This window comes from Vibrio sp. AH4 (genome assembly GCF_030710545.1).
Classification (GTDB): domain Bacteria; phylum Pseudomonadota; class Gammaproteobacteria; order Enterobacterales; family Vibrionaceae; genus Vibrio; species Vibrio metoecus.
The window spans coordinates 2,842,333-2,894,109 of the sequence record NZ_JALAIV010000001.1 but is presented as its reverse complement, the minus strand read 5'-3'; the positions used below and the strand labels follow the sequence as shown (position 1 = coordinate 2,894,109).

The window sequence follows — 51,777 nt, the reverse complement described above, 5'->3', positions numbered from 1 at the left end:
CATGCGCGATCTCGCTGCTCTAGCAGTCGGCCGCCCGGCAGAATCAGCTCATTAATACTTTGATAGCCGCCAAGTGCGGTTTGAATGGCGTGCTGCATCGGCACGTTAGCACACAAACGCATGGAGGAAAGCATATCCAGACCTGCGATATAACCTTGTGCGAGTTGTTTAGGGCCAGTCAGGAACATCCAGCCACCACGGAAACCACACACACGATAAGCTTTGGACAAACCGTTAAAAGTTGCCACTAACACATCATCCGCCAAAGTGGCGATTGAGGTATGCACTGCGCCGTCGTACAGCACTTTGTCGTAAATCTCATCAGCGAAAATGATCAACTTATGCTTACGGGCAATTTCTACAATTTCCAGCAAGAAATCGCGGCTGTACACCGCACCCGTTGGGTTATTCGGGTTGATCAGCACAATACCACGGGTTTTTGGGGTGATTTTGCTGCGAATATCGTCGAGATCGGGATACCAATCGGCTTCTTCGTCACAGATGTAGTGCACGGCTTTGCCGCCAGAAAGCGCAACCGCAGCTGTCCACAATGGGTAATCTGGGGCAGGTACCAGCATTTCATCGCCATTGTTCAGCAGGGCTTGCATCGCCATCACGATAAGCTCTGAAGCACCGTTGCCGATGTATACATCTTCGACGTCCAGACTGCGGATACCTTTTTTCTGGTAGTACTGCACCACCGCTTTGCGAGCGGAATAAATGCCTTTAGAGTCACAGTAACCTTGCGATGTTGGCAGGTTACGGATCACATCAACCAGGATCTCGTCTGGGGCGTCGAAACCAAATGGGGCAGGGTTACCGATATTTAGTTTCAGTATTTTATGCCCTTCTTCTTCCATGCGTTTAGCATGTTTAAGCACTGGTCCTCGAATGTCATAGCAGACATTATCGAGTTTTGACGACATCCCGATATTTTGCATTGTGATTTTCCTGAAAATAATCTGTTTTCTTGATCAAACTACACTAACTTGCCATTTTTTAGAATAAAAATCTAAGATAACCTAGGTTTAAAAACAGAAGACATGTTGTGTCGATCACTCAGCGAAGTAAAAGATACCCCATAACCTTGATTTCATAAGGCTCTCTCAATAGAGTAGCCTCAGTTTACCGAATCTCCCCCCGTACGAGGTCGCTTTGTTGCATTTTTTTCAGGCCGTTGCTCAATTGATGGAGCAAATCCGTGGCGCGAAGGATCATGATGTTCGTTTTACTCAGCCATTGGCAGAAAAACCGCCGTTTGCGCTGATTGATTGGCTTGACGCTCAACCGATTTTCCCCAAATTCTATTGGCAGTCGCGCGATACCCGTGAAGAAGTGGTCGCACTGGGGCAGATCTACACTTTTACTGATCCGGCACCGGCTTACGCCATTTTAGGTGATGAGCAGCGCGTTTGGGGTGGGCGTTCATTTGATGGCAATACGGAGAAAAATCCGCGTTGCATGTCCTCTTTCTTTTTTTTACCGCAGATTGAATTAACCCGTTTTGATGAACAGTGGTCATTGGCGGTGAACATCAACAGTGAGCCGCAACGCACGCTTAATGCTCTACAAAAACTGTTACTTGAGGTTCCCGCACTACGCCCATTGACGGCGCAAGTCAGCGATGTTGAACACACTCCCTCGCTTTTGCAGTGGAATGCGTTGGTTGAGAAAGTGCTGAATGGCATTACTCAGCAGCAGTTTAAAAAAGTGGTACTGGCGCGTAAGACCAAACTTTCGTTGGATGCGCCGATCAGCGCGGCGCAATTGCTGCAAGCTAGCCATGCGCAAAACCATCACAGTTTCCATTTTCTACTGGCGTTGGATTCTCGCCACAGTTTTATGGGGTCAACTCCAGAGCGTCTTTATCTACGTCATGGACAGAATTTAGAAACCGAAGCGTTAGCGGGCACGATTGGTCGAGGAATCAATGCCGCACAGGATATGGAGTTGGCCAATTGGTTGACGCATGACAGTAAAAATCTCAACGAAAATCAGTTAGTCGTCGATGACATTATTGAAAGCCTTGCCCCTTACGCCGATCACATTCATAGCCAGCATGATGCGCAGTTGGTGCGTCTGCGGAAAGTTCAACACCTGAAGAAACGGATTGATGTGGAGCTGAAATCGGGGGTCAATGGCGTGCAGCTATTGAGTGCGCTGCAACCGACGGCGGCAGTGGCCGGTTTGCCTCGCCAAAGTGCGCTGGCTTTTATCGCTGAACATGAGCCTTTTGCACGCGGCTGGTACGCGGGCTCTATGGGCTATTTTAGCCATGCGCAAGCCGAGTTTTGTGTGGCGATTCGCAGTGCTCTAGTGGTGGATAAACAAGTTCAGCTGTTTGCGGGGGCGGGTATTGTGCCGGGCTCCGTGGCTGAGCATGAATGGCAGGAGCTGGATAAAAAGCTCTCGACCTTACTGAGCTTGATTACTGACCGTTTACCGCTGGGAGTGGCCTCATGAACCACGATCAAGCTTTATTGAATCGCCTCTGGTCGCGAGTGTTACTCGAAGAGTTAAGCCGTTTAGGCGTAACACAAGTGTGTGTGGCTCCGGGTTCTCGTTCTACACCCTTGACGCTTGAAGCACATGCCAATGCGGCGTTTACTCTACATACTCACTATGATGAGCGTGGCTTAGGTTTTATGGCGCTAGGTCTAGCGAAAGCCAGCCAACAGCCAGTCGTGGTGATTGTGACTTCGGGCACCGCGGTGGCGAACTTGTTGCCTGCCATTGCCGAATCCAAACTTACTGGTGAACGTTTAGTGGTACTCACTGCGGATCGCCCGCCAGAGCTGGTGGGTTGCGGTGCGAATCAAGCCATTGTTCAATCTGGCATTTTTTCTCATCACGTTAATGTAACCCTTGAGCTGCCAAGCCCTGCGATACACCATCCACTTTCTTGGTTACTCACGTCGATTGATGATGTGATGGCTCGCCAAGCCCTGCTCGGTGGCAGTGTACATATCAATTGCCCGTTTCCTGAGCCTTTGTATTCGACAGGTGATGAGGCTATTTATCAGCCTTATCTGGCCAGTGTGCAAAGATGGCGCGAACATCAACGCCCATACACTGAGCGCCACCAAAGTTTGACACAAAGCGTACCTTCGTCATTGGACGGCTTTTTAACCAAAGGTGTGGTGATTGTTGGATCGGTGACATCTGATGAAGCACATGCTGCGCAGCGTTTTGCTAAGGCGATGGGCTGGCCGCTGCTGTGTGATCCGCAATCGGGTATCAGCAGTGAGTGGGCACATTTCGATTTGTGGTTACAGCACCAAAACGCGCGTGATGTGCTCAATCAGTGTGAAGTCGTGGTGCAGTTTGGTTCACGAATAGTTTCTAAACGCTTGGTGCAATGGTTAGCCAATTGGTGTGGGCAAGCTCGTGGTGAATATCACTATGTTTCGCCACAGACGGAGCGTAACAACCCTTGGCATGCGATGCAGCAGCAGTGGGTGTGTGATATTCCAAACTGGGTAGAAGCGTTGCTCAGTAAACGCTTAGCGGGTCAACATACCCAACAAGGTTGGGCAGATGCGTTAACCCATTATGCACAATCGGTTCACCAATTGGCGCAGTTGCATTTCTCTGCTTCTGCTTTAAGTGACGTTGCATTGAGCGAAGTAGCTCTGGCGCTAGATTTAACCGAGCGCGCCACGCAAGCCGATCTGTTTTTGGGCAACAGCCTGATTGTGCGTTTGGTGGATATGTTCAGCGCGCTTGATGGGCGTGAAGTGTTCACCAATCGCGGTGCGTCGGGCATTGATGGTTTAGTGGCAACGGCGTCAGGTGTTCAGCGAGCACGACAGAAACCTCTGTTCATGCTGATGGGGGATACCTCGCTGCTGTACGATCTCAACTCGCTAGCGCTGATCCGCAATCCACCGCAGCCGACCGTGATTGTGGTGACCAATAACGATGGTGGGGCGATTTTCGATCTCCTGCCTGTACCGAGTGAGCAGCGCGAAGCGCTCTATCAAATGCCGCATGGAATGGACTTTGCCCACGCAGCCCAGCAATTTGGTTTGGCGTACAGTGCTGCGCAAACGCTAGAGCATTACCAAGCCTTGGTGGAAGAGCATTTCGCGCAAGGTGTTGGCACTTTACTGATCGAAGTGAAAACTCCACCCCAGCAAGCTTCTATGCACATCAAACAATTAACGTCGCAACTCCATGCTCTCTAGTCAACTGCACTTTGCCAAACCCGCAGCGCGAACACCCTTGGTGGTGTTGGTGCATGGTTTGCTTGGCAGTGGAGCGGATTGGCACCCCGTCCTCACCTATTTAGCGGATAAACAGTGCGCGGTATTAACACTGGATCTGCCCGGTCATGGTGCCAATCCAGTGTTGCATTGTGATGATTTTGCTCAAGCGGTCGAAATGATCGAGCAAACGGTGCAAGCGCATATCACTCCTGAGGTGCCAGTCATTTTGGTTGGATATTCGCTTGGCGGGCGATTAATCATGAATGGATTAGCACAGGGGGCTTTTTCGCGCCTTAATCTGCGAGGGGCGATCATCGAAGGCGGTCACTTCGGACTGCAAGATGACGAGGAAAAAGCAGCGCGTTGGAAAAATGATGAGCAGTGGGCACAGCGCTTTGCTAAGCAACCGATTGAGCATGTGTTGAGCGATTGGTATCAGCAAGCGGTATTTAGTTCACTAAACCATGAGCAAAGACAAACTTTAATTGCGCAACGTAGTGCTAATCTTGGGTCATCAGTAGCACATATGTTACTGGCAACAAGTTTGGCTAAGCAGCCGTATTTATTGACAGCACTACAAGCACTTACTCTGCCGATACACTATGTGTGTGGCGAGAAAGACAATAAATTTCAGCAACTCGCACAGCATTGCGGGTTGAGTTACAGTCAGGTTGCGAATGCGGGCCACAATGTACACCACGAACAGCCGCAAGCCTTCGCAAAGATTGTACAAGCGATGATCCACTCAATCACAGATTGAGTGATAACGATAATGGGAACCACCATGGCTAAAACAACAGGCATTTCTGAACAAGAACTTTACGCACCAGTGATTTGGCAAGATTGCACCGGTGACTATCAAGATATTTACTACCACAAGTCTGAAGATGGGATTGCCAAAATCACCATCGCCAGACCACAAGTGCGCAATGCGTTTCGTCCATTGACTGTAAAAGAGATGATTCACGCGCTGTCAGATGCTCGATACGATGACAAAGTGGGCGTAATTATTCTGACCGGTTTAGGTGAAGATGCGTTCTGTTCTGGTGGCGATCAGAAGATCCGTGGCGATTACGGCGGTTACCGTGATGATTCCGGCACGCACCACCTGAACGTGCTGGATTTCCAACGTCAGATCCGGACTTGTCCAAAGCCTGTGATTGCGGCTGTGGCTGGCTGGGCGGTAGGCGGCGGTCATGTACTGCACATGATGTGTGACCTGACCATCGCAGCAGAAAATGCACAATTTGGTCAAACGGGTCCGAAAGTCGGCTCATTCGATGGCGGCTGGGGTGCTTCTTACATGGCGCGTATTGTTGGCCAGAAGAAAGCGCGCGAAATCTGGTTCCTGTGCCGTTTCTACAATGCACAAGAAGCGTTGGATATGGGGCTAGTAAACACGGTTGTGCCAGTGGAAGAGCTAGAAAGAGAAACCGTGCGCTGGTGTCGTGAAGTGCTGCAACACAGCCCGATGGCGATTCGCTGCTTGAAAGCGGCACTCAATGCCGACTGTGATGGCCAAGCGGGCCTGCAAGAACTGGCTGGCAACGCGACCATGTTGTTCTACATGACTGAAGAAGGTCAGGAAGGCCGTAACGCGTTTAATGAAAAACGCCGTCCGGACTTCAACAAGTTCCCGCGTAACCCATAATTCTTCTCAGAGCGGCATCCAGCCGCTCTTTCTCTTTGAGCATAAACGTCGGTTTATGTACACGTATTGGATATAGGAAGAGATCAGCATGCGTCATGCAACCCTCTATCGTTACCAACTGCCGATGGATAGCGGTGTCATCCTTCGCAATGAGAAACTGACTCAGCGTGAAGGCTTTATTGTCGAACTGACCGAAAACGACCGTACTGCACGCGGCGAGATTGCACCGCTGCCCGGCTTTAGCCGAGAAACGTTGGAAGAAGCGGGCGTACAAGCACAAGCGCTGCTTGAGCAGTGGGTCAATGGTCACACGATTGATTGGGATGCACAGCATCCTTCGGTCGCCTTTGGCATTTCGACGGCGCACTACGAGCTAGAACAAGCGCTGCCCGCGCAAGGCAACTACTATGTTGCGCCGCTGTGCACGGGCGATCCGGATGAGCTGCTGCCGGTGTTGAATAACTTACCGGGGCAGAAAGTCGCTAAAGTCAAAGTTGGACTGTATGAGCCGATTCGGGATGGCATGCTGGTCAACCTGTTTTTGGAATCAATGCCAGATTTAACGCTGCGTTTGGATGCCAACCGCGCGTGGACTCCTGCCAAAGCGCTTAAATTTGCTCAATACGTCGCGCCGTCTTTACGCAGCCGTATCGCCTTTCTGGAAGAGCCGTGCCAATCGCCAAGTGAAAGTATCGCGTTTTCGATTGATACGGGGATTGCAATTGCGTGGGACGAAACTTTACAAGAAGCGGTTCGCGATGCAGATTTTGCTTTAGAAAATCTGCTCGGCGTGAAGACCATAGTGATCAAGCCGACCTTGGTTGGTTCGGTGTATCGTGTGGAGGCTTTGGTCGAGAAAGCGAAAGCACTTGGGTTGCAAGCGGTGATCAGTTCTAGCTTAGAGTCTAGCTTAGGATTGAACCAGTTAGCGCGTTTGGCGCATAAATTACTGCCTAATGAAGTGCCGGGGCTCGATACCATAGGTTTATTCCGTGCTCAGTTAGAAACGCCTTGGCCAAATAGCTCGCTGCCTGTGGTTTCCCTGCAAGAGCAGCCAATCGTATGGCGCTCGGAATCTGCTCTGTGAGCCTCTGGCAGCCTTGGCTTGAGCGCGACCCCAATCAGGTCGCGCTGAACCATGCCGGGCAAACACTGACTTGGCAAGCCCTAGACTGCCAAGTGGCACACTATGCTAAAGCGCTGCGTGAGCAAGGGGTTCGGTCGGGGGAAGTGGTGACGCTGGTCGGGAAAAATCACCTGCCCACTGTGCTGTGGTTTTTGGCCTGCACTCAAGTGGGCGCGCTGTGCGCCTTTGTCGCACCACAACCTTTGGCTCGTTTGCAGGAAAAGCTCGCCACGCTTTATGCGGAGCAAAGTCCAAAGCACCTTTGGCTAGCACCTTCTTGCGCGCTGAGTGAAGAAGAGATTGCGGAGCTTAATGCCCATCGCCTGAGTTTGCCCGATGAGCGGGATGAAACCGTTGATGATGAGAAAGTCTCTAGCCAGTTCTCTTGTGAACAACTGGCGACATTAATTTTCACCTCGGGTTCGACGGGCGCAGCCAAAGCCGTCGTGCATACTCATCAGCAACATTTGGCTTCGGCCCGCGGTTTGCTGACTCAGTTCGTTTTTACTGAGTCAGATTGTTGGTTACTGAGTTTGCCGCTGTATCACATTTCCGGTGTGGCGATACTCTATCGCTGGCTTGCTGTGGGTGCAACACTCAAAATCGGAGTGGGTGATCTGCAAAGCGATATTGCCGGCGTGACCCATGCTTCACTGGTGCCTACTCAGCTTAAACGTCTATTGGACAGTCGCTGCCCATTGACACTCAAACGTGTTCTGCTTGGTGGCAGCCATATCCCCGTTGAACTCGCCGAAGCTGCGGCAAAGCGCGGTATTGATACTTGGCTGGGCTACGGCATGACCGAAGCGGCTTCGACGGTGACCGCAAAGCGTGTTGATGGACTTGCGGGCAATGGTGAGCTTTTGGATCATCGTGAGCTGTGCCTTGTTGATGGGCGGATTTTTATCGGCGGGCAAACGCTGGCACAAGGCTATTATCGGCAAGGACAGCTAGTGCCGCTCACTAATGAGCAGGGGTGGTTTGACAGCAAAGATCTCGGTCGCTGGCAGGGTAATAACCTGCTGATTAATGGCCGAGCGGATAATCTTTTTATCTCTGGCGGTGAAAACATTCACTGTGAAGAGATAGAGGCAGTATTAAACCAGCACCCTCAAGTACAAGTCACCATTGTGGTTCCTGTCCAAGATAGTGAATATGGAGCGCGACCTGTTGCGATTATTCGTAGTGAAGCACAGTGGAGCCAAGCCATAGGCGATGCTTGGTGCCAAGGCAAACTCGAAAAATTCAAATGGCCTATCATGTACTTTTTACTTCCTGACACTTTGCTGGATGGGGGAATTAAGGTGTCTCGTGCGGCCGTCAAAGCTTGGCTGGACACGTACCAAACCACGTTTGAGTTATTGTAATACTCGGATGGCTTGAAGTGGCAGCAGTGATATTTACTGCTTAACTGTAACGCCAAGCCATTTAAGTACCTTTCTCTTACCGCTATTTTTTCGATGTCGCGCTCAAACGTAAGTAGACCAAACCCATGACAAGGCCAATCAAAGTGGCACTCATTCCAAACAGTGTTGCGCCAGAAAGCGTGATGATAAAAGTAAACAGCGCTGGCTCACGGTGTTCATCCGTTTTAAAGGCGGTGTGCAGGCACATCATCAAAGTGCCGAGTAGGGCTAAACCTGCGAGCATGGCAGAAATGGGTTGGGGGAGTGCGAGGAAAATGTTCACCACCGCAGCAGCAAAAATCCCAGCCAATAAATAAAACACACCAGCCCACAGCACTGCACGATAACGCTGAGTTTTATCGCTGTCGACTTCCTCTGCCATGCAGATCGCAGCTGAAATTGCGGCTAAATTCACGCTAAAACCACCAAAAGGGGCGGCGAGCATGTTTGCCAATCCGGTGCCGAGCAAAATCGGTTTGATCGGCGCTTCATATTGATAGCTTTTCATCATCGCAATCCCCGGTAAGTTTTGCGAAAGCATGGTGATGAGGTACAGCGGCAGAGCCAGATTGATCAAAGCCAGCCAGTCAAACTCAGGTTCAACCCAGAGAGGTGTTGCAATGCTTAATGATAGGTCAGTGTCAGCAAAACTACCCTGAGTGATAGCACAACCGATACTCGTAATCAGCAGGATCAGCATGGTGTATCTGGGAGCAAAGTGTTTGGCCAATAAGTAGCTGGTAAACAGCAGGAAAAAAAGCACGGGTGTATGAGTGAGTGGCGTAAAAGCTTTGGCACAAAAGGGCAGCAAAATAGCACCGAGCATGGCCGTGCCAAGAGGAACCGGAATTTTGCTCAGTGCGCGAGTCAAAGGGGCGATCATGCCAGTTAAGGCAATTAACGCACCAGAAAGCATAAAGGCGCCCACCACAACGGATAACGAGTATTGACCCGCCGATGCGGCTAGCATCACTGCGCCCGGCGTTGACCACGCAGTTAAAATAGGCGTTTTGTAAACCCAAGAGTAGAGGATTGAAGTCAGCCCCATCACTACGCCTAAAGTCAGTAACCAACTTTCGATTTGCGCAGGGGTGGCACCTGAGGCTGTGGCGGCTTGGATCACGATTACCACCGAACTGGTATAACCAACCAAAACCGTGGTAAAGCCCGCAGAGAGGTGACTGAGATTGAATAATCCTTTCATTAATGGGTTCCATTTGCATATTGCGAGTGGAACAGATTAACGCCAATCGCCTCGCAAGTGTGCAACTTTTTCGTGCATCAGCGCAGCATTAGCGTGATCTGCAGCCACAGGCTCTCCCGCTTCAATTTCTAACTGGGAGCGAAAACGGGTTGGCAATCCTTTACAAGCACGCCCTTTATGGCGGCTGAAATAACTGCCCCATAATCCTTTGAGTGCCAGAGGAACCACCGGGACAGGGCTGCGGTGGAGGATTAAATCTAAGCCGCGCATAAACGGGTTCATTTCCCCATCGGCGGTTAATCGACCTTCGGGGAAAATGCACACCAAATTCCCTTCATTGAGTGAGTGCTCAATCTCGGCAAAAGCGCGGCGAAGAGAGGCTCGATTGTTGGCGGAAATCGGGATCACCCCTGCGCGTTTTAAAAACGTTTTGAGCAGTGGCAGGTTGGCGTACTCTTCTTCCATCACAAAGTGAATCAAACGTGGGCAAACCGCGCTCAGCAGTAAGGCATCCATATAACTGACATGGTTACACACCAGCAGTGCACCGCCTTGTTCGGGGATGTGGTGCAGGTTTTTATGGCGCACTCGGTACAGCGTATGAGTAAGGATCCACACCAGAAAGCGAACGGCGAAAATCGGCACTTGTAGGAAAATATATAAAGCAACCAGTACATTGAGTACGGCGAGCACCGCGAACAGTTGCGGGATACTCAGTTCTAACACGCTGAGGCAAACAATGCCCAGCAGTGCACTGCCGACCATAAACAATGAGTTATAGATATTGAGTGCTGCAATCACTTGCGCACGCTCGGTGACTTTGGCGCGCTGCTGTAGCATGGCGTACAACGGAACAATGAACACACCACCAAATACGCCAATCAACAGTAAATAAGCAAAAAGTGGCCATAAAGCGGAGTAAGACACAAAGTCTACAAAAGTGCTAAAAACGGGAAGATCGGCGGGAATGCTGGTTGCCATCAGATAGCCAAATAAACTGATACCGACACTGCCCAAAGGTACGATCCCTACTTCAATCCGATGCCCTGAAAGCTTATCGCAGGTGAGTGAGCCAACCGCGATACCAACCGAAAATAGGGCAAGTAGGAAAGAAACGGCGGCTTCATTACCGTGAAGATACAGTTTAGTAAAATTGGGAAACTGGGTGAGGTAGACCGCACCGAGAAACCAAAACCAACTGATCGCCATGATAGATTGGAAGATAGCGCGATCACGCTTAGCAATGCGTAAGGTTTGCTTGGTTTGAGCAATCGGCTGCCAACGAAATTCAATATCGGGTGCACTGGCTGGTGCCAGTGGAATCGCACGGCTAGAGAGATAACCCAACAGTGCAAAAATCAACACCGCAGCGGCGGCAAAGTAGTGTGCATACTCTGTTGAGGCAATGACTCCCGCTCCCAAGGTGCCGAGCAAAATAGCCAGAAAGGTTCCGGTTTCGACTAACGCGTTACCGGGAACTAACTCTTCCGATTTCAGTTGTTGTGGTAGCAATGCGTATTTGACGGGGCCAAAGAAAGCCGATTGTGTACCCATCAAAAACAGTAAAAACAGTAAAATGCCGTAACTTTGCGTGAGAAAACCGATCGCCCCACCGAGCATGATGACAATTTCTAACAGTTTAACTTTGCGGATATAGCGTGATTTTTCATATTTATCAGCCAGCACTCCAGCTGTAGCTGAAAATAGAAAAAAGGGGAGAATAAATAACCCGGCCGCAAGATTGATGAACAGATTACTGGAGATAGGGAGAGCTTGAGATCCCGCAAAGGCGACAAACAGTAACAAAACATTTTTAAAAATGTTGTCGTTAAATGCCCCAAGAAACTGGGTGATGAAATAAGGTAAAAAACGGCGCTCAGCTAACAGCGCCGTAGTCGAATTCGCCATGTCGTTCATCCATTACCAGTTGGCCAGATAGTGACTAAGAAGGTTATCAATCAACGCATTACCATCGATAGGCTCGTTGGCAAAAAACTTATCATCCACACTCAAGATCGTGATGCCATGTACGCCAGACCACAATACACGGCTGGCTTGCAGCACCTCTTGTTCAGAGCGCAACGGCGCAATCACTTTCAACAAACCTTCTAGCATGCTGGTCATGTTATCAATGCGCTGGGCTTGCCATTCTGGCAAGGTTTCTCCGTTCATATTGTGCTCAAAAATCAGCTGCCAGCGGTAAGGATTCCGTTTGGCAAAATTATGATAGCAATAGGCTAATTGATATAACGCATCTTTGGGGTAGGGGGTTGATTTTACGGCTTTCTGTGCTTCTAAAGCCAACTCATCTAGAGTTTGTGCCACCACATGAAGTAGCAAGAGGTTGTAGTTGCCAAACACGTTGACTAAGGTACTCGGCACGTAACCAATCATGGTCGCGACTTTACGTAAACTCAGTTCATGATAGGAGTGCGTATCGAGAAACTGTTTAACTCTATCTAGGGTGAGAGCTACCAGCTCTTCTCGGGTGTGATCGTTTCGTCTGGCCATGATCTGGATTCAATAATGAACAACGTTCGATAGTCTAAACATCCCCTACGGGAGCGTCAACGCATCGATTTGCAATATTCTGATACATGTCGATAAATGCAAAACGTTTCCATTGCGAGATGAAGTGGCTATAGTGACCGAGTAAAGATAGGTAGGCTTTCGCAAGCCCCATAACATCAAACCCTAAGGAAGTGTATGAAACGTTTGTTTTCGCTTATCGCGTTAATCATGGTTTCGGTGGCGGTCACTCCGATTGCTGAGGCCAAAAAATTTGGTGGCGGTAAATCGTTTGGTAGCAGTTACAAAACTGCACCCGCACCGAAGCAACAAAAAACCGATACTTTAAAAAAGAATGATACGGCTAACCCTGCCAGCTCAACGAAAAAAGGTTTGATGGGCGGCTTGTTAGGTGGCTTGTTGGCGGGTGGTTTACTCGCGGCTTTCTTTGGCGGTGCATTTGAAGGTATCCAGTTCATGGATATTCTGATCATGGGCTTGATCGCATTTGTGATCTTTAAGCTGATGCGCGGCCTACTGGCTTCAAAACAGGGCAGCATGAATCAGTCTCAGCAGCAACCGGCTTTTGGCGGTATGAACCGTACGCCGTTTGAGCAGCCTAATGTGCACAACTTCGAACAGCCACAATCTATGGGTGGTGGTTTTGGTAGCGCAGCGCAAAGTGACATTCCGCATAACTATCCAGCCGGTTTTGATCGTGTGGCGTTTGTCAATGGGGCTCGTGAACACTACCGCATCTTGCAAGGTGCATGGAACCACAATCAACTAGAGACGATTCGTGAATACGTATCACCAAGTTTGTTTGATGATCTCAAAGCCGAGCGTGCGAACTACGAAGGTGAGCAACACACCGATGTGATGTACGTGGACGCTGAAATTGTGCGTGCTGACTACGATGCAAACCGTGCTCAGTTGAGCTTGCAGTTCAGCGGCCGTTACCGTGACGCCGTCGAAGGCATTGAAGAGAACATCGAGGACGTATGGCACTTAGAGCGTGACCTTACTGTTCCTAATGCACCTTGGTTGATCGTTGGCATTCAAGGCTAGTTGATCGACATCCACGGATTTGCATCATGGTAGAGAACACCCAGTCTTGGCTGGGTGTTTTTCTATCTTCAGAAGAAGTGATGCTGTAATTCCATACCTGAAATGATCAGGCGTTTGGGTATATACTCGCGGCACTCAACATTGCACAAAAGGAAAGTGACGTGGCTCAATTCAAACATCAACAACTCAGCCAAGCCGAGCAAGATAAACTCGATGCCGCAGTGTTTCGTCAACTGTTGCAACATCTGGATCAGAACAAAGACGTACAGAACATCGATTTGATGATTTTGGCAGGCTTCTGTCGTAACTGTTTCTGTAAATGGTATGCCGCTGAAGCGCAGAAAGAGGGGTTAGATCTGGATATTGATGATGCCCGTGAGCGTGTATATGGCATGACTTACGATGAGTGGAAAGCGAACCACCAACCGCCAGCGACACCTGAACAGTTAGCCGCTTTTGAAGCGAAAAATAAGCAGTGATTGTAGAGAAAAACAAAACGCGCCAACGTTGTGGCGCGTTTTAGTGTGAAATCTTTTGCGGTTAGGCAAGTTGCGATTATTGCTTGCTGAGCACGTAAAACTCGGCCAGCTCACCATCGATTTGTTGACCATGCATATCCAGATGAGTCAGCGTATTTTCACCCACAAGATACTGTCTGCCTGTTTGGTCGCCAGATTGTAAGGTTACGATGCTGCCCGTTTCATCCCAAGTAAACGTGCCTTCAGAAACGAAAGGTTCACCCTCTTTGTCGAGATACTGTTCCGTTAATTTGTAAGTACCATCGCTGTTGATCGTCAGTTCAGTTTCAATGCCACCACAGTCAGCGCAAGGCAGGGTACCTTGATAGATGCCAGCCCAATCTAGGCTGTTTTGTGCATTATGTGCCGCATCGACACTGTCGGTTGACGCTTGAGCTGCTGATTGCTCTACAGGTTGCGCTGCAACGTCAACGATCTTTTCTACTTCCACTTTTGCGTCTTGTTGGTTGTCGCATCCGACAAGAATGAGAGTCAGCGCGCTCAGGGCAAAAATACTTTTTTTCATCATAAATCCTTGGTTAAGAAATGTTGACCATCAGAAACTCGGTCACTATGAACTCGCGCCGTTAAGTCTGGGTCAAACGCGCGTCATTTTAGCGACAACTTTTGTGTGATCTAGCTCAATAAAAGTGACATTTCCCAACAGATAATAAAACGTCTCACGCTTTCGATTTAAGGCGCTGGTTTGGTGAATGTTGCCACGTTTAATGATTTGACGAACGGTAAAAAAAAGCCCTCATCTTTGAGGGCTTTAAACCGATTATTTCTCGTCATCCGGCAGTTTGACGTTGAGTTCGAGCACCGAAATATCATCGTCTTTATGCTCGAAGGAGAGCTCAACCATTGAAGGGTCAATCGCGACATACTTGGCAATCACCTTCAAGATGTCTTCTTTGAGCTGTGGCAAGTAGCTCGGTGCCGGATCGTTTTGGCTGCGACGCTCGGCAACGATGATTTGCAAACGCTCTTTGGCAACGCTCGCGGAAGTCTTCTTCTGTGGGCGGAAAAATTCCAGCAATGACATAGCGTTAACCTCCGAATAAGCGTTTGAAAATACCTTTCTTCGCTTCAGTCAGGAAACGAAACTCGACTTGTTCACCCAGTAGACGAGAAACGGTATCTTGGTACGCTTGTCCTGCATCTGACTGGTCATCAAAAATCACTGGAACCCCTTTGTTAGAGGCATTCAGTACGGCCTGACTTTCTGGGATCACGCCAAGCAGCGGTACATGCAGAATTTCTTCGACGTCTTGTACACTTAACATTTCACCTTGAGTCACCCGCGCTGGGTTGTAACGCGTCAGCAGTAGATGTTGCTTGATCGGTGCTTGACCTTGTTCTGCACGCAGAGATTTAGAATCAAGAATGCCGAGAATACGGTCAGAATCGCGCACTGATGAGACTTCTGGGTTGGTGGTGACAATCGCTTCATCGGCGTAGTACAGCGCCATCAAGGCACCTTGCTCGATACCCGCAGGAGAGTCACAAATGATGAAGTCAAACCCCATTTCTTTGAGATCATTAAGTACACGCTGTACACCATCTTTGGTCAGCGCATCTTTATCACGGGTTTGAGAGGCTGGCAGAATGAACAGGTTTTCGTTGCGTTTGTCTTTAATCAAGGCTTGGTTGAGCGTTGCTTCACCGTTGATGACATTGACAAAATCGTATACCACGCGGCGCTCACAGCCCATGATTAAATCGAGATTACGCAGACCGATATCAAAATCGATCACTGCGGTTTTTTTGCCTCGCAGTGCGAGACCTGAAGCAATAGCAGCACTGGAGGTGGTTTTGCCAACCCCGCCTTTTCCTGACGTGACGACAATAATGCGCGACATGTTATATTTTCCTTTCAATCTTAAATCGTGAGCGTTTCGAGGTAGAGTGATTCGTCAGTCATACTGAGCATCACCCTCTGTTGCCAAAACTGACTTTCAATTTGGTCACTCAACCAATAATGGCCGGCGATAGAAATCAGTTCCGCTTGCAAATCATGACAAATAATTCGTGCTTCTCTTTGGCCACTTGCTCCCGCAATCGCTCGGCCACGTAACGTGCCATAAATATGGATCGAACCATCGGCAATCACTTCGGCTCCCGCGCTCACATGGCTTAAAATCACCAAATCACCATCTTTGGCATAGACCTGTTGGCCCGAACGCACTGGGGTTCGTACCACTTTGGTGGGGGCCATTTTGGCTGGGGCTTGAGTAGGGGAGTTGGTTGCGGTCATTACCGCAAAACCCGCTTCGGCAGCGAGATTCTGGCTACGTTTGTCTTTACATCCTGTGACACCAACTGGAATTAAACCCGCTTGGCGGACCCCTTGCTTTAATGCGGGGTAGTCAAGATCACCCTCAACTTTCGCCACATTCAGCACCACGGGGGCATGGGCAAAAAAAGCCGGAGCTTGCGCGACCTTTTCTTGAAGAAATTGAACAGTTTGTTCAATTTGGTTGTCAGAAAGGTGTAACACCGACAAAGTAAAGCTACTACCTTTCAGGTCAGGGTTTTTCGACATGGTAACGTTGACCTCAATAAACTCTATGCCTTGCGGAGAGAGCATTGGCTGAGAACAGGGCTGTCATGTTATATTCAGCGCCAAAGCACAGCAAGTTCTCTTGCGGTGAAATAAGTGATTTGGCATCAATTTTGGTCAAAGTTAACTGAATTAAGACAAAACGCCCTAAGTGGTCAATCATCTAATTAAAAGGCTTGGCATGCTTTGCTCGATTTATAAAAGTCCTAAAAAAGAAGGCACTTATCTGTATATTCCGAAACGGGACGATTTTTCACAGGTTCCTGACACCTTGAAACAAATGTTTGGTAAACCTATTTTTGTCATGTTGGTCAATCTTGAGCAGCGTCAGTTGGCGCAGGTTAATGTGGATAAAGTGAAAGCTTCACTGCAAGAGCAGGGCTTCTTTTTACAGCTACCACCGCCACCAGAAAACTTGCTAGAACAACATAAGGAGCGCAAAGCGCACCAAACTCCCTGATGAAGATGGCTCAAGGAGGGCATCTTGAAAAAATTATTATCGATAGTATTGGGCTTGACCTTGTCAGCACCAGTGCTCGCCAATGAAGTCAGTTTTGAACAATATGTGGAAAGCTTAAAACAGCAGGGACGTCAGGAGGGAATTTCTGATCGCGTTCTTGAGGCGGCTTTTCGAAATGTTGAATACAAACCCCGTGCGGTGGTGGCAGATAAAAACCAACCAGAGAAAAAACTGACGTTGGATGAATATATTCCACGCGCAGTGCCGGAGTGGAAAGTTAAACAAGCTCAAGCTTTGTATGAAAAGCATTATGATGAATTGCAGCGCATTGGGCAGCAATACGGCGTGCAACCCAGATTTATAGTGGCGTTGTGGGGTGTCGAGAGTAATTTCGGTGCGCTGACGGGTAACTTTAGTGTGATTGATGCTTTATCGACGCTGGCCTATGAAGGTCGCCGAGAAGAGTTTTTCCGTAAAGAAACCATGGCCGCTTTGCAAATTTTAGAACAAGGCCATATTGCACCTGAAGCCATGAAAGGCTCTTGGGCGGGGGCGATGGGTCAATGTCAATTTATGCCAAGTTCATTTTTGAATTTTGCTGCAGATGGCAACGGCGATGGCAAAAAAGACATTTGGGGAACGCGTTCAGACGTGTTTGCCTCCACGGCGAACTATCTTAGCCAGTCAGGATGGGATGACAAATATACTTGGGGACGCCAAGTAAAAATCCCTCAAGGCTTTGACCATAATTTAGAAGGGCGCCAGCCAGAAAAAGGCAAAACACTGCAAGAGTGGGGCAAACTGGGCGTAACGCGTTATGACGGTAAGCCACTGCCGGTGCTTTCTGACGACATGAAAGCGTGGCTCATCATGCCTGATGATGAAGCGGGGCGTATTTATCTTGTTTACAACAACTACAATGTGTTGATGAAGTGGAACCGCTCATATTACTTCGCTCTTGCGGTTAGCCATTTGGCGGATCGGATCAAGTTCTGATTTCTGCATACCCAACGGGAGGGCTCTAATGTGAGCCCTCTGTTTTTTCAGTTCATAGCCATAATTGATGGTGGGGATATTTCTTCTATGGGGATAGAGTTTGCTTGCTGAACGTGCCAGTCAAATGGCTTTATTTGCGGTGTTAATTCAACATCAAAGTTTCACCGCCGCCGCGCATGCGCTGGGGGTGTCGGTTTCTCATGTCAGTAAACAGCTCGCCGCGTTAGAAGCGTCACTCGGGGTAAAGTTGGTGCAGCGCACCACGCGCAGTTTCACTCTGACCGATGCCGGAAATCTCTTCTACTCTCAGTGCCGTGAGCTGCTGACGATTGTGACCAATGCACAAAGTGAAATGGAAGATCAGCGTGATGAAGTGGCAGGGCTGATCCGGCTGGGTTTATCGCAATCGTTCGGTACTTTGCATGTGTTGCCGGCCTTGGAGCAACTTCGCCAGCAATACCCAGAATTGAAAGTCGAAGTACATCTGTTTGACCATAAAGTCGATATGCTCAAAGAAGGGCTTGATTTGTGGATCACCAGTAATGAACAACTGCCAGAAGGGTATGTGGCGCAACGCATTGCAGATTGTCGTTTTGTGGTTGCTGCATCAGCAGAATATTTGTTGCGCTATGGTGCACCGACTCAACCTGTAGAATTGATGGAGCATAACTGCTTGATTTATCGAAGTTGGGAGCGTGATTACACTCGCTGGTCATTCAGTCGGGACGGGCAAAGTCAAACCGTTAAAGTCTCAGGCAATTATTCAGTCGATTTGGCGGAAGCGGTGCGCGATGCCGCAGTGGCAGGATGGGGCATCGCCTACTTAGCGACGTATTTATTGCGTGATGAATTTCGCACAGGGCAGTTAATTCAACTGTTACCAGAATGGTGTGCCAACCAGCAAATGCCGTTTTATGCGGTGTATCCAAGCCGTCAACATATGCCGAAAAAGACTTCGGCGGTCATCGAGTTCATCAAAGATACGCTAGGTAATCCTTGTTATTGGGATTCACGCTTACAACCTTATGTGCGCTTTACCGCGGGATAAGACGTAATCGATTGTTGCTGATTTTCAAAAGATATTTTCCAAATGGAAAAGATGGGTTTTAGGCAAACGTTTAGTTTTAATAAAATCATCAAGTTATGAAAATTCGCACTTTACGCTCCCGTTCGGTAATGAGTGATTAACAAACTCGCCTTGCGCATACGATTTCCTTCACTAAAATCGCCGCCTTTCCTGTTCTATTCACATTTTAGGCGGCGTTATGTCATCACTTCTTGGTATGGGCGCAATTTTGCTGGTTGCGTGGCTACTTTCTACCAATAGAAAAAATATCAACTTGCGTACAGTTTCCTTAGCGTTGCTGTTACAAATCTTTTTCGCGTTATTGGTGCTGTATGTACCTGCAGGTAAAGATGCACTGAATGGCGTGACGGGGGCGGTGTCACAACTGATCAACTACGGACAAGATGGGATTGGTTTTGTGTTTGGTGGCCTCGCTAATGGCAGCGTGGGTTTCGTGTTTGCGATCAATGTCCTCGGCATCATCATTTTCTTCTCAGCATTGATTTCTGGCCTTTACCATCTAGGCATTATGCCGAAAGTGATTAACCTCATCGGTGGTGGTTTACAGAAATTGCTTGGCACAGGCCGTGCGGAATCCCTTTCCGCCACCGCAAACATTTTCGTGGGTATGATTGAAGCGCCGCTGGTGGTAAAACCTTATCTCCATAAAATGACGGATTCGCAATTCTTTGCAGTGATGACGGGCGGCTTAGCGTCGGTTGCTGGCGGTACTTTGGTTGGTTATGCCTCTTTAGGTGTGGAATTGAACTATCTGATCGCGGCGGCTTTCATGTCTGCCCCTGCGGGTCTCTTGATGGCAAAAATCATGTTGCCAGAAACCGAACACGTCGATGCCGCGATTGCGCAAGATGAGTTGGATCTGCCGAAATCCACTAACGTCGTCGAAGCGATTGCGGATGGCGCGATGTCTGGTGTGAAAATTGCTGTTGCGGTGGGCGCGACTTTGCTGGCCTTCGTGAGTGTGATTGCTCTGCTAAATGGCTTGTTAGGCTGGGTTGGTGGCTGGTTTGGCATCGAACTGAGCTTTGAGCTGATCATGGGTTATGTTTTCGCTCCGGTGGCGTGGCTGATTGGTATTCCATGGCATGAAGCGATCACCGCAGGTTCGCTGATTGGTAATAAAGTCGTCGTGAACGAGTTTGTGGCTTTCATTCAACTCATCGAAGTGAAGCAGCAGTTGAGTGCGCACTCACAAGCGATCATCACTTTTGCTCTGTGTGGCTTTGCGAATATTTCAACCATGGCGATTTTGATTGGTGGCTTAGGCAGTTTGGTACCTGAACGTCGTGCCTTTATTTCACAATATGGTTTCCGCGCGATTGGTGCGGGCGTGTTGGCTAACCTGATGAGCGCATCGATCGCTGGGGTGATTTTATCACTGTGATCGCAGATTGATGGATTGAGGCCAGCGTGTATGCTGGCCTTTTTTTTATGCGCGTTTTGAGCAAGGCTAATCGGCATATTTCGATTCGTGAATCGCGCCGAAAAAGTATTGAAAGCGATGTTTCATCGCGTTGTGCGCAGTGACACTGTGCCGAGAATCGTAAACTATTCAGGCGATTAACATGCAAAACTTTCACTCTAGAGTATTAGTTATAGGCGATATCATCTAATACAGGAGAGAAACATGAAGCGCTATTGTTTAGCGGCAGTGATTGCCGCCAGCTTGGGAGTAAGCTACTCCGCACAAGCTTACAATTGTGCTGGCGTGCCAGTGTGGGATAGCAACACCGTGTATGTCGGCAGCGACAAAGTTCAAAAAACCAACACCGCTTACCAAGCGCGTTACTGGACTCAGGGTAACGATCCGGCAACGCATTCTGGCCCATGGGATGCATGGCAAGCTCTTGGGCAATGTGACGGGGGAAGCAATAATCCTCCTCAAGTGTCCATTCAATCGCCGCTCAATAATGCCAAGATCCCACAAGGCTCCGTCGTCGGATTGCAAGCCAATGCCTTAGATAGCGATGGCAGCATCTCCCAAGTAGAATTCTTAGTGGGTACTCAGCGTATCGCTATTGATCAACAAGCCCCATATCAAGTGGATTGGACGGCAACGCTAGGAGCCACTTCAGTGACCGCGATTGCGACCGATAACCAAGGCGCAACATCAAGCAGCACCGTGAACATCAGCGTAACGCCTACTGGTAACCCAGTCCCACCAACCGTGACGTTGACTAGCCCAATGGGCAGTGAACAGTTAACCGTGGGCGATGTTTTAGCCGTAGCCGCCAATGCCACTGACAGTGATGGCACTGTCAACGCTGTTGAATTTTATGTCGATGGTCAACTTGTTGTGACGGATAGCTCTGAGCCTTACCAGTTTAATTGGAATGCCGTTGTCGGCAGCCACACCTTTAAAGCCAAAGCGATTGATAACGACAACCAATCTACCGTGAGTCAAGAAGTGACTTTAACGGTCAGCAGTGGTTCCAATGCAGGGTGTGCAGGTCTTCCGGTTTATTCTGCGGGAACGGCCTATTCGGCAGGGCAGTTGGTACAAAACAAGAACCAAAAATACCGTTGTGATATTGCAGGTTGGTGTTCTTCCAGCTCTGGCTGGGCGTATGAACCTGGAGTAGGGAGTTATTGGAAAGAGGCGTGGAGTGGCTTAGGTGCTTGTTCAACGCCACCAGCGGTGACATTAACTAACCCAACCGCGAACCAAGTGATTCTTGCGGGGTCAACCGTCAGTGTGGCGGCGCAAGCCAGTGATGCCGATGGCTCGGTCACGCAAGTGGAATTTTTTGCAGGCAACAACAGCTTAGGCGTGGTGACTCAAGCGCCTTATGCGGTCAATTGGCTAGCAACCACAACGGGGAATCAAACCTTGAAAGCTGTGGCGACCGACAACGACAGTAACACCAGTGAAAGCGCAGTCAGCGTGACGGTGAGCGATCAAGATCTGGTGGTTTCACTGACGTCACCGACGTCTGGCCAAACTGTCGGTTTAGGTAAACCTGTTAATATTGCCGCTGATGCGACTTCACTGACTAACAACGTGGCGAAAGTGGAATTTGTGATCAACGGCGCGGTGGTTGCGACCGATACCACGGAGCCTTTTGCTTACAGTTGGACGCCGAGTGCCATCGGTAACTATACCGTCGCGGCAAAAGCGACCGATGCAGCCGGAACGAGCGTGACGTCTTCAGCCGCCGCAATCAGTGTTGTAGAACAAACGCAGAAGAAACATCGCTTAATTGGTTATTGGCATAACTTCGTCAATGGTGCGGGTTGTCCAATCCGCCTTGCAGATATGTCACAAGCGTGGGATGTGGTTGACATTGCCTTTGCTGAAAACGATCGCAACAGTACAGGTACGGTGCACTTCAACCTGTATGCCGGCGATATTTACAGCAGTTGCCCTGCGCTCGATCCCGCGCAATTTAAGCAAGATATGAAAGCGCTGCAGGCGAAAGGCAAAGTGTTTGTGCTCTCGCTTGGTGGTGCGGAAGGCACAATCACTCTCAATAATGATCAAGATGAAGCCAACTTTGTGAACAGCTTAACGGCATTGATCAAAGAGTGGGGCTTCGATGGATTAGACGTGGATCTTGAAAGCGGCTCGAACCTTGTTCATGGCTCACAAATTCAAGCGCGTTTAGGCCGAGCATTGAAGCAAATCGAGAAAAACATCGGTGGTGATATGTTCCTCACTATGGCGCCTGAACATCCTTATGTACAAGGTGGAATGGTGGCTTACAGCGGTATTTGGGGCGCTTACATTCCGGTGATCAATGAAGTGCGCGATACACTCGATATTCTGCATGTTCAGCTCTACAACAATGGTGGCTTACCTAATCCGTATACTCCGGGGGCAGCACCAGAAGGTTCGGTGGATATGATGGTTGCCCAGTCAAAAATGTTGATTGAAGGTTTCACCTTGGCCAACGGTACACGCTTTGAACCACTGCGTGATGACCAAGTAGCGATTGGTTTACCCTCAGGCCCAAGCTCGGCAAACTCAGGCCAAGCACCAACTCAAAATATCCTTGATGCGTTGGATTGTTTAACCAAAGGAACCCGTTGTGGCACCATTAAACCAGCCTTTGCCTATCCTAATTATGCGGGGGTGATGACGTGGTCAATCAACTGGGATCAACATGATGGCTTTAATTTCTCCAAACCGGTTGGGGACAAACTTAGCCAGATGAATGGTCAGTAAATAGCGCTGTTTATTTCGCTGATAATGCCGATCACCCCAGCCATGCTGGGGTGATTTTTTATGGTTTGTTGAGTACATGGATGAAAGGTAAACACGTTGATTGAAATTGGTGAAGAGTCACCGCGAGTGGTTTTGTTATTTGTTGGACACTAAATCACATAAGCACGCTTTTCGTAGCACGTATATGATGCGGATCAATATCTCATACCCCAAAAGGGGTAGGATGATCGCATATTTCAAAATGTAAAAGGATATGTCAGCGTATGTCGTTCAAAAAAAGGTATGTTGCACTGCTTGTTGTCATCGGGGTGGCAATTGGCTGGGCCACTTTGGGTGGTAGTGCTGCTGTGATGCATTACACCTCAAGCACAGAGTTTTGCCTCTCCTGCCACACTATGGAGACCCCTTATAAGGAGTATCAAGGTTCTGTTCACTTTTCTAATGCGAAAGGCATCCGTGCTGAGTGTGCTGATTGCCATATTCCTAGTGATCCGGTCGATTACCTCATCACAAAAGTGCGTGCTTCCAAAGATATCTACCATGAATTTGTCACCGGTAAGATTGGCACACCGGAGAAGTATGAAGCTCATCGCCAAGAGTTAGCCGAAACCGTATGGGAGCAAATGCGCGCCAATGATTCGGCGACGTGTCGCTCTTGTCATGATTTTGATGCGATGGAGCCGTTTGAGCAGTCACCGGAGTCGGTGAAAATGCACGACTACGCGAAAGCCAACAATCAAACCTGTATTGATTGCCACAAAGGGGTTGCACACTTTGCGCCTGAAGCTGAACTCGATAGCAAAGCGTTTGAAACCTTGATGGCGTTTACTGAAAAAACGGCCGCAGATGCACAACGGGTTTATCCAGTCACTGCAATTACTATGGGTGAATTGGGTACGATCAACCCAACGACTGCTCTGGATGTCGTGAGTACCAATGGCAACGAGCGTACCGTGCAAATTAACGCTTACCAAATGAAAGGTGCCGAACAAGTTCTGTATATGGGCGATGGGCAACGCGCGGTAGTGGCTACATTAACGGAGCAAGGCCAGCAAGCGCTGCAAGCACAAGACTACAAAACCGATGCTTATGGTAACCAGTGGCGTGCGGTGAGCTTGACGGCGAAAATCACTTCCCCAGTGGTGGATAGCTTAGAGCCGGTTTGGTCTTACGCAGAACAGCTCGATAACGTGTATTGTGCAACGTGCCATGCCAAGATCCCGTCCAATCACTTTACGGTGAATGCTTGGGGGCCAGTGGCGAAAAGTATGGGAGAACGGACAGACATTTCTGCCGAGAACCTAGAAATTCTCACCAAGTTCTTCCAACACCACGCCAAAGATGTGGTTGGTCACTGAGTACAAGTAGAGGGATAACGTTATGACTAAAATCACCCGCCGTGGATTTTTAAAAGGCACTGGTATGGCTGCTGGTGCAATGGCTTTCACTTCATTCTCGCCACTCTCGGTTGCCAGTGATAATGCGCGTGGCAAAGGCGTGTTAACGGCTGGACGTATGGGGCCACTTCTCTGTGAAGTGCAAGATGGCAAAATGGTGGCGACCAAAAATGCGTTGGCACAAACCGTACCGAACAGCTTGCAATCGACAGGCCCTGATCAGGTGTATACCCAAGCGCGGGTTAAATACCCTATGGTTCGCAAAGGCTTTCTCGCGAACCCTGCCGCGCCGAAAGGAGTACGTGGCAGTGATGAGTTTGTCCGCGTATCGTGGGATGACGCGTATCGCTTAATCCATGAGCAGCATATGCGCATTCGCAAAACCTATGGTCCAGCCTCGGTGTTTGCTGGCTCTTATGGTTGGCGCTCCAGTGGCGTGCTGCATAAAGCTCAAACTTTATTGCAACGCTATATGAGTATGGCGGGCGGCTATTCAGGCCACTTGGGCGATTACTCAACTGGCGCGGCGCAAATCATCATGCCACACGTGGTCGGTTCGATTGAAGTATACGAGCAACAAACCACTTATCCCGTAGTGTTAGAGCACAGTGATGTGGTGGTTCTGTGGGGCTTAAACCCGATCAACACATTGAAAATTGCGTGGAGCTCGACCGATTGCGCAGGCCTTGAATTCTTCCATCAATTGAAAAAATCCGGCAAAACCATTATCGGTATTGATCCGATCCGCTCCGAAACCATCGAGTTTTTCGGTGAGCAAGCCCAATGGATTGCCCCACACCCGATGACGGATGTGGCGATGATGATGGGGATCGCCCACTCACTGATCAAACAAGGTAAGCATGATAAAGCCTTCTTGGATAAATACACCGTAGGCTACGATCGCTTTGAAGCGTATCTACTGGGTAAAGAAGATGGCGTTGAAAAATCCGCGCAATGGGCAGAAGGCATCTGTGGCGTACCAGCCAAGCAACTAGAAATGCTGGCTGAGATTTTCAGCAATCATCGCACCATGCTAATGGCAGGCTGGGGTATGCAGCGTCAGCAATATGGTGAGCAGCGTCACTGGATGGTGGTGACGTTAGCGGCGATGTTGGGACAAATCGGCTTGCCGGGCGGTGGTTTTGGTTTCTCCTACCATTACTCGAATGGGGGTAACCCCGCGCGTGACGCGGGTGTGCTGCCTGCGATTTCGGCTGCCATTGGTGGTGGATCTTCAGCGGGGAATGATTGGGCGATTTCGGGGGCGACGCAAAGTTTCCCAGTCGCGCGTATTGTTGAAGCGTTAGAGCATCCGGGCGCGACCTATCAACACAATGGTCACACGCTGACCTTCCCTGAGATCAAGATGATCTGGTGGGCGGGTGGTGCCAACTTTACTCACCACCAAGACACCAATCGTCTGATCAAAGCGTGGCAGAAGCCTGAACTGATTGTGATTTCTGAGCCGTATTGGACAGCAGCGGCGAAGCATGCCGATATCGTACTGCCGATCACCACAACGTTTGAGCGTAATGACTTGACCATGACAGGTGACTACAGTAACCAACACTTGGTGCCGATGAAACAGGTGGTGGAGCCACAAGGCGAAGCGCGTAACGACTTTGATGTGTTTGCCGATATGGCGGAAATGATCCGTCCCGGAGGCCGTGATGTGTTTACTGAGGGCAAAACCGAGATGGAATGGTTGTACGGTTTCTACAAAACCGCGCAGAAGAGCGGCCGTGCAGCACGAGTGGCGATGCCAAACTTCAGTAAATTCTGGGAAGATAACCAGCTGATTGAAATGAAGTGGAACGCGAAAAATGCTCAGTTTGTGCGTTACGCCGATTTTCGCGCTGATCCGATCCTCAATCCATTAGGTACACCGAGCGGCAAGATTGAGATTTACTCTAAGACTCTGGCGGGCTTTAATTTGCCTGATTGTCCAGCCCATCCAACCTGGTTGGCTCCTGATGAATTTACCGGTAATGCGAAGCAGGGCGAGTTGCAATTAATGACGGCGCACGCGGCGCACCGTCTACACAGTCAATTCAACTACGCTAAATTGCGTGAAGAGTATGCGATTGCTAACCGGGAGCCGATCTGGATTCATCCAGAAGATGCGGCATCACGCGGCATTCAAACGGGCGATTTGGTTCGTGCCTATAACCAGCGTGGCCAAGTGTTAGTCGGGGCTTTGATTACAGATCGCATCAAACAAGGCTCAGTCTGTATTCACGAAGGCGGCTGGCCGGATCTGGATGCACAAAGCGGCTTATGTAAGAACGGTGGTGCGAATGTGCTGACTTCAGACATTCCGACTTCTCGTTTGGCCAACGGCTGTGCGGCGAACTCTTCTTTGGTGCGTATTGAAAAATACACCGGACCTGCGTTGGAGCTCACCGCATTCATGCCACCGAAAAATGGCTAACCGCGACGAAAAACGGTAATAGAAAGCCGAGGCAAATGCCTCGGCTTTTTTGTCTTAAGGAGGAACGTCGAATTACCGTTCAGTATGGAACTGCTCACACGCCATCATGGTGTTTTCAATCAAGCTTGCGACGGTCATAGGTCCGACACCACCGGGTACTGGTGTGATAAAGCTTGCTCGCGTGCGGGCAACATCGTATTCCACATCGCCAACCAGTTTGCCTGTATCTAAGCGGTTAATGCCGACATCGACCACAATCGCGCCTTCTTTAATCCATGCTCCCGGAATAAAGTTGGGTTTACCGACCGCAACCACCAAGACATCCGCTTGGCGAATATGGCCTTCGAGATCTTGAGTAAAGCGGTGGCAAGTGGTAGTAGTGCAACCTGCCAGTAACAGCTCTAACGTCATAGGGCGACCAACAATGTTGGAGGCACCCACAATCACCGCATGTTTACCGCGCAAGGGAATGTTGTAACGATCGAGCAGAGTAATGATGCCTTTGGGCGTGCAAGAGCGCAGTTTCGGAATGCGCTGCGCCAAACGGCCAACGTTGTAAGGGTGGAAACCATCCACATCTTTCTCAGGGTGAATACTCTCCAACACTTTGGTGGTATCAATACCTGCAGGCAAAGGCAGTTGCACCAAAATGCCATCGATTTGTGGATCGTTATTGAGTTCTTCAACCAGTGACAGCAAGGTTTCTTCACTCGCGGTGGCGGGTAAATCGAAAGATTTGGAGACAAACCCGACTTCTTCGCAAGCACGGCGTTTACTGCCGACATACACTTGTGAAGCAGGATCTTCGCCCACCAACACAACCGCCAGTCCTGGGGCTCGTAACCCAGCTTGAACCCGAGCTTTAACACGGGCTGCCACTTCTGAGCGCACCGTTTGCGAAATCAGCGTTCCATCAATATTTTGAGCAGTCATGACTTTCCTTACAGGTTTGGAGCGAAAATTTTTGCGCGCATTGTCGCAGATATTTTTGATAACATCCACAGGCAAACGTTTGCTTTGTTCTGTTTTTCGGCAGTTGAGATGGGATCGGTAAAATATTGCTCATTCGAAACAGAAAGTTAGACAAAGACGTTGATCTAGCCCGTTTAACTCGTATAATCCTCACCCTGTAGCGCGCCCTTAGCTCAGTTGGATAGAGCACGTGCCTTCTAAGCATGTGGTCACAGGTTCGAATCCTGTAGGGCGTGCCATTATTCTAAGCGCCAGCAAGTGAATTCTTGCTGGCGTTTTTTCATTTCTGCGGTTTTATTTCTCTGCTGTGAGCGAGTACGCGAAGAGTGGAATAGCAGGATGGTGACTATCCAATGTATTCAAAATAGGTAGGATGTGGCACTGAAAAGCTAAGGAATGAAATGGCAGCCACTCCTCAATAGAATAACTGCCACTTAGATTAGAACTTCACTTGGTAGTTCAGGGTATAAGTACGGCCACGGCCTTTGTAGTCATACGCCGCAGCATCGTAGTGAGCTGAGTATTCAATCTGCGCACGTTGCCCCCAAATGGTGGTGTAGTCGTGGTCAAATAGGTTGAGCACACCAAAACCGAGACTGCCCACTGGCAATTGGTAGCTACCGACTAAGTCAAAGATGGTGTAACCATCCAGTTTATTCTGTTTGTCATCTTTGTAGTCAAACATGGTTTGGCTCTGTAATTTAACCGCCAGATCCGCGTCATACCAACCCGCCCAAGCACTGGCTTTTGATGTGCTGGCGTTATTAGCGGCCATATCTGCCCAGCCGTTATCACCTTTGACTTCCGAGATCACATAGTGGCCTGACGCACCCAATTGAACATTGGTGTGTACCCAGTAAGATGCCATAGCCTCAAGGCCGTAAACGCGTTTCTTATCTTCCACTTCTTCAATCAATAAAGTTTGCTTGTTGTAAGAAACGGATTTATCCGAGGTGGAATAGTAGGCCGCGGTTTGCAGGTTGAAACTGTCTTTTTCTAAACGGTAGCCCAACTCAAAGCTGTTGGTTTTAATGCCTGACATCTTAGAGCTATCAACATTGATACTGTCTTGCAACGTCCAATGGTTACCGACCAGTTTATAATTGCCTTGACCATAGTATTTCGCAGGGTCAGCCAGATCGAAACCTTGTGAGAAGTTAGCCCACACTTGCGAGTGATTATTGAGATGATAAAGCGTGCCCAAGTTGAACAGACCCACGTTGTAGTCAGTTTCGCCTCCCGGTACGGCATCGGCAGAAGTGCCTTTACCTTCAGCGATGTTCTTCTGCTGCTGGTAGCCCACGAAGTCATCGATTTTATTGACCATATGCTGGTAACGGAAGCCACCTTCGACTGACCAGTCGTCAGTGATGTCGTAACCTGCTTGAACAAAACCGGCGACAGAACCTACTTTAATCCCTGGGTAACGGCCCACTTGCGCGTAAGTACGGTTGATGAGGTTTCCTGAGTTGTTGGCGATGGTTTTGTCATACTGCGCTTGGTTGCTGTCTAACTGATCTTGATAAGCATCAATCCCATACACCAGATTCAGTTTGTCAAAATTCTTCGCCAAAGCGGCCTTGAGTGAGATGACATCCGTGATCTGTTGGCCAGAAGACTGGTAGTAAGGGGTATAGGTTTGATCTTCTTTACGGTAGGAGGCTTCCGCAATCAGTTGGTGATTCAAGAACTCATCATTGACGTAAGACGCACTCAGCATCATGCGTTCTGTGCCGTGTTCGCGGTCTGAGTCAAAGCCGTTTCTTACGTCCACAAACTTGTTATTAACGATGTACAGGCCGTAAGGGGAGTCTTGCTGGCTATCATAGTATTGCGCCAACAGGTTGAGTTTTTGGGTTTCAGAAATATTCACACCCACCGTCGTCATCAAATCAACGGTTTGGTTGAATTGCAGAGAGCCTTGTGAAATGTCGGGTGTGACGATATCGCCGTTGGCATCAAAGAAACCTTGGGTTTCGGTATACACCACAGAAGCGCGGGCTTGAACTTTATCGTTGCCGCCAGAGATGGATTGGCCGACTTTGTAGTCAAAATCTTCACCAGAATTAAAACCAGACTTTGCGCCGATGTAAGATTCAAATTCGAGCTCTTGGCTTGTCGCTTTCTTGGTGATGATGTTGATGACACCGCCCGATGCGCCCGCACCGTAGATAGACGTTGCACCAGAAAGCACTTCGATACGTTCAATGTTAAACGGGTCGATCGAGTCCATGTGGCGGCTGATTTGACGCGAAGATTCGAGGGATACGCCATCGATCATCACCAGCATTTTGCGTCCACGCAGATTTTGGCCGTAGTTGGTTCGTGCGCCTGAGCTGACATCCAGTGATGGAATGGCGGAAGCGAGGATCTCACCTAAGGTTTTACCACCACGATATTCTTGTTCGATCTGTTCTGAATCGATGTACCAAACGGTTCCAGGGATATCACTGATCGCTTTCGGGGTGCGGCTTGAAACCACCACCATTTCGTCAAACATGGTCTGCTCTTCTGCAACCACAGGAGTGGTAAGGAGGGCACTGGTGACGGCAATTGCAGCTGCTGACAGTGACAGAGGGGTGGACTTGAGCAAATTTCCTTTTGTAGATTTCATTTTCTTCTCTATATGTATGTAAAAATAAGCCCTTAGGCCACTTGGGTGTTTGGGGCTGATTGAAATGCCACTCACCTTTGGAGTGAGTGACAAAAAAGTGAGCTTAAGCGACCAATTTCTTCGCGATGGCGCTAGGTGATAGCCAATCAATCATTCCTTTTCCGTAGTCGATATCGAAAATAGTTTGTCCCGCAAGGCGATTGATGATGCGTGCACTGCGCCACGCCATAAGGCTAAGCTGCGGCTCGGCAATCCCGTGGCTATGCATCCCCGCATTCACGGCGAAGATCTTGTTACGTTGTTGTCCTTCCCACTTAAGCTCAAAATCTGGGGTCATTTGGTAGCGGTTGTGCTCATCAAGATCGAGCAGCGGCAGAATCGTGTTCAAACAGGCGGGATAGGGCGCTTCAAAGCCCGTCGCTAAAATGACGATGTCTGCTTCGTACGTTTCTAAACACTGCCCTAGTGCATTGTTGGCGGTCAGTTTGAACGCACTGCCTTGTACACTCATTTGAGTTAAGGATCGGTGTGGTAGCAGCCTTACCCATTTGTCTTCCTTGAGTACATCGAATCGGTGGTAAAGCTCTTGATAAATGGTTAACAAGGCTTTCTGTGTTACCCCATCCGAAGTGAGTTTCTGGTTTGCCACCTCTTTACGTTTGACGCTCGGTGACAAATGAAAGAAAGCATCCACGTAATCGGGCGCGAAAAACTCATTGGTAAACGCGGCTTCATCGAGAGGTTGATAATTGGCGCGGCGAGATAGCCAGTCGAGTGACTTGGGTTTGCCCCATTTCTGCTGCAAAGCGTTAATGAAAATATCTGCACCGCTTTGCCCGCCACCGATGATCAGCACACGTTTGCCAGTGAAGTTTCGCTCTTGCAGCCCTACGTCCGCGGCATGGAACACGCGCTCACCAAGGTGGGCTTTGGCGCATTCGGGTACTGAAGGAACCTTGCCTGTGCCAATGCAGAGATTTTTCGCTTGGTAGGTGCCTTGATGGGTGTGCAGCGTGAATGCCTCACCGGTGTATTCCACCTGTTCAACTCGGGTTGAAAACTGAACGTTATCCAACTGATGAGCTACCCAAGCGAGGTAGTCCGAAAACTCGTGACGGCTGATGCATTTGAGCTCAGCAGACAAGAAACGATAAAACTTTTTGTTCTTCACCAGATAAGAGATGAAGGAGTAGCGACTTTCTGGATGCACCGCGCTCACCAAGTCCTTCAAAAACATGGTTTGCATGTGGGTGTTATCAAGCAGTAACCCTGGGTGCCAAGAAAAATGGTCACGGCTTTCAAAAAAGCGTGCGGAAATTTGCGGTTTGTCCGCCAGTAGGGCAGCAATGCTAAGGTTAAATGGACCGACGCCGACACCGGCGAAATCAAGTTTGGCGTTGTTAGTGTGTTCCATAAGAGCAATCCTTTTCTTTGGGTAATGTCGGCTTCGTTAACACTAAAATTATGGTTATGTGGTTAGTTAGCCTTGGTGTTCCAGTGTTTTGGTCAATGGGTTGTTGAGCATGTCATCCATGTCAGGCAGCATCCTTGATGCGCTTGCATCTGTACTATGGCGAAACTTGGCTAAGTTCAGCCCGATCCGTAAAATTCTCGGCTTAAACAGATCAAACTGTTCAAACCTTGGTTGGTACTCTTGATGGGCGGCCATGTAAGCTTGCAGCCGCTCCCCGAGCAGGCGGTAAAACTGCGGCTCGGAGAAGCCCAATTTGGCCACTAAGGGCGAAATAAAACGTAACGTGGTAACAAAATGCCCGGTTTGTAAGTCATGAATAATCAGGTGTTCTGGCAGGCGAACGGTGACTTTTTTCACGCTGTCATCCAGTGACGCTTGTTCTGGATACTCACTGCTGACTAAGCGCATATCGCCTTGGAAATCCTTGAGCAGAATGCGTTTCGGGGCGTGGTTCTCCAGCACTAAAGTGACGTTCTGCCCATGCGCAATCAGCGAGACACCGTATTTACACAGCAGGTGGTAATAGGGGATGACCACCGCATCAAACAGTTTGCTGAGCCAAACTTCGAGGGTTAACCCAGAGGCTTGAACGTATTCTGCAATCAGTGGTTGACCTTGATTGTCACTTTCCATCAGTGCCGCCATTAAGATGGCGCTTTCACCGGCTTTTAATTTGGAAGCCGCCGATTCACGCCAAATCACCCCGAGCAGCTCGTGGTAGCGATAGGGTGCATTGGGCAGCAGAGCGTAGTCCGCTTGGGCGGCGAAGGCGGCTGCGGGTTCTTGCAACACTTCGGCCTGTTTCGCGATAAGCAGGGGTTCAGACTTAAAGACCTGATCGATCCAGTCAGAAGCCGTAGGGCCGGCCAAAATGTAGCGCCCCGGAATCCCTCGGTAGCAGGAGGTATTCATTACAGTGAGCGGCAATTTGATGTCGTAACTCGCTGGGCGAGTGACATTACTTAATGTGCGCAGCGACAGTTGAGGCAAGAAGTGATCGCCAAACTCGCCTAAATACACCAACTGCTTAGTCGCGATTTCACGTACAAACAGCAGTGCCAGTTTATTGCTCCACTGCCAAGGATGAACCGGAACATAACGATACCCATGTAGTTCAAGTTGATAGGAAGCCAATAAACTGTCCATCTGCTTGATTTCATCGGGCGTGATGGCACTTTGCAGTAAGGCTTGCCATGTGACTTCATCGTTGGTGGCGAGCTGCAAAATCGAGTGATGAACCGCGACCCAACCCAGTTGGAAAGCGCGTTCCGCTTCTGGTGCATACCGCTTTAAATCATCACTGCCCCAACCGCGGCGGCCTTTGTTGAACACAAATTTCGGATGTCCATCAAAGTAGGTTTGCTGTTGCTCGCACGGCAGCATGGCCAGATCTCGTGCCGTCATGGTTTGCTTGCGCTGCATCAGCTTGCAATCACCGAGTAAGGTGGCATTGAGATCTTCGAGATGTTCGGCGAAGGCGTCATCCGGCATCTTGAGCAGAGGTTGCAGATCGCGCATCAATAGTGCAGCGGAAATCGGCTGCTCCGCCTCTATTTCGGCATGGCGAGTAATGGAAGTCGGGTCAATCATGACCTGCCCCCAAATATTCTCTTCGCCAGCAAAGCAATAACGTGTGCCATTTTCTAAGTTGAGCTGATAACCCTGTGCGGTTGGCTCAAATTGAAACGCTTGCTCGTAAGCGAACTCACTGAGGATTTTGCCCACCATCTTCTGATTGGCGACAGCCCAGTAACGATGTAGCGCTAACTGATCCATTACCATCGCTCCGCAAAAAATTGCTCACGATTTAGCATCAACAATGCCGAGCGTTTATGGGGGAAGTTGAACTCAAAACACTTGCGGTAACCCAGTGGCAAGATGCGATTAAATAAGCGTTCATTGTCAGAACGAGGCTCAAGCACAACGCGGTTGGTGCGAACATCGTCAATAAACAAGTAGTGGCTGATGGCGCGCATCCAAGCATTGAAAAATTTAGGGCCGCGGAAGGCTTGCTCGCCAACGAGCAAATGGATACCACGGTCATAATTCTCTACCGCGTAGTACGGGCTGAGTCGATCTTCAGCAACCCAATAGGCTTCCACATAACCAAATGGTTCACCGTTAAATTCGCCAATCAGCGGAATGATGTGTGGATCAGCAAGGCGCTGCTCAAGAAATTCGGCGAGTTTTTCCTCACTCCATGCTTGTTCCCAAAAGTGCGCCACGCGAGGGTCGTTCATCCAGCGTGTGAAGCGTTGCAGATCTTTATCCAGCTCAATCACTCGGAAACTGACGTTCAACTCGGCATCAAAATCATACCTTTGGTACACCTGGCCTTGCGGCATAGGCGGACGTAAAGGGTGATGTCGGTACTGGTTGTTGGACTGAATAAGCTGCAGTGGGAAACTGCCTGATGGTTTGTGTTGGTGCCAAGCGAGTGGCAATTGGTAAAAAGCGCAGCGAGATACCTTTTGATCAATCAAAGGTAAGAGTTGCTCAATCCAGGTTTGAATCTCAGAGTCACGAGCCACCACTTTCAGCGCTTCAATCTGTTTATCTTGGCTGAGCAACTGGTCAATTTCGCGCACGAGCTGCGGGGCAATTTCAGAACAAACCAAATCACTGGCGTGCAGGGTCAATTCAATAACCGGTTGAGGTTCGGTGCTAAAAATAAAGGTATTAAACTTAGACATGAGCAATTTCCTCAATACGAGCCAGAGGGTTAGGTAAATCGAAATAGATCACAGCCGGATCAGGAATGGAGTTTTCATTAAAGTTTTGTAAGTAACAGAAAAAGTTACCTTTACAGCACAGCGCCTCACTGGTCAGTACATAGCGTAGGCAGAGATCATCCTTCACTCCGCTTTGCAGTAGAACGTTGAGGTTGTGATACAGAATCTCGATGAGCTCACTCTCTTCCACATCCAAATTCGCGCAGATCGCAGAAATCAGATTGAAGGTGGAGTTGATGATGAGGTAGTAAGCGAAGTAGCGGCGTACTTTGTCTTGGTTCCAGTAGTTTTCGAGCGCTTCTTTTTGATCGCCAAGTTGTTCGCCAAACAGCTTAAATGCCAAATCGGTATAGCCCGTACCTTGGCAGTCGCGATAGTACATCCCCACCGGGCAGCCTTGCTCTAACTGCATGACGATATTTTGCTGGTGGGCTAAAAACACAATCCCCAAATTGGCCTGCAAGTGGAATAAAGGCACAACGGCATGGCGGCAATAAGCATCAAACCATAGGCTGGCTGCTTGGTGCGAAGAAAGGTGTTGTTGTGTGGCGTAATGCTGAATGCGCGCAGCCACAAGGCTACTGCCACCATATGGGTTTTGTTGGGTAAGCGTTGCCAATACCACGGCTTCTTCTGCCTGATTATCCATCAATGGATTGTCTCGAAATGCCACAAGACTCTCGTCAATGATTTTGCCATTTAGATCTTTCAGTCCGATATAGGCAGGTTCTTGCATCAACTGGAAACCTTGTCCGTTACCGAGCTGTTGTGCCAGTTTTGGGTGCTGGAACAGATCATTGAGTCTTGTTCCGCGAATCACTTCTTTCAGTGACAGGTTACGGATGGAATTGGTGAGTTTGACACTGAGCGAAAACTTGAGCATGTAAGGCAAACCCGGCGCGTAAAGTGAGCGCGTGGACGAGGTTGGATACCAAGTTGCACCGAGTTGGCCTAGATTCTGGATTTGCTTGGTGGCGAGGTAGCCTTTAATGGATGGGTTCTCTGTCATGACATACCATTGCCATGGATGTACGGGAAGCAGCCCATGACCTTGTTGCTGCGCACTCTGCAAAGCGTCAACTAATTTGGGATCGTGCGCGACGAGTGCTTCAAATCGCTGGTTGAAATGAATGTCAGCAGAGCTACCGCTAGTGAGAAGTGATTGTTCGACGCTAAGCCAGAAGAGTTTGAATTGACCACCGAGTTCGGGTGAGTAGAGTTTGGCATCGCTCAAACTAAATTGTTCACGGCTTTTGGGGGCAGGGTGGAAAGAGTGGCCGATCAATAACCCCTGTTCTGCGGTTTTAAAATCCAGTTGTTCGGTAAATAACTGCTGTTGATAGGGAGAGTGTTCGATGGCCTGTTCAGTGTTGCGATGACTTTCTAGAACTCGTTGAGTGAAAATGGTTTTTTGCGCTTCGCTGACGATGCCGACGAGTGCAGGCTCGTTAACTATGTGTTCAATGAGCTGTTCAACACTCAGCGTTTTAATGCTGTCTTGCGTATGCAAAAGAGCAGGTAGGCAATATTCATGGCTCCCAAGGGAAGAAAAATAACTGAGAGGGATAGTAATGGAGTCTGAGTTTGTCAGAGGGAGTCGATAAACACGTTTGCCATCTTCACCACAAAGTAGTTGGACTGATTGACTCTCACGGGCTAATGAATTGAGAAAACACGCGATAGAAGGTTCATTTTTGTTGGCCCAATCATTTGATTTTTCTAGGTTAATCCGCTCGTTGTTGCGATGCATTCCGTTTCTCGCCATCTTATTAATCAAAATGTGTGGTAATGCTAATTATTATCATTTGCATGATCAATAGGTTTTTGTAGATTTGTGCGAATTTTTTGTTAAAAAGGTAATTGAATAATTAAATCAATTCGTTAGATGTATATTGAGAAAGCAGGGAATGAGGAAGAGCAGATAAGGCTAACGGCGTAGCCTTCTAGAAGATCGCATACGGTTAACGTCTCATCAGATACAGGAAGTAACCCCCACCAATGAGTGAAGCGAGCAGACCAGCCGGGAATTGCCAAGGGAACCAGAGATTACGTCCAACCCAATCCGCCAGCACCATCACGATTGCGCCGAGCAAAGCGGCGGTAAGCATTTGTGCACGCGGTTGGTATTGGTGTAGCGAACGTGCCATATGGGGTGCTAGTAAGCCGATAAAACTTAAAGGGCCAATCACTATGGTGCAGAGTGTGGTGAGTGCAGCAACAAGCAGCAGCAAGACCAAGCGAACTTGAGTGGCGTTCATGCCGAGGCTTTGGGCGGCCACTTCGCCCAATTCGATAATCGCAACCCATCGTTCGAGCAACAGTGCCACACTAGCGACTAGCCCAACGCCTATCGCCAGTAAATAGATATCGGCAGTGGCAACCAAATAGGTGGAGCCCGAAAGCCAAGTGAGTAGCGCCGTGGCGTTGTCATGTCCTGAGCTCATCACAACACGCAGCAGGGCATCCAGCCCCGCGCTCAAGGCTATCCCCGTCAATAAGGTTTGGCTTGGTGAAAAATTGTGTTTGCGCCCGATAAACCAAATCAAAGAAGTGACTGCCAGCGCGCCTAATGTCCCTAACAGCATCTGTTCATCACGCTCAATCGAGATACCGAATGTACTGCCGAGCACAATGGCCAGTGCAGCTCCGGAGCTAAGCCCGAGCACTTCTGGGCTTGCCATAGGATTATTGGACAGGCGTTGAATGAGGGTACCCGCTAATGCTAGCCCGATTCCCGCAAGGAGTGCGGTGAGCACACGGGGAGCGCGAAGCTCCAACAGCGTTGGATTAAGGGTTAGGTTCCAGCCCGTTTGCCCTTGCCCGAACACTAATGCGCACAGGGTTACTACGCTAAGTAGGCTCAGCATAATGAAGAAAACTCGCGCGGTACTGACTTTTCGATAATGCTCAACCGGCTCTTCACGAGCCCGAAGTTCGGAAAGCAGTTTAGTGCGTTGCAGTAGCCACAATAGGAAAGGCGCACCGAGTAAGGCCGTCATCGCACCAGTGGGCAGCAGTTCTCCCCCCACGCCAGAGAAAGGTTGAATGGTTAAATCGACAACCAACAGCATCAGTGCGCCAATCACGCCACTACTCAGCAATTGGGCGGTGAGTTGCCGGATGCCGAGCAATCGTGCGATGGCTGGAGCGACGATTCCAATAAAACCGATCAAGCCCACTTCACTGACCACTGCCGCGGTAATGAATATAGCCAACCCAAGACAGAGTAGTTTGATCTGCTTGATGTTGACACCTAAAGACGAAGCCACGCCATCCCCAAATTGCAGCGCGGACAGTGGGCGTTGCAGCATCAGTAATAGTAGTGTTGGGAGAGTGATTAAAGGCAGTAGAACTTGCGTGCTATTCCAACCATTTTGGTTGAGTGCTCCCGCTCCCCAAACAAAAATACTGGTGAGCTTTTGCTCGTGCAGCATCAGCAGCATGGTATTGAGTGAGCCCAAGAAGAGGCTAACTACCATGCCCGCTAAGATCATGTGCAGTGGAGCAAAACCACGGCTGGCACTGAGCAAAAACACCAACCCAGTTGCGAAGCAGCCACCTAAAAATGCAGGTATGAAGTTAGGTATCGCCAACCCTGTTGGAAGCAGCAGCAAACTCAGTACCATGCCGAGCTCAGCCCCTGTTGCCACCCCAAGTGTGGTTGGTGACGCTATCGGGTTACGCAGTACAAATTGCATGACACACCCAGCTACTGCGAGGGCAAAGCCACACAGCAGCGCAACACAAAGCCGCGGCAGATAAGTCAGGTAGGTGATCACATGCTGATAGTTGCTCTGGTCAAAGTGCCACACGGTATCCCAAATGAGACTAATACCTTGTGAATAAGGTGCTGTCGTCTGCAGCAAAACGGCAATCAGACAGAAAACCACAACCAAAAGCAGAGTGCTTGTAGGGAGTTTCATTTTGTTGGGGTGGGGAAGGTTCACAGTATTGATCATTGTGCGATTAACTGCTCTGTTATGTGGTCACTAAAACGCTGCGCAGCAATAAGGCCACCGAAAGTCCAGATGGGGGGAAGTTCATAAACCGCATTTTCGCGCGTAAACGCCATGACCTGCCATAGCGGAGACGTTTGTAGTACTTGGCGATCTTGTGGTTTGAGTGGGCCAAACAGCATCACATTACTTTGTTGATGCTCGGCGAGCTTTTCTAAGCCCGTGGTGGTAAATCCCCATACATTGCTTTGCTCATGCCAGCTATTGCGGAGTCCCATAGCGGTGATCGTTGCGTCCGCTAGTGAGCCTTGACCATGAATACGCAAGGTTTTGTCGTTAATAAAACGTACGAATAGAAGGCTTTTGATTGTTGGGGCTTGTGCGCGAATTTTCTCGCCATTGGTTGTCAGTTTGGCTTGGGTTTGCGTAATCACTTGTTCTGCTTGCTGCTCTTTACCGAACAATTGGCCTAAAGAACGAGTGATGGGCTCGGCTACCTTAAGCGGCTGTTTTTGTTCATTGTAGAGAGTTAAAACCACCACAGGCGCGATTTTATTGAGGGACTCATAAGCGGCCGCCATCTGCTGACTCATCAAAATGACATCGGGTTTGAGTTCACTCAGTAGTTCGATGTTGGGTTCACGTCTTGAACCGACATTAGTTACGGTGGGATTCAGTGCAGGCTCAACCACCCATTCTTGATAGCCTTTGGCATCCGCTACACCTTGTAGCTCCACACCTAAACTGAGCACGGTTTCGGCTAACGTCCAATCAAGCGCGACCACTTTCTTTGGTGGCGCTGAGAAAGATGCGCTGCCCATTTCATGTTGAATGTCTAAGGCGTATGCATGAACTGCCAACATGGAAACTAGCAGGGTGATAAACGTCTTCACAACAGAATCCTTTTCTACGTTGTTTAAGGGATATAACTAATGGCTTGCCCTGTGCGTGGGTGAGGAAAGAGCGCCAGTTCCATGCCATAGATCTGCATCAAAGTATCGTGATTCATTAACTGTTCTGGTGTGCCTTGTGCGATGACTCGGCCGGAATGAAGAGCGATAAGATGATCACTGAACTTGGCGGCCATGTTCACATCGTGGAGCACCATGATCACCGTGAGCGCTAAGCTTTGGTTCAGTTCGCGGATCAGGGCCAACAACTCATGTTGATGCGCTATATCAAGGGCTGAAGTAGGCTCATCAAGCAAGAGGGTTTTACTTTGCTGGGCGAGTAACATGGCAACCCAAGCCCGCTGCCTTTCTCCGCCTGAGAGGGTGGCAACAAAACGATCTGAAAATTCACTCAAGCCCACTTTGGTCATTGCTTCATCCACAATGGCGTAGTCTCGCGCATCGTAACGCCCTAAAGCCCCTTTCCACGGGTAGCGGCCAAAACAAACCAACTCGCGCACCGTAACCCCAGCCGTCAGTGGTGGGTGTTGGGGCAAATAAGCCACTTGGTGAGCAAACTCGATATTACTCAGGTCATGGACAGGCTGGTTACCATAGAAAACGTGGCCTGAAGTGGGCTTATTTTGTCTGCTGAGCAGTTTAATGAGGGTAGATTTACCACAGCCGTTATGACCGAGTAGAGTCGTGACCTTGCCAGACTCGAAGGTCAGATTAGTGGTTGAGAGAATAGGCTTCTCATCAATGCTAAATGTGGCGTCGACAAGTCGAAACATAATGTAATGGAAAGTTGATTTATTGGTTACAAGCAGGTTATGTTAACACGGTAAAATATAAATGATAATTGTTTTTATTGTCATTGTGCGTAACTGGAACATCAAAATGATGGCCTAATCTGACTTAGCAATAGCGACGATCACTATGTTTCTTTTGAAAAAACGGTCTTCCCAATTGGGGGTGATTGGTTTGGCAGCAGCGTTAATGGGGATTGGCCAAAACGGACTTTTGGTTTCACTGCCTTTTTTGGTTGAACAGTCGGCATTTGACCTTCCCACATGGTCTATTTTGATCGCACTCGGCAGTTTTTTGTTTTTGCCTTCTGCGCCATTTTGGGGGCGAGTTAGCGACCAACATGGCCCCAAGCATGTGGTAATTCAGGCTCTCGCAGGTATGGCGGTGAGCTTTTCCTTGTTGGCTCTGTTTGCTATGGCCAGTCGAGATTACCCATCAATGGTGGTGTTGTGCTTGATTGGGTTGGCCGTGGCTCGAATAATTTATGGCTGTACAGTGTCGGGAATGGTACCTGCTAGCCAGCACTGGGCGATCGTGTTGTGTGGTGAGCAACATCGGTTACAAGCCATCACGTCCGTCAGCATCGGGTTGAGTGTGGGGCGTTTGATTGGCCCCGTTATTTCGCTGTTAGCGCTGAAAGTGTCACCATTCGCGCCCTTATTCATGATGGTGCTGCTACCGATGGTCGCTCTGGTAGGTACCTGCTTCCTGCCCACACCACAGCTTTCCTCTCCAGAGAATCGTTCTCGCTCTTCGTTGCCTTGGTTGCCAAGTCGCCGTTTGTGGCGTTTTCTCGCCAGTGGATTACTGTTGTGTACGGCCATTTCATTACTGCAATACAGTTTTTCACCGCTGCTCAGCGCACTGACCGATTGGCCGACGAGCCGCATTAGTGATGCGATTGGGCTGCTTCTCACCATCAGCGCAGCTTGTACTTTTGTGACTCAAGTGATGGTGATTAAGAAAAAGAAATTGTCAGCAGAGCAGATGTATCGCTTTGGGGCTGGGCTGTTGGTCGTGGGTTTGGCTTTATTTTTAGTCACCCATGTCTGGGTGTTAGCCTTGGCGATGGTATTAACGGCATGCGGTGCGGCGTTGCTTGTTCCTGCTTATACCACTGCGGCAACGGGTCAATATTCGGATGCACCAGGAGCGGTTGCGGGTTACATTTCCATGTCACACACCATCGGCTATGGTTTAGCGTCTTTGTTGGCCTTTAGTGCAACGCTTTCGCCACATTATCCGATTTACTTGTGTGTATTCTTCGCGTTGATCATTGTATGGACAGCCTTTGCGCCTGCACCATCCAAGCCAGTCCACGCTGAAAGTAGCTCTTAACTCTTTCGTTTAATTTTTATTGTCGGGATGTCTTGGGCAGTCCCGACAGAGTTTGCGACCTTGGCACTTATACACCAAGCAACAACTGGTTCGAACGTGAGAGAGAGTCTGAGTCTCAGGGCTGTAACTTAAGGATTGCGCTAACTTGGTGGGTAAACCACAGGCTTCTAGCCATAAATGAGCTTTTGCCAATAGCTCCTGCTCAGAAAGATGAGGGTAAAACGCCTGAAATCGGGTTAAGCAACCCAACACACTGTCTGCAAAAAGATGATGGGTGAACCCCGGCCGGATGCGCGTCCAATCTTCCATTTCGAGACGAAAATATTCGAACAGCTCGACCAACTCTTTGCCAGCCTGAATAATCAGATCGCGCTCGGATCCTTCATGATATTTCAATGAGTTGAAATGAAAACCACTCACAAAGGTTGTTTGAACATTTTGCGCGATGGAAGATAACTGCGGTAAGCCACGGCAAGCATAAATCGCCACAAAAGCCACATAGATGGGCTGCCAGCACAGCAGTGTCCAAGTGCGCGTTAACCAGTAGGCAGCTCCCGCTTCTGGATGAGCTTCTTGCAGATTCCGATAGAGAGTTTGAATACGCTCAGAGCATGCGTGATCCCATTGGATCACAGGATCTGCTTGAGCGGAATCTGATGCCCATTGACCGTTGAGATAAGGCGTGATTTTGCGGCAGTGTTCAAAGAGTTCGGCGAAGAAAGAAGGTTCGGTCATGAGATCGGAATCAGGTAATGCATGAATGTGGGCAGCTTAAAGAAAGATGTCATTTGTTGCAATTAATTCTCATTAACTTGATGGTTGGCGGTAAAGTGTTGCATGAAAATGAACACAGGCTGTGCGACCTCTCGGTTTTTTTTATGCCCCCTATTTACAAAGACATCAGGTGGTGCAAGGATCCGCGTGCTCAGGGAGAGGGAAGTCCAAACTAGATATCACCGTCCTGCCGTATTACCCAATATATTCAACCGCTTATCCGCATTTTTAGTTGATTAAAAATCGTCATCTGTTGTCGATTTTTTTGCACTGAAAATGCAGGGAGACTACCCATGAAACGCATCCCCGCATTGGACAGTATTCGAGGACTCTTGTTGGTGTTAATCACCTTCAACCATCTCATCTGGTACAGCGGCGGTACAACCATTCTGCAAATCTTTACGCATGAGCCTATCGGTGTATTTGGTGCAGCAGAGGGTTTTATTTTTATGTCGGGATTACTGGCTGGTATGGTTTATAGCCGCCGCGAGTATTCTGACCGTCAGGCGACCAATAAAGTGTGGCATCGTGCTTTTACGATCTACAAATACCATATGGCCGCACTCTTTATCGCCATGCTCTGGTTTTTATTGGGCAGCCACTATTTTGCCGAGCAAGTGACCGTGTTTGGTGGCAGCTTTAGCAATCTGCCTAACATGCCATTCATGACCATGTTGATGAGTTTCTTGCTACTCAATAAACCCGCTTATTTGGAAATTTTACCGCTGTATATTATGTATATGCTGGTATTTCCTCTGGCTCTGTATGGGTTTCGTCGTGGCTATCTCAAATGGGTACTCGCGCTGAGTGTGGTGGTATGGGCAAGCAGTGGTTGGATTCAATCCTCAATGCTAACCCCCATGTTTAAGTCGCTTTCGGCGGAATACATTCCTGAGCTGGGTTACTTTGATCCGTTTGCTTGGCAACTGCTGTTTTTCTTTGGTGGCGCGCTAGGCTACAGCAAGCGTCAAGGTGATTTGGTTTGGTATCATCCTAAATTAACGTGGCTGTGTGCTGTCATCGCTTTGCTTATCTTTATGGCTTACCGCGATCTTTTAACACCACTTGGTATTACTAAGAAGATGGTGTACGCGGCTTCAAGTAAGCCAGAGCTTGGCTGGTTACGTGTACTGAGCTTGAGTGTGTGGATCTACTTAATTTCTGTTGTGATCCGCTTTTTCCCGACTGCATTAGTGTATGAGCCACTGAGTTATCTTGGTCGTCATTCATTACAAGTTTTTACTTGGCAAACCGTGTTGATTTTTATCACCGCACCTTGGCTTCTGACTACGCGTGAATCGATATGGCACACACCGATCATCCTGCTGCTCTGCACGACATTGTGGATTCCGGCTTGGTTACAAGTACAACGTAAAGATAAATTGATGAATTTTTCATCGGCGGTAGTGACGGCGTTATCTTTGTTGTTGGTGGCGAGCACGACGTTTGTGGCTTTTCCTGAGCCACCCAAAAGTGACATTGTGGCGATCAGTGATGAAGTGGTCGGCACACCTTTAGCCAGTGGCGAAGCTCCGAGTACGGAGCTGTTGAATGAACCCTCCACGGGTGATGAAACACCGTTAAACTAGCGGAAGACTCTCGGCGGCCTTAGTGATTGTCACTATCGATGCGGATCACCACCGCATCTGGCCGCCAATATTCAAACTCTGCATCCATTAAGTGCCCTTCTTGCTGATAATTGATTCGGCAAATTTTCAACACAGGCTGACCTGCTGCTAAATTCAGAGCTTTCGCCACATGGCTAGGCGCTGAAGTAGGGATCACTTCAAATATCGAACGGCAGGTTTGGTAGCCGTACTTTTCACGATACAGCGCGGTGAGCGACTGGCTTAAATCACATTGTAAGATGTGTGGAAACAGTGCCGCTTTCAGTAAGTTTTCGACAAACAGTACGGCACGCCCGTCAATGCAGCGTAAACGTTCAATAATATGAATGGGCGTGATGTGCTGGATGGTCAAGGCTTTGGCGTATTCACCACTGGCCATCTCACTGCGTGTGCTAATAACCCGAGTGGTTGCGTGGCGATGTTGCTCATGAATCATCTGGTGGAAATGGCAACGCGAGAGTGGGTTGTAGACAATACGATCAGGTGAAACAAACCAACCCCGCCGCTCTTCACGATAAATCAATCCTTCAGTTTCCAGTGCAATTAAGGCGTCCTTTAAAGTAATACGCGTGGTGCTGAAGAGTTCGCTGAGCTCGCGTTCGGAAGGCAGTTTTTGTCCTTGAGACAGTACGCCATCCGCAATTTGTTGGCGCAAACTGGAAGTAATTCGACTTAATTGGGTCGAGCCCGATTTTCTCATCTTCTGATCTAGTCCAATGGCATGATGTGTATTGAGCATAGTGGATGCAGATAACAGATTGATGACAAAGAGACAGGATGATAACGGTGGCAAAGTAACCAAAATGTCATCAAAAGCGAGCAAAAGTGTCAAATAACTGCTGATAAATCGTCACATTCGCGGCTTAAGGTAACGATTAGAACTTACTGACCTAGTCCAGAAGGATGGAGACAATGAAAACGTTACTGAGCCGTTCAATACTACTTTCTACAAGCCTGATGATGGGTATTTCAGCCAGTGTCATGGCAAAAGATGCCGATTTGAATTCTTTGATTGAAGCTGCGCAAAAAGAAGGTGCAGTTTACAGCGTCGGTATGCCAGACAGTTGGGCGAACTGGAAAGACACTTGGGTTGATCTGCAAGCCAAATATGGTGTGAAGCACCAAGATACCGATATGAGTTCGGCGCAAGAGATCGCTAAATTTGAAGCGGAGAAGAAAAACGCGACCGCTGACATTGGCGATGTGGGGTTTGCTTTTGCGCGCGTTGCGGTAGAGAAAGGGGTGACTCAAGCGTACAAGCCGTCAACATGGGATGAAATTCCAGCGTGGGCGAAAGATAAAGAAGGTCACTGGGCATTGGCGTACACAGGAACCATCGCTTTCATCACCAATACTCAGTTAGTGAAGCAAGTGCCGCAAACGTGGGATGATTTGCTCAAAGGGGATTACAAAGTCGCCGTCGGCGATGTCGGTGTGGCGGCTCAAGCCAATAATGCGGTGCTTGCTGCCGCTTTTGCCAAAGGTGGGAACGAGGCAAACTTACAACCCGCGCTCGATTTTTTTGCTGAATTAGCTAAGCAAAAGCGCCTTTCATTTACCGATCCGAGCATCGCAAATCTGGAAAAAGGTGAAGTTGAAGTCGCAATTCTGTGGGATTTCAATGCACTAAGCTATCGTGATCAAATTGACCGTGAACGCTTTGCCGTTTCAATTCCTCAAGACGGCTCAGTGATCTCCGGCTATACCACCATCATCAATAAATTTGCGAAAAACCCTAACGCAGCGAAATTAGCGCGTGAGTACATTTTTAGTGACCAAGGCCAAATTAACCTAGCGCAAGGCTACGCTCGCCCTATCCGCAACACGGTTGAATTGCCAGAAGCGGTACGAGCTAAATTGTTGGCGAATGACCAATACCGCAATGTGCACCCTGTGACAGATTTTACCGCATGGGAAAAATCGGCACGTAAACTGCCTCGTCAGTGGCAGGAATCGGTTCTGATCCATCAACAATAAGAGCTTGTTATGAGTCATAAAGTCATCCTCGTTGTTCTGGATGGACTCAACTATCAAGTAGCCCAACACTGTTTGGGCTACTTGCAAGCTTTGGTTGAGCAGCAAAGAGCAGCGCTTTATCTCGTCGAAAGTGAATTACCCTCGTTATCTCGTCCTTTATACGAGTGTTTATTAACGGGAGTTCGCCCAACCGATAGCGGTATCATCAGCAATCAAGTGGTTCGCCGCTCGCATCATGAGTCAATTTTCAGTCTCGCGAGAGCCCAAAATAAAGTGACGGCCGCCGCCGCTTATCATTGGGTCAGTGAGCTCTATAACCGTGCGCCCTACGACCCCATTCGTGATCGCTTTACGCAAGACACATCACTCAATATCCAACATGGTTGTTTTTATCATTGGGACCATTATCCAGACGAAGCGTTATTGCTTGATGGAGAGTGGTTACGTCGTCAGCATGATCCGGATTTTCTGTTACTACACCCGATGAATATTGATGATGCCGGGCATCAGTTCGGCTTAGATTCAGCACAGTACCGTAACAGCGCAAGAAAAATGGACTCGTTATTAGGTCGCTATATTGAGCAGTGGCTCAATGCAGGCTACCAACTGCTGATCACCAGTGACCACGGCATGAATCAAGATTGCTCACACGGTGGAACCTTGAATGAAGAACGTCAAGTCCCCCTTTATTTGTTAGGCAGCCAATTCAGCTTGCTACCCGCCACTGTCAAACAAACCGAGATCTGTGGCTTGGTTTGTGAGCTATTGGGATTGGCGCATAACAAACCTTGGCCTAAGGGAGTGTTACAGCCATGAAAGGATCGATGAGCATGACTAAGACCTCCCAAATGGTGGAAGCCAAACCGAACACGGCACTCAAGGTGATGCAGCATCGCTTACTGCCCGCTGTATGGTTATTACCGTTTGTGGCGCTGTTTTTTTTATTTCAGTTAGCGCCTATGTTGTGGGTGTTAGTGAACAGCTTTTTGGCGCAAGGTGAGTGGGGATTGGACAATTATGTCGAGGTGATGAATTCCGCGTTCATGCGTCAAGCCTTTACCAATAGTTTGTGGTTGTCACTTTGGTCGGCAGTGATTGGTTTAGGTTTGGCGGTGCTGTGGGTGGCGGCGTTGCGGCGCGTGAACAGTAAAATTCGCGATGGGGTCATTGCCTTTACCAATATGAGCAGCAACTTTGCCGGAGTGCCGTTGGCATTTGCCTTTATCATTATTTTAGGTACCAATGGCGCCGTCACGCTGATCCTCAAGCAGTATGGTCTGCTAGGGGAGTTTGATCTATATGGCAAGTGGGGACTGCTCGCGATTTATATCTATTTCCAGATCCCGTTAGCCATGTTGTTACTGTACCCAGCGTTTGATGCTTTGGATGATACATGGCAGGAAGCCGCGGCGTTATTGGGTGCTAGCCATCGGCAATATTGGCTGAACGTCGCGCTGCCGGTGTTATCCCCCGCGCTACTGGGTACCTTGATCATTTTAGTGGCCAATGCCATGGGTGCCTACGCCAGCGTGTATGCACTGACATCGGGTAATTACAACCTGATCACCATTCGTATTGCTAGCCTCGTTTCGGGCGATTTATTTCTAGAACCTAACCTCGCCGCCGCGATATCGACCTTGTTGATGGTCATTTTGGCGCTGTTTACGGTCATCAATCAGTGGTTGATCGGCCGCAGTGTAAGGAGAGGTCGCGATGCAGCCTAATGCTTTTCGTCATCGTATGGTGGTGTACGGTTTTGTCACACTGATGTTGGTGCCGATTGTTGCAACCTTTATTTATTCGATCTCAACCCGCTGGGGAGCAACGGTGCTACCCGATGGGTTAACGTTTGATTGGTATATCCGTTTGTTCTCTGATCTGCGTTTTCTCGAAGCTTTTGGGCGCTCTTTATTGGTGAGTTTTGGCGCTTTAGCACTCAGTGTGGCGGTGGTGTTACCCGCGATGTTTGTGGTGTTTTACTATTTCCCCCAATTAGATCGGCTGATGAATCTGCTGATTTTGTTACCCTTTGCGGTGCCGCCTGTCGTGTCATCGGTGGGTCTGTTGCAACTCTACGCCGATAGCCCGATTGCAGGCAGCGCGTGGATTTTGATCGGGACGTATTTCACCATTGCATTGCCGTTTATGTATCGTGCGATTGCCAATAATTTTGCGGCGATTCACTTACAGGATTTGATGGATGCCGCCCATCTGCTCGGTGCCACGACTCGGCAAGCCTTCTTTTTCATCATCGTACCGAATTTGAAGAAAGGGCTCCTTTCTGCGCTATTTTTGTCGTTTTCATTCCTGCTTGGCGAGTTCGTGTTTGCCAATATTTTGGTCGGTACACGCTATGAAACCTTGCAGATTTACCTCTACAACATGCGTCAAACCAGTGGTCATTTCACTTCCGCATTAGTGATGACCTATTTTCTGTTTATTTTTCTACTGACTTGGCTTGCTGCACGCTTGAGCCGAGGAGGACAAGCATGAGTTATGTGAGTGCACACCATCTGACGAAGCAGTTTGCGACGAATACGGTGGTGAATGATGTTTCTTTTCAAATTGAAAAGGGGGAACTGATCACCCTACTTGGCCCCAGTGGCTGTGGAAAGTCCACTTTATTACGCAGCCTAGCGGGGCTTAATCCTCTCGATAAAGGTGAAATCTGGGTGGATGGCGAGAACATGACAGATCAGCCCCCTCAACAGCGTGGAATTGGCATGGTCTTTCAGTCTTACGCTCTGTTTCCCAATATGACGGTAGCGCAGAATATTGGGTTTGGTCTGAAGATGAAAAAAATGCCAACAGCTCAAATAACCAAACAAGTGAAGCAAGTGATTGCGTTGGTTGAGCTACAAGGTAAAGAGCACCAGTACCCGCATCAGTTATCTGGCGGGCAAAAACAGCGGGTTGCTCTAGCGCGGGCTTTAGTCACTCAGCCACGTATTTTGCTACTTGATGAGCCGCTTTCAGCGTTGGATGCCAAAATCCGCAAAAGCCTGCGTCAACAAATCCGACAAATTCAGCAAGAGCTACAGCTGACCACGTTGTTTGTCACCCATGATCAAGAAGAAGCGATGATGATGTCTGACCGAATCTTTCTCATGCACCAAGGAAAAATCGTGCAAACCGGATCGCCGGAGCAGATTTACACTCAACCTGCGAACGAATTTGTCGCCAGTTTTATGGGTCACTATAACGTGGTGGACGCTCAACAAGCGAAAGCACTCCTCAATCTTGATACATCGCTTAAAGTGGCGATTCGCCCTGAGTCGATTTACGTGCGTGAGGCGGGGCGTCATTATGGAGAGCATATTTCTGCACCACAGCCCGCCGTAGTGCTCAACCATCAGTTGTTAGGTAACGTTATTCGTTATCAAGTGCAAGTCGCTGAATGTGAACTGACGGTCGATTTACTTAATCGCTCCTCACAGCGTTTGCTGGCGAAAGGTAGCCAATTAGAATTAATGTTTAATTTAAACGAAGTACAACCGGTGAGTGCCTGAAATGAGCCAACCCCTTTATGTGTTTGATTTGGATGACACCCTGATTGATGGGGACTGCGCGATGATTTGGAATGCGTTTCTTGTTGAGAAAGGCATTGCGACGGAGCGCAATTTTGTAGAAGAAGATAGAAGGCGCATGGCGCTGTATGCGCAAGGCAAGATGGATATGGCGGAATACATTGCTTTTGCGATGCAGCCGTTAGCGCAAGTGCCAAGTACAACCGTACAAGATTGGGTGGAAGAGTGCGTGTCACGCTTAATTGTTCCGAAACAGTTTGCCCAAGCCCGCGAACTGATTGCGCAGTTAAAGCAGCAAGGTCATACCTGCATCATTATTTCCGCTTCGGTTTCTTTCTTAGTGAAAACGGTCGCTCAACGTTTTGGGATTGAACATGCGCTAGGGATTGACCTTGTGAACCACAACGGTTGCTACAGCGGCGACATTGAGGGCGTTGCGAGTTACCGCGAAGGTAAAGTGCTGCGATTGCAGAAGTGGTTATCCGAGCAGGATGCAACCTATCACGACATTCATTTTTATACCGATTCCATCAATGATCTGCCGTTATGTGAGCATGCCGATTTCGCGTATGTGGTTAATCCTTGCCCGCGCTTGAAAGCGCAGGCTGAGCAGCAAGGCTGGCCGATATTAACTTGGGCGGTATAAGGGGTTAGGTTGCCATCCGTCTGCTGATGGGTGGCATATCCACTAACTAAAATAAAGCCACACGCCCACCCCAGCCATTAATGATCCTGCAATCCGATTGAGTAAGCGAACATGGTGAGCTTGGCTTAATAAACGCTTTAACCCTTTTCCACCGGTGGCATACAAACTCATGCTGATAAACTCGGAAAGCAGAATGATGGCAACCAGCAACGTCAGTTGTGGGGCTAGGCTTAATGATTGATCAATAAAAGGGGGCAGCAATGACACCATAAATGCCCAGCCTTTGGGGTTGGCAATCGCCGTCACAAAACCTTGCACTAATAATCCCCAATCGCTGCCTTGGTAGGTCAAGGATTGCTCGAAATTGATGGCGAGTTTGCCGCGTGAGCGCCACATCTGAATGCCAAGATAAATCAGATAGCTGGCCCCAACAATTTTGAACAGGGTAAAAATAGTCGGGTAACGCAACATCACCGCAGCAATCCCAACCACGGCAGAGACAGCCACTAAAGCCACCCCAAGTAGTTCACCGACCATCATCCACAGTGTTCTTCGATAACCCACGCTCATCCCCAAAGTGAGCGCTAAGGTCATATTCATACCTGGAGTAATCGAAACAAAAAAGAAGGTGGGAATAAACAATCCCAAGAGTGCAGTATTCATCCGTTATCTCCCTAGCCAGAGGATTCTTGTGTTAGTTCCATTAACAACAGGTCCACAATATAGGGCGTTTGAACAATGCGCAATCTTCAATTGAATGAGGCACTTTGAAGGATGCAGAATGTAACGTAATGACTTGGATTGGTGAGCAACTATTTGAAAATAGCGGAGGGTTGGGTACGTCGTATCGGACACTGCTGTTTTGCAGATAGTCACCAAGCGGGTTTGATCGCTTGGTGACTGTGCCCTTATCACCTGAAGTGGGAACGTGCTTTCACCTCAATCACAGGGTTTGTCTATGCATCGTTCATAGAGACGGATTCACCTTGTAGAGTGTGAATGGCTTCGAGCACCGTAGGCGGTAGCAAGGCTTTCTCACCCGTTTTAAAGTTAAACATGACCACAGTGGCGCTACCGACCGTAGTCACTTTACCGAGCTTTTGGCTAACAACGTGGTATTCCATCGTAAATCTGTCGCTCTGTACGGATGTAATGCGTGAACCAATCAGCAGAGTATCAGGAAAGGTGACGGGGATTTTATAACGCGCTTGTGTTTCTGATAACACTGGGCCAATTTGGGTGCGTTGCAACTCTTCCATCAGTTTAAGATGAGCGAAGTAATCTATTCGCGCGGTTTCAAAGTAGCGAAAGTAGACCACATTATTGACGTGTTGCAGCGCATCCATCTCCCCCCAAGCGACAGTGATGCTCGTCACGACAGGAAAATCATTTAAAAGCGACTCCATATTTTTCTCTCATGTTGCTATTAGAATAATTATTCTAACCTTTCATGAATATTTAGAGCTTGAGCTTGTTAGCAAAACGTTAAATCTCTCTGCTGTCGATGGTTTCGCTATCCTGAGTCGCTGGGGTTTGAGTGATGCAGTGAGTCGCCAACTGCTGGTAATGTTTTTGCATAACCTGTACGAAATGTTCCGCATCACGAAAGCCGGTTAATGGCTCACCAATCACCACATCGCAGTTGAAAGGG

At 48.8% G+C, this 51,777-nt stretch carries 45 protein-coding genes and 1 tRNA gene (1 of these 46 only partly in view); 24 read left to right on the top strand and 22 right to left on the bottom strand.

Features of this window, described 5'->3' with window-relative positions; translation table 11 throughout:
- On the bottom strand, nt 1–941 hold a 941-nt coding region (locus tag MKA69_RS13215), incomplete at its 3' end, for a pyridoxal phosphate-dependent aminotransferase (protein ID WP_305848211.1).
- 214 nt (nt 942–1,155) lie between these two features.
- Here MKA69_RS13215 and MKA69_RS13210 point away from each other — a divergent pair.
- The 6 genes from MKA69_RS13210 to menE all read left to right on the top strand — a co-directional run bounded on the left by MKA69_RS13210 (nt 1,156) and on the right by menE (nt 8,352).
- Nucleotides 1,156–2,463, top strand: a complete 1,308-nt coding sequence (locus MKA69_RS13210; protein ID WP_305848210.1) for an isochorismate synthase MenF — start codon at nt 1,156–1,158, stop codon at nt 2,461–2,463.
- Nucleotides 2,460–4,187, top strand: a complete 1,728-nt coding sequence (gene menD / locus MKA69_RS13205; RefSeq protein WP_305848209.1) for a 2-succinyl-5-enolpyruvyl-6-hydroxy-3-cyclohexene-1-carboxylic-acid synthase — start codon at nt 2,460–2,462, stop codon at nt 4,185–4,187. The genes MKA69_RS13210 and menD overlap by 4 nt, the downstream gene beginning before the upstream one ends.
- Nucleotides 4,177–4,968, top strand: a complete 792-nt coding sequence (gene menH, locus MKA69_RS13200) for a 2-succinyl-6-hydroxy-2,4-cyclohexadiene-1-carboxylate synthase (protein ID WP_305848208.1) — start codon at nt 4,177–4,179, stop codon at nt 4,966–4,968. The genes menD and menH overlap by 11 nt, the downstream gene beginning before the upstream one ends.
- A 24-nt stretch (nt 4,969–4,992) precedes the next feature.
- The gene (gene menB, locus MKA69_RS13195; RefSeq protein ID WP_001140803.1) at nt 4,993–5,859 is read left to right on the top strand and encodes a 1,4-dihydroxy-2-naphthoyl-CoA synthase; all 867 of its coding nucleotides are present in this window, start codon (nt 4,993–4,995) and stop codon (nt 5,857–5,859) included.
- Between the two features lie 88 nt (nt 5,860–5,947).
- Nucleotides 5,948–6,946, top strand: a complete 999-nt coding sequence (gene menC / locus MKA69_RS13190; RefSeq protein WP_305848207.1) for an o-succinylbenzoate synthase — start codon at nt 5,948–5,950, stop codon at nt 6,944–6,946.
- The gene (gene menE / locus MKA69_RS13185) at nt 6,922–8,352 is read left to right on the top strand and encodes an o-succinylbenzoate--CoA ligase (RefSeq protein WP_305848206.1); all 1,431 of its coding nucleotides are present in this window, start codon (nt 6,922–6,924) and stop codon (nt 8,350–8,352) included. Before menC ends, menE begins: the two co-directional genes overlap by 25 nt.
- Before the next feature lie 82 nt (nt 8,353–8,434).
- On the opposite strand, the gene MKA69_RS13180 is transcribed toward menE, so the two are convergent.
- From MKA69_RS13180 to MKA69_RS13170, 3 genes are read right to left on the bottom strand one after another with little or no spacing between them, the layout of a single operon-like run.
- Nucleotides 8,435–9,595 (bottom strand): benzoate/H(+) symporter BenE family transporter, encoded by a 1,161-nt coding sequence (locus MKA69_RS13180; protein ID WP_305848205.1) that lies wholly within the window; start codon nt 9,593–9,595, stop codon nt 8,435–8,437.
- A 36-nt stretch (nt 9,596–9,631) separates the two neighbouring features.
- On the bottom strand, nt 9,632–11,503 hold the full coding sequence (locus MKA69_RS13175; RefSeq protein WP_305848204.1) for an MFS transporter: 1,872 nt from the start codon (nt 11,501–11,503) through the stop codon (nt 9,632–9,634).
- Between the two features lie 12 nt (nt 11,504–11,515).
- Nucleotides 11,516–12,106: a TetR/AcrR family transcriptional regulator gene (locus tag MKA69_RS13170; RefSeq protein WP_000113986.1), complete on the bottom strand. Its 591-nt coding sequence runs from the start codon at nt 12,104–12,106 to the stop codon at nt 11,516–11,518.
- A 195-nt stretch (nt 12,107–12,301) separates the two neighbouring features.
- Between MKA69_RS13170 and MKA69_RS13165 the strand changes: the two genes are divergently transcribed.
- Both MKA69_RS13165 and MKA69_RS13160 read left to right on the top strand, forming a co-directional pair.
- Entirely contained in the window at nt 12,302–13,171 is an 870-nt protein-coding gene (locus tag MKA69_RS13165) for a Tim44 domain-containing protein (protein WP_000825377.1), read from the top strand.
- Nucleotides 13,172–13,332: 161 nt separating this feature from the next.
- On the top strand, nt 13,333–13,650 hold the full coding sequence (locus MKA69_RS13160) for a DUF1244 domain-containing protein (RefSeq protein WP_000046696.1): 318 nt from the start codon (nt 13,333–13,335) through the stop codon (nt 13,648–13,650).
- 76 nt (nt 13,651–13,726) lie between these two features.
- On the opposite strand, the gene MKA69_RS13155 is transcribed toward MKA69_RS13160, so the two are convergent.
- The 4 genes from MKA69_RS13155 to minC form a co-directional block, all read right to left on the bottom strand.
- Nucleotides 13,727–14,218: a copper resistance protein NlpE gene (locus MKA69_RS13155; RefSeq protein WP_083802596.1), complete on the bottom strand. Its 492-nt coding sequence runs from the start codon at nt 14,216–14,218 to the stop codon at nt 13,727–13,729.
- A gap of 252 nt (nt 14,219–14,470) precedes the next feature.
- Entirely contained in the window at nt 14,471–14,734 is a 264-nt protein-coding gene (gene minE, locus MKA69_RS13150; protein ID WP_000054415.1) for a cell division topological specificity factor MinE, read from the bottom strand.
- A 4-nt stretch (nt 14,735–14,738) separates the two neighbouring features.
- Nucleotides 14,739–15,551 (bottom strand): septum site-determining protein MinD, encoded by an 813-nt coding sequence (gene minD / locus MKA69_RS13145; RefSeq protein ID WP_000086774.1) that lies wholly within the window; start codon nt 15,549–15,551, stop codon nt 14,739–14,741.
- 20 nt (nt 15,552–15,571) lie between these two features.
- Nucleotides 15,572–16,234 carry a septum site-determining protein MinC gene (gene minC / locus MKA69_RS13140; RefSeq protein ID WP_134818003.1) on the bottom strand — a complete coding sequence of 221 codons (663 nt, stop codon included), beginning with the start codon at nt 16,232–16,234 and terminating at the stop codon, nt 15,572–15,574.
- Nucleotides 16,235–16,433: 199 nt separating this feature from the next.
- On the opposite strand from minC, the gene MKA69_RS13135 reads away from it, so the two are divergent.
- The 7 genes from MKA69_RS13135 (at nt 16,434) to MKA69_RS13105 (ending at nt 26,788) form a co-directional block, all read left to right on the top strand.
- A complete protein-coding gene (locus tag MKA69_RS13135; protein WP_305848203.1) occupies nt 16,434–16,712 on the top strand; it encodes a YcgL domain-containing protein in 279 nt (92 codons plus the stop codon).
- Nucleotides 16,713–16,736: 24 nt separating this feature from the next.
- Entirely contained in the window at nt 16,737–17,708 is a 972-nt protein-coding gene (locus tag MKA69_RS13130) for a lytic transglycosylase domain-containing protein (RefSeq protein ID WP_055030021.1), read from the top strand.
- 100 nt (nt 17,709–17,808) lie between these two features.
- On the top strand, nt 17,809–18,756 hold the full coding sequence (locus MKA69_RS13125; protein WP_305848202.1) for a LysR family transcriptional regulator: 948 nt from the start codon (nt 17,809–17,811) through the stop codon (nt 18,754–18,756).
- 217 nt (nt 18,757–18,973) lie between these two features.
- Complete coding sequence (locus tag MKA69_RS13120; protein WP_033932765.1) at nt 18,974–20,179, top strand: NupC/NupG family nucleoside CNT transporter; 1,206 nt, start codon at nt 18,974–18,976, stop codon at nt 20,177–20,179.
- A gap of 243 nt (nt 20,180–20,422) precedes the next feature.
- Nucleotides 20,423–22,960: an Ig-like domain-containing protein gene (locus MKA69_RS13115; protein ID WP_305848201.1), complete on the top strand. Its 2,538-nt coding sequence runs from the start codon at nt 20,423–20,425 to the stop codon at nt 22,958–22,960.
- A gap of 263 nt (nt 22,961–23,223) precedes the next feature.
- The gene (locus tag MKA69_RS13110; RefSeq protein ID WP_305848200.1) at nt 23,224–24,318 is read left to right on the top strand and encodes a NapC/NirT family cytochrome c; all 1,095 of its coding nucleotides are present in this window, start codon (nt 23,224–23,226) and stop codon (nt 24,316–24,318) included.
- Nucleotides 24,319–24,340: 22 nt separating this feature from the next.
- Nucleotides 24,341–26,788, top strand: coding sequence for a molybdopterin guanine dinucleotide-containing S/N-oxide reductase (locus MKA69_RS13105; protein WP_305848199.1), 2,448 nt, complete (start codon nt 24,341–24,343; stop codon nt 26,786–26,788).
- A gap of 72 nt (nt 26,789–26,860) precedes the next feature.
- On the opposite strand, the gene folD is transcribed toward MKA69_RS13105, so the two are convergent.
- Nucleotides 26,861–27,721, bottom strand: a complete 861-nt coding sequence (folD, locus tag MKA69_RS13100) for a bifunctional methylenetetrahydrofolate dehydrogenase/methenyltetrahydrofolate cyclohydrolase FolD (protein ID WP_055034700.1) — start codon at nt 27,719–27,721, stop codon at nt 26,861–26,863.
- A 201-nt stretch (nt 27,722–27,922) separates the two neighbouring features.
- On the opposite strand from folD, the gene MKA69_RS13095 reads away from it, so the two are divergent.
- Nucleotides 27,923–27,999, top strand: a tRNA-Arg gene (locus MKA69_RS13095).
- A gap of 200 nt (nt 28,000–28,199) precedes the next feature.
- Here MKA69_RS13095 and iutA read toward each other — a convergent pair.
- From iutA to MKA69_RS13055, 8 genes are all read right to left on the bottom strand, one after another.
- Entirely contained in the window at nt 28,200–30,374 is a 2,175-nt protein-coding gene (gene iutA, locus MKA69_RS13090) for an IutA-like xeno-aerobactin receptor (protein ID WP_305848198.1), read from the bottom strand.
- Nucleotides 30,375–30,477: 103 nt separating this feature from the next.
- On the bottom strand, nt 30,478–31,788 hold the full coding sequence (locus MKA69_RS13085; protein ID WP_305848197.1) for a lysine N(6)-hydroxylase/L-ornithine N(5)-oxygenase family protein: 1,311 nt from the start codon (nt 31,786–31,788) through the stop codon (nt 30,478–30,480).
- Between the two features lie 66 nt (nt 31,789–31,854).
- The gene (locus tag MKA69_RS13080) at nt 31,855–33,624 is read right to left on the bottom strand and encodes an IucA/IucC family siderophore biosynthesis protein (RefSeq protein WP_305848196.1); all 1,770 of its coding nucleotides are present in this window, start codon (nt 33,622–33,624) and stop codon (nt 31,855–31,857) included.
- Complete coding sequence (locus MKA69_RS13075) at nt 33,624–34,541, bottom strand: GNAT family N-acetyltransferase (protein ID WP_095468204.1); 918 nt, start codon at nt 34,539–34,541, stop codon at nt 33,624–33,626. Before MKA69_RS13075 ends, MKA69_RS13080 begins: the two co-directional genes overlap by 1 nt.
- On the bottom strand, nt 34,534–36,330 hold the full coding sequence (locus MKA69_RS13070; RefSeq protein ID WP_305848248.1) for an IucA/IucC family siderophore biosynthesis protein: 1,797 nt from the start codon (nt 36,328–36,330) through the stop codon (nt 34,534–34,536). The genes MKA69_RS13075 and MKA69_RS13070 overlap by 8 nt, the downstream gene beginning before the upstream one ends.
- A 211-nt stretch (nt 36,331–36,541) precedes the next feature.
- The gene (fhuB, locus tag MKA69_RS13065) at nt 36,542–38,503 is read right to left on the bottom strand and encodes a Fe(3+)-hydroxamate ABC transporter permease FhuB (protein WP_305848247.1); all 1,962 of its coding nucleotides are present in this window, start codon (nt 38,501–38,503) and stop codon (nt 36,542–36,544) included.
- A gap of 32 nt (nt 38,504–38,535) precedes the next feature.
- Nucleotides 38,536–39,429: an iron-siderophore ABC transporter substrate-binding protein gene (locus tag MKA69_RS13060; RefSeq protein ID WP_305848195.1), complete on the bottom strand. Its 894-nt coding sequence runs from the start codon at nt 39,427–39,429 to the stop codon at nt 38,536–38,538.
- A 23-nt stretch (nt 39,430–39,452) separates the two neighbouring features.
- Nucleotides 39,453–40,220: an ABC transporter ATP-binding protein gene (locus MKA69_RS13055; protein WP_305848194.1), complete on the bottom strand. Its 768-nt coding sequence runs from the start codon at nt 40,218–40,220 to the stop codon at nt 39,453–39,455.
- Between the two features lie 145 nt (nt 40,221–40,365).
- Between MKA69_RS13055 and MKA69_RS13050 the strand changes: the two genes are divergently transcribed.
- Entirely contained in the window at nt 40,366–41,574 is a 1,209-nt protein-coding gene (locus tag MKA69_RS13050) for an MFS transporter (protein WP_305848193.1), read from the top strand.
- 9 nt (nt 41,575–41,583) lie between these two features.
- On the opposite strand, the gene MKA69_RS13045 is transcribed toward MKA69_RS13050, so the two are convergent.
- Nucleotides 41,584–42,309, bottom strand: coding sequence for a siderophore ferric iron reductase (locus MKA69_RS13045; RefSeq protein ID WP_305848192.1), 726 nt, complete (start codon nt 42,307–42,309; stop codon nt 41,584–41,586).
- Nucleotides 42,310–42,641: 332 nt separating this feature from the next.
- On the opposite strand from MKA69_RS13045, the gene MKA69_RS13040 reads away from it, so the two are divergent.
- A complete protein-coding gene (locus MKA69_RS13040; RefSeq protein WP_305848191.1) occupies nt 42,642–43,937 on the top strand; it encodes an OpgC domain-containing protein in 1,296 nt (431 codons plus the stop codon).
- A 19-nt stretch (nt 43,938–43,956) separates the two neighbouring features.
- Here the strand turns inward: MKA69_RS13040 and MKA69_RS13035 are convergent, their stop codons facing one another.
- The gene (locus MKA69_RS13035; RefSeq protein WP_134817992.1) at nt 43,957–44,676 is read right to left on the bottom strand and encodes a UTRA domain-containing protein; all 720 of its coding nucleotides are present in this window, start codon (nt 44,674–44,676) and stop codon (nt 43,957–43,959) included.
- 212 nt (nt 44,677–44,888) lie between these two features.
- Between MKA69_RS13035 and MKA69_RS13030 the strand changes: the two genes are divergently transcribed.
- The 6 genes from MKA69_RS13030 to MKA69_RS13005 are packed head-to-tail and all read left to right on the top strand — an operon-like array spanning nt 44,889 to nt 50,126.
- A complete protein-coding gene (locus tag MKA69_RS13030) occupies nt 44,889–45,953 on the top strand; it encodes an ABC transporter substrate-binding protein (RefSeq protein WP_055027796.1) in 1,065 nt (354 codons plus the stop codon).
- A 9-nt stretch (nt 45,954–45,962) separates the two neighbouring features.
- A complete protein-coding gene (locus MKA69_RS13025) occupies nt 45,963–46,769 on the top strand; it encodes an alkaline phosphatase family protein (protein WP_305848190.1) in 807 nt (268 codons plus the stop codon).
- A gap of 32 nt (nt 46,770–46,801) precedes the next feature.
- Nucleotides 46,802–47,677: an ABC transporter permease subunit gene (locus tag MKA69_RS13020; RefSeq protein ID WP_305848246.1), complete on the top strand. Its 876-nt coding sequence runs from the start codon at nt 46,802–46,804 to the stop codon at nt 47,675–47,677.
- Nucleotides 47,667–48,446 (top strand): ABC transporter permease, encoded by a 780-nt coding sequence (locus MKA69_RS13015; RefSeq protein ID WP_095476362.1) that lies wholly within the window; start codon nt 47,667–47,669, stop codon nt 48,444–48,446. The genes MKA69_RS13020 and MKA69_RS13015 overlap by 11 nt, the downstream gene beginning before the upstream one ends.
- Nucleotides 48,443–49,462: an ABC transporter ATP-binding protein gene (locus MKA69_RS13010; protein ID WP_305848189.1), complete on the top strand. Its 1,020-nt coding sequence runs from the start codon at nt 48,443–48,445 to the stop codon at nt 49,460–49,462. The genes MKA69_RS13015 and MKA69_RS13010 overlap by 4 nt, the downstream gene beginning before the upstream one ends.
- Nucleotide 49,463: 1 nt before the next feature.
- Complete coding sequence (locus MKA69_RS13005; RefSeq protein ID WP_305848188.1) at nt 49,464–50,126, top strand: HAD-IB family hydrolase; 663 nt, start codon at nt 49,464–49,466, stop codon at nt 50,124–50,126.
- A gap of 42 nt (nt 50,127–50,168) precedes the next feature.
- Here the strand turns inward: MKA69_RS13005 and MKA69_RS13000 are convergent, their stop codons facing one another.
- The 3 genes from MKA69_RS13000 to MKA69_RS12990 form a co-directional block, all read right to left on the bottom strand.
- Nucleotides 50,169–50,789 carry a LysE family translocator gene (locus MKA69_RS13000; RefSeq protein WP_001090436.1) on the bottom strand — a complete coding sequence of 207 codons (621 nt, stop codon included), beginning with the start codon at nt 50,787–50,789 and terminating at the stop codon, nt 50,169–50,171.
- A gap of 293 nt (nt 50,790–51,082) precedes the next feature.
- Nucleotides 51,083–51,532 carry a thioesterase family protein gene (locus MKA69_RS12995; protein ID WP_305848187.1) on the bottom strand — a complete coding sequence of 150 codons (450 nt, stop codon included), beginning with the start codon at nt 51,530–51,532 and terminating at the stop codon, nt 51,083–51,085.
- A 79-nt stretch (nt 51,533–51,611) separates the two neighbouring features.
- Nucleotides 51,612–51,777, bottom strand: partial view of a lysophospholipid acyltransferase family protein gene (locus MKA69_RS12990; RefSeq protein ID WP_305848186.1) — the final stretch only. It continues 515 nt past the right edge of the window; only the last 166 of its 681 coding nucleotides appear in the window; the start codon falls outside the window, past its right edge; its stop codon occupies nt 51,612–51,614.

Coding starts and splice junctions, on each gene's coding strand:
- menC (WP_305848207.1), top strand. CDS start 5,948: ATGCGTCATGCAACCCTCTATCGTTACCAACTGCCGATGGATAGCGGT.
- menB (WP_001140803.1), top strand. CDS start 4,993: ATGGCTAAAACAACAGGCATTTCTGAACAAGAACTTTACGCACCAGTG.
- MKA69_RS13070 (WP_305848248.1), bottom strand. CDS start 36,330: ATGCATCGCAACAACGAGCGGATTAACCTAGAAAAATCAAATGATTGG.
- MKA69_RS13010 (WP_305848189.1), top strand. CDS start 48,443: ATGAGTTATGTGAGTGCACACCATCTGACGAAGCAGTTTGCGACGAAT.
- MKA69_RS13045 (WP_305848192.1), bottom strand. CDS start 42,309: ATGACCGAACCTTCTTTCTTCGCCGAACTCTTTGAACACTGCCGCAAA.
- menH (WP_305848208.1), top strand. CDS start 4,177: ATGCTCTCTAGTCAACTGCACTTTGCCAAACCCGCAGCGCGAACACCC.
- MKA69_RS13085 (WP_305848197.1), bottom strand. CDS start 31,788: ATGGAACACACTAACAACGCCAAACTTGATTTCGCCGGTGTCGGCGTC.
- MKA69_RS13135 (WP_305848203.1), top strand. CDS start 16,434: ATGCTTTGCTCGATTTATAAAAGTCCTAAAAAAGAAGGCACTTATCTG.
- MKA69_RS12995 (WP_305848187.1), bottom strand. CDS start 51,532: ATGGAGTCGCTTTTAAATGATTTTCCTGTCGTGACGAGCATCACTGTC.
- fhuB (WP_305848247.1), bottom strand. CDS start 38,503: ATGAAACTCCCTACAAGCACTCTGCTTTTGGTTGTGGTTTTCTGTCTG.
- MKA69_RS13000 (WP_001090436.1), bottom strand. CDS start 50,789: ATGAATACTGCACTCTTGGGATTGTTTATTCCCACCTTCTTTTTTGTT.
- MKA69_RS13115 (WP_305848201.1), top strand. CDS start 20,423: ATGAAGCGCTATTGTTTAGCGGCAGTGATTGCCGCCAGCTTGGGAGTA.
- folD (WP_055034700.1), bottom strand. CDS start 27,721: ATGACTGCTCAAAATATTGATGGAACGCTGATTTCGCAAACGGTGCGC.
- MKA69_RS13080 (WP_305848196.1), bottom strand. CDS start 33,624: ATGGATCAGTTAGCGCTACATCGTTACTGGGCTGTCGCCAATCAGAAG.
- MKA69_RS13165 (WP_000825377.1), top strand. CDS start 12,302: ATGAAACGTTTGTTTTCGCTTATCGCGTTAATCATGGTTTCGGTGGCG.
- MKA69_RS13055 (WP_305848194.1), bottom strand. CDS start 40,220: ATGTTTCGACTTGTCGACGCCACATTTAGCATTGATGAGAAGCCTATT.
- MKA69_RS13005 (WP_305848188.1), top strand. CDS start 49,464: ATGAGCCAACCCCTTTATGTGTTTGATTTGGATGACACCCTGATTGAT.
- MKA69_RS13105 (WP_305848199.1), top strand. CDS start 24,341: ATGACTAAAATCACCCGCCGTGGATTTTTAAAAGGCACTGGTATGGCT.
- MKA69_RS13170 (WP_000113986.1), bottom strand. CDS start 12,106: ATGGCCAGACGAAACGATCACACCCGAGAAGAGCTGGTAGCTCTCACC.
- MKA69_RS13025 (WP_305848190.1), top strand. CDS start 45,963: ATGAGTCATAAAGTCATCCTCGTTGTTCTGGATGGACTCAACTATCAA.
- minD (WP_000086774.1), bottom strand. CDS start 15,551: ATGTCGCGCATTATTGTCGTCACGTCAGGAAAAGGCGGGGTTGGCAAA.
- MKA69_RS13110 (WP_305848200.1), top strand. CDS start 23,224: ATGTCGTTCAAAAAAAGGTATGTTGCACTGCTTGTTGTCATCGGGGTG.
- minC (WP_134818003.1), bottom strand. CDS start 16,234: ATGTCGAAAAACCCTGACCTGAAAGGTAGTAGCTTTACTTTGTCGGTG.
- MKA69_RS13050 (WP_305848193.1), top strand. CDS start 40,366: ATGTTTCTTTTGAAAAAACGGTCTTCCCAATTGGGGGTGATTGGTTTG.
- minE (WP_000054415.1), bottom strand. CDS start 14,734: ATGTCATTGCTGGAATTTTTCCGCCCACAGAAGAAGACTTCCGCGAGC.
- MKA69_RS13180 (WP_305848205.1), bottom strand. CDS start 9,595: ATGAAAGGATTATTCAATCTCAGTCACCTCTCTGCGGGCTTTACCACG.
- menD (WP_305848209.1), top strand. CDS start 2,460: ATGAACCACGATCAAGCTTTATTGAATCGCCTCTGGTCGCGAGTGTTA.
- menE (WP_305848206.1), top strand. CDS start 6,922: ATGGCGCTCGGAATCTGCTCTGTGAGCCTCTGGCAGCCTTGGCTTGAG.
- MKA69_RS13075 (WP_095468204.1), bottom strand. CDS start 34,541: ATGTCTAAGTTTAATACCTTTATTTTTAGCACCGAACCTCAACCGGTT.
- MKA69_RS13030 (WP_055027796.1), top strand. CDS start 44,889: ATGAAAACGTTACTGAGCCGTTCAATACTACTTTCTACAAGCCTGATG.
- MKA69_RS13020 (WP_305848246.1), top strand. CDS start 46,802: ATGGTGGAAGCCAAACCGAACACGGCACTCAAGGTGATGCAGCATCGC.
- MKA69_RS13035 (WP_134817992.1), bottom strand. CDS start 44,676: ATGAGAAAATCGGGCTCGACCCAATTAAGTCGAATTACTTCCAGTTTG.
- iutA (WP_305848198.1), bottom strand. CDS start 30,374: ATGAAATCTACAAAAGGAAATTTGCTCAAGTCCACCCCTCTGTCACTG.
- MKA69_RS13155 (WP_083802596.1), bottom strand. CDS start 14,218: ATGATGAAAAAAAGTATTTTTGCCCTGAGCGCGCTGACTCTCATTCTT.
- MKA69_RS13015 (WP_095476362.1), top strand. CDS start 47,667: ATGCAGCCTAATGCTTTTCGTCATCGTATGGTGGTGTACGGTTTTGTC.
- MKA69_RS13040 (WP_305848191.1), top strand. CDS start 42,642: ATGAAACGCATCCCCGCATTGGACAGTATTCGAGGACTCTTGTTGGTG.
- MKA69_RS13120 (WP_033932765.1), top strand. CDS start 18,974: ATGTCATCACTTCTTGGTATGGGCGCAATTTTGCTGGTTGCGTGGCTA.
- MKA69_RS13175 (WP_305848204.1), bottom strand. CDS start 11,503: ATGGCGAATTCGACTACGGCGCTGTTAGCTGAGCGCCGTTTTTTACCT.